This window comes from Psychrobacter sp. SCQQ22 (assembly GCF_015864605.1).
Taxonomy (GTDB): domain Bacteria; phylum Pseudomonadota; class Gammaproteobacteria; order Pseudomonadales; family Moraxellaceae; genus Psychrobacter; species Psychrobacter fozii.
On record NZ_JADYWZ010000003.1, the window covers coordinates 57,672 to 115,342 of the forward strand.

The 57,671-nt window shown below is 42.3% G+C and carries 54 protein-coding genes (2 of these 54 cut by a window edge); 29 read left to right on the forward strand and 25 right to left on the reverse strand.

Features of this window, described 5'->3' with window-relative positions; genetic code table 11:
* Together recA and trmB are read right to left on the reverse strand one after the other, a co-directional pair.
* A protein-coding gene (gene recA / locus I6E84_RS04990) for a recombinase RecA (protein WP_110923283.1) crosses the window boundary here: on the reverse strand, window positions 1–488 show its 5' portion. Its footprint begins 571 nt before the window's first position; 488 of the gene's 1,059 nt are visible here — the first part of the coding sequence; the start codon lies at window positions 486–488; the stop codon falls past the left edge of the window.
* A 1,036-nt stretch (window positions 489–1,524) separates the two neighbouring features.
* On the reverse strand, window positions 1,525–2,376 hold the full coding sequence (gene trmB / locus I6E84_RS04995; protein WP_197216558.1) for a tRNA (guanosine(46)-N7)-methyltransferase TrmB: 852 nt from the start codon (window positions 2,374–2,376) through the stop codon (window positions 1,525–1,527).
* 299 nt (window positions 2,377–2,675) lie between these two features.
* Here trmB and I6E84_RS05000 point away from each other — a divergent pair, with 299 nt between their 5' ends.
* Complete coding sequence (locus I6E84_RS05000) at window positions 2,676–3,605, forward strand: DUF2628 domain-containing protein (RefSeq protein ID WP_197216560.1); 930 nt, start codon at window positions 2,676–2,678, stop codon at window positions 3,603–3,605.
* Window positions 3,606–3,617: 12 nt separating this feature from the next.
* Here I6E84_RS05000 and I6E84_RS05005 read toward each other — a convergent pair whose 3' ends face one another.
* The 8 genes from I6E84_RS05005 to gmk all read right to left on the reverse strand — a co-directional run bounded on the left by I6E84_RS05005 (window position 3,618) and on the right by gmk (window position 14,506).
* Window positions 3,618–5,504: a monovalent cation:proton antiporter-2 (CPA2) family protein gene (locus I6E84_RS05005; protein ID WP_110923280.1), complete on the reverse strand. Its 1,887-nt coding sequence runs from the start codon at window positions 5,502–5,504 to the stop codon at window positions 3,618–3,620.
* Between the two features lie 77 nt (window positions 5,505–5,581).
* Window positions 5,582–6,286 carry a hypothetical protein gene (locus I6E84_RS05010; protein ID WP_197101593.1) on the reverse strand — a complete coding sequence of 235 codons (705 nt, stop codon included), beginning with the start codon at window positions 6,284–6,286 and terminating at the stop codon, window positions 5,582–5,584.
* 209 nt (window positions 6,287–6,495) lie between these two features.
* Window positions 6,496–7,647 (reverse strand): cation diffusion facilitator family transporter, encoded by a 1,152-nt coding sequence (locus tag I6E84_RS05015; protein WP_413786938.1) that lies wholly within the window; start codon window positions 7,645–7,647, stop codon window positions 6,496–6,498.
* Window positions 7,648–7,732: 85 nt separating this feature from the next.
* Window positions 7,733–10,030, reverse strand: coding sequence for a primosomal protein N' (locus I6E84_RS05020; protein WP_197216562.1), 2,298 nt, complete (start codon window positions 10,028–10,030; stop codon window positions 7,733–7,735).
* 125 nt (window positions 10,031–10,155) lie between these two features.
* On the reverse strand, window positions 10,156–10,536 hold the full coding sequence (locus I6E84_RS05025; RefSeq protein ID WP_110923276.1) for a RidA family protein: 381 nt from the start codon (window positions 10,534–10,536) through the stop codon (window positions 10,156–10,158).
* Between the two features lie 364 nt (window positions 10,537–10,900).
* Window positions 10,901–13,099, reverse strand: a complete 2,199-nt coding sequence (locus tag I6E84_RS05030; protein ID WP_110923275.1) for a RelA/SpoT family protein — start codon at window positions 13,097–13,099, stop codon at window positions 10,901–10,903.
* 332 nt (window positions 13,100–13,431) lie between these two features.
* Window positions 13,432–13,692, reverse strand: a complete 261-nt coding sequence (gene rpoZ / locus I6E84_RS05035; protein WP_110923274.1) for a DNA-directed RNA polymerase subunit omega — start codon at window positions 13,690–13,692, stop codon at window positions 13,432–13,434.
* 187 nt (window positions 13,693–13,879) lie between these two features.
* Window positions 13,880–14,506 carry a guanylate kinase gene (gene gmk, locus I6E84_RS05040; RefSeq protein WP_197216564.1) on the reverse strand — a complete coding sequence of 209 codons (627 nt, stop codon included), beginning with the start codon at window positions 14,504–14,506 and terminating at the stop codon, window positions 13,880–13,882.
* A 323-nt stretch (window positions 14,507–14,829) separates the two neighbouring features.
* Between gmk and ispH the strand changes: the two genes are divergently transcribed.
* From ispH to I6E84_RS05095, 11 genes are all read left to right on the forward strand, one after another.
* A complete protein-coding gene (ispH, locus tag I6E84_RS05045) occupies window positions 14,830–15,786 on the forward strand; it encodes a 4-hydroxy-3-methylbut-2-enyl diphosphate reductase (RefSeq protein ID WP_197216566.1) in 957 nt (318 codons plus the stop codon).
* A gap of 77 nt (window positions 15,787–15,863) precedes the next feature.
* Window positions 15,864–16,109, forward strand: a complete 246-nt coding sequence (locus I6E84_RS05050; protein WP_110923271.1) for a hypothetical protein — start codon at window positions 15,864–15,866, stop codon at window positions 16,107–16,109.
* Between the two features lie 26 nt (window positions 16,110–16,135).
* Entirely contained in the window at window positions 16,136–16,951 is an 816-nt protein-coding gene (locus I6E84_RS05055; protein WP_197216568.1) for a thioesterase family protein, read from the forward strand.
* Window positions 16,952–17,421: 470 nt separating this feature from the next.
* Complete coding sequence (htpG, locus tag I6E84_RS05060) at window positions 17,422–19,383, forward strand: molecular chaperone HtpG (RefSeq protein ID WP_197216570.1); 1,962 nt, start codon at window positions 17,422–17,424, stop codon at window positions 19,381–19,383.
* Between the two features lie 419 nt (window positions 19,384–19,802).
* Complete coding sequence (locus I6E84_RS05065) at window positions 19,803–21,281, forward strand: C13 family peptidase (protein ID WP_197216572.1); 1,479 nt, start codon at window positions 19,803–19,805, stop codon at window positions 21,279–21,281.
* Window positions 21,282–21,320: 39 nt separating this feature from the next.
* Window positions 21,321–22,211: an S-formylglutathione hydrolase gene (fghA, locus tag I6E84_RS05070; RefSeq protein WP_197216574.1), complete on the forward strand. Its 891-nt coding sequence runs from the start codon at window positions 21,321–21,323 to the stop codon at window positions 22,209–22,211.
* Between the two features lie 298 nt (window positions 22,212–22,509).
* The gene (locus I6E84_RS14250; protein ID WP_320158630.1) at window positions 22,510–22,758 is read left to right on the forward strand and encodes a TIGR03643 family protein; all 249 of its coding nucleotides are present in this window, start codon (window positions 22,510–22,512) and stop codon (window positions 22,756–22,758) included.
* 112 nt (window positions 22,759–22,870) lie between these two features.
* Window positions 22,871–23,560, forward strand: a complete 690-nt coding sequence (gene rpe, locus I6E84_RS05080; protein WP_197216579.1) for a ribulose-phosphate 3-epimerase — start codon at window positions 22,871–22,873, stop codon at window positions 23,558–23,560.
* A 151-nt stretch (window positions 23,561–23,711) separates the two neighbouring features.
* Window positions 23,712–24,068, forward strand: coding sequence for a hypothetical protein (locus tag I6E84_RS05085; RefSeq protein WP_197216581.1), 357 nt, complete (start codon window positions 23,712–23,714; stop codon window positions 24,066–24,068).
* A gap of 120 nt (window positions 24,069–24,188) precedes the next feature.
* Window positions 24,189–24,500 (forward strand): hypothetical protein, encoded by a 312-nt coding sequence (locus tag I6E84_RS05090; RefSeq protein ID WP_110923264.1) that lies wholly within the window; start codon window positions 24,189–24,191, stop codon window positions 24,498–24,500.
* A 184-nt stretch (window positions 24,501–24,684) separates the two neighbouring features.
* Window positions 24,685–24,996 (forward strand): hypothetical protein, encoded by a 312-nt coding sequence (locus tag I6E84_RS05095; RefSeq protein ID WP_110923263.1) that lies wholly within the window; start codon window positions 24,685–24,687, stop codon window positions 24,994–24,996.
* A 110-nt stretch (window positions 24,997–25,106) separates the two neighbouring features.
* On the opposite strand, the gene rpmG is transcribed toward I6E84_RS05095, so the two are convergent.
* Window positions 25,107–25,262, reverse strand: coding sequence for a 50S ribosomal protein L33 (gene rpmG / locus I6E84_RS05100; protein WP_010201403.1), 156 nt, complete (start codon window positions 25,260–25,262; stop codon window positions 25,107–25,109).
* Window positions 25,263–25,395: 133 nt separating this feature from the next.
* Window positions 25,396–25,632, reverse strand: a complete 237-nt coding sequence (gene rpmB / locus I6E84_RS05105) for a 50S ribosomal protein L28 (RefSeq protein ID WP_010201401.1) — start codon at window positions 25,630–25,632, stop codon at window positions 25,396–25,398.
* A 455-nt stretch (window positions 25,633–26,087) separates the two neighbouring features.
* Here rpmB and purU point away from each other — a divergent pair, with 455 nt between their 5' ends.
* Window positions 26,088–27,020 (forward strand): formyltetrahydrofolate deformylase, encoded by a 933-nt coding sequence (gene purU, locus I6E84_RS05110; RefSeq protein ID WP_227681310.1) that lies wholly within the window; start codon window positions 26,088–26,090, stop codon window positions 27,018–27,020.
* A gap of 100 nt (window positions 27,021–27,120) precedes the next feature.
* Here the strand turns inward: purU and I6E84_RS05115 are convergent, their stop codons facing one another.
* A complete protein-coding gene (locus I6E84_RS05115; protein ID WP_413786940.1) occupies window positions 27,121–27,912 on the reverse strand; it encodes an inner membrane protein YpjD in 792 nt (263 codons plus the stop codon).
* A 384-nt stretch (window positions 27,913–28,296) separates the two neighbouring features.
* On the opposite strand from I6E84_RS05115, the gene ffh reads away from it, so the two are divergent.
* The 7 genes from ffh (at window position 28,297) to I6E84_RS05150 (ending at window position 34,801) form a co-directional block, all read left to right on the forward strand.
* Window positions 28,297–29,847, forward strand: a complete 1,551-nt coding sequence (gene ffh, locus I6E84_RS05120) for a signal recognition particle protein (protein WP_197216583.1) — start codon at window positions 28,297–28,299, stop codon at window positions 29,845–29,847.
* Between the two features lie 379 nt (window positions 29,848–30,226).
* Entirely contained in the window at window positions 30,227–30,919 is a 693-nt protein-coding gene (gene tsaB, locus I6E84_RS05125) for a tRNA (adenosine(37)-N6)-threonylcarbamoyltransferase complex dimerization subunit type 1 TsaB (protein WP_197216920.1), read from the forward strand.
* A gap of 89 nt (window positions 30,920–31,008) precedes the next feature.
* Complete coding sequence (locus I6E84_RS05130) at window positions 31,009–31,851, forward strand: undecaprenyl-diphosphate phosphatase (RefSeq protein ID WP_197216585.1); 843 nt, start codon at window positions 31,009–31,011, stop codon at window positions 31,849–31,851.
* Window positions 31,852–31,900: 49 nt separating this feature from the next.
* Complete coding sequence (locus tag I6E84_RS05135; RefSeq protein WP_197216587.1) at window positions 31,901–32,800, forward strand: class I SAM-dependent methyltransferase; 900 nt, start codon at window positions 31,901–31,903, stop codon at window positions 32,798–32,800.
* 94 nt (window positions 32,801–32,894) lie between these two features.
* Complete coding sequence (locus I6E84_RS05140; RefSeq protein ID WP_197216589.1) at window positions 32,895–33,137, forward strand: hypothetical protein; 243 nt, start codon at window positions 32,895–32,897, stop codon at window positions 33,135–33,137.
* 94 nt (window positions 33,138–33,231) lie between these two features.
* On the forward strand, window positions 33,232–34,149 hold the full coding sequence (gene ubiA / locus I6E84_RS05145; RefSeq protein WP_197216591.1) for a 4-hydroxybenzoate octaprenyltransferase: 918 nt from the start codon (window positions 33,232–33,234) through the stop codon (window positions 34,147–34,149).
* On the forward strand, window positions 34,142–34,801 hold the full coding sequence (locus tag I6E84_RS05150) for a DUF4112 domain-containing protein (protein WP_197216593.1): 660 nt from the start codon (window positions 34,142–34,144) through the stop codon (window positions 34,799–34,801). Before ubiA ends, I6E84_RS05150 begins: the two co-directional genes overlap by 8 nt.
* 99 nt (window positions 34,802–34,900) lie before the next feature.
* Here the strand turns inward: I6E84_RS05150 and I6E84_RS05155 are convergent, their stop codons facing one another.
* Window positions 34,901–35,671: a hypothetical protein gene (locus I6E84_RS05155; protein ID WP_320158626.1), complete on the reverse strand. Its 771-nt coding sequence runs from the start codon at window positions 35,669–35,671 to the stop codon at window positions 34,901–34,903.
* Window positions 35,604–35,750 carry a YjbQ family protein gene (locus I6E84_RS05160; RefSeq protein WP_265090848.1) on the reverse strand — a complete coding sequence of 49 codons (147 nt, stop codon included), beginning with the start codon at window positions 35,748–35,750 and terminating at the stop codon, window positions 35,604–35,606. Before I6E84_RS05160 ends, I6E84_RS05155 begins: the two co-directional genes overlap by 68 nt.
* A gap of 253 nt (window positions 35,751–36,003) precedes the next feature.
* Between I6E84_RS05160 and yiaA the strand changes: the two genes are divergently transcribed.
* Window positions 36,004–36,561 carry an inner membrane protein YiaA gene (gene yiaA, locus I6E84_RS05165; RefSeq protein WP_197216595.1) on the forward strand — a complete coding sequence of 186 codons (558 nt, stop codon included), beginning with the start codon at window positions 36,004–36,006 and terminating at the stop codon, window positions 36,559–36,561.
* Between the two features lie 22 nt (window positions 36,562–36,583).
* On the opposite strand, the gene mnmC is transcribed toward yiaA, so the two are convergent.
* From mnmC to ispZ, 4 genes are all read right to left on the reverse strand, one after another.
* Entirely contained in the window at window positions 36,584–38,695 is a 2,112-nt protein-coding gene (gene mnmC, locus I6E84_RS05170; protein ID WP_413786939.1) for an FAD-dependent 5-carboxymethylaminomethyl-2-thiouridine(34) oxidoreductase MnmC, read from the reverse strand.
* A 39-nt stretch (window positions 38,696–38,734) separates the two neighbouring features.
* Entirely contained in the window at window positions 38,735–39,175 is a 441-nt protein-coding gene (locus tag I6E84_RS05175; protein WP_320158627.1) for a hypothetical protein, read from the reverse strand.
* The gene (locus I6E84_RS05180; RefSeq protein ID WP_197216597.1) at window positions 39,172–39,501 is read right to left on the reverse strand and encodes a YciI family protein; all 330 of its coding nucleotides are present in this window, start codon (window positions 39,499–39,501) and stop codon (window positions 39,172–39,174) included. Before I6E84_RS05180 ends, I6E84_RS05175 begins: the two co-directional genes overlap by 4 nt.
* A gap of 171 nt (window positions 39,502–39,672) precedes the next feature.
* Complete coding sequence (ispZ, locus tag I6E84_RS05185; protein ID WP_197216599.1) at window positions 39,673–40,224, reverse strand: septation protein IspZ; 552 nt, start codon at window positions 40,222–40,224, stop codon at window positions 39,673–39,675.
* Window positions 40,225–40,593: 369 nt separating this feature from the next.
* On the opposite strand from ispZ, the gene I6E84_RS05190 reads away from it, so the two are divergent.
* Window positions 40,594–41,475, forward strand: coding sequence for a PHP domain-containing protein (locus I6E84_RS05190; protein ID WP_197216601.1), 882 nt, complete (start codon window positions 40,594–40,596; stop codon window positions 41,473–41,475).
* 275 nt (window positions 41,476–41,750) lie between these two features.
* Entirely contained in the window at window positions 41,751–43,202 is a 1,452-nt protein-coding gene (locus tag I6E84_RS05195; RefSeq protein WP_197216603.1) for a GGDEF domain-containing protein, read from the forward strand.
* A 73-nt stretch (window positions 43,203–43,275) separates the two neighbouring features.
* On the opposite strand, the gene truD is transcribed toward I6E84_RS05195, so the two are convergent.
* Entirely contained in the window at window positions 43,276–44,394 is a 1,119-nt protein-coding gene (gene truD, locus I6E84_RS05200; RefSeq protein ID WP_413786941.1) for a tRNA pseudouridine(13) synthase TruD, read from the reverse strand.
* A gap of 514 nt (window positions 44,395–44,908) precedes the next feature.
* Here truD and I6E84_RS05205 point away from each other — a divergent pair.
* Both I6E84_RS05205 and I6E84_RS05210 read left to right on the forward strand, forming a co-directional pair.
* A complete protein-coding gene (locus I6E84_RS05205; RefSeq protein WP_197216606.1) occupies window positions 44,909–46,582 on the forward strand; it encodes an FAD-dependent oxidoreductase in 1,674 nt (557 codons plus the stop codon).
* 261 nt (window positions 46,583–46,843) lie between these two features.
* Window positions 46,844–47,467 (forward strand): GNAT family N-acetyltransferase, encoded by a 624-nt coding sequence (locus I6E84_RS05210; RefSeq protein WP_197216607.1) that lies wholly within the window; start codon window positions 46,844–46,846, stop codon window positions 47,465–47,467.
* A 45-nt stretch (window positions 47,468–47,512) separates the two neighbouring features.
* On the opposite strand, the gene I6E84_RS05215 is transcribed toward I6E84_RS05210, so the two are convergent.
* Entirely contained in the window at window positions 47,513–47,674 is a 162-nt protein-coding gene (locus tag I6E84_RS05215; RefSeq protein ID WP_227681311.1) for a hypothetical protein, read from the reverse strand.
* Window positions 47,675–48,040: 366 nt separating this feature from the next.
* Here I6E84_RS05215 and I6E84_RS05220 point away from each other — a divergent pair, with 366 nt between their 5' ends.
* The 3 genes from I6E84_RS05220 (at window position 48,041) to I6E84_RS05230 (ending at window position 52,218) form a co-directional block, all read left to right on the forward strand.
* Window positions 48,041–49,096 (forward strand): XAC2610-related protein, encoded by a 1,056-nt coding sequence (locus tag I6E84_RS05220; RefSeq protein WP_197216609.1) that lies wholly within the window; start codon window positions 48,041–48,043, stop codon window positions 49,094–49,096.
* Window positions 49,097–49,149: 53 nt separating this feature from the next.
* Window positions 49,150–50,076, forward strand: coding sequence for an SDR family NAD(P)-dependent oxidoreductase (locus I6E84_RS05225; protein WP_197216610.1), 927 nt, complete (start codon window positions 49,150–49,152; stop codon window positions 50,074–50,076).
* A gap of 222 nt (window positions 50,077–50,298) precedes the next feature.
* Entirely contained in the window at window positions 50,299–52,218 is a 1,920-nt protein-coding gene (locus I6E84_RS05230) for an AMP-binding protein (protein ID WP_197216612.1), read from the forward strand.
* Between the two features lie 102 nt (window positions 52,219–52,320).
* Here I6E84_RS05230 and gorA read toward each other — a convergent pair whose 3' ends face one another.
* The 3 genes from gorA to I6E84_RS05245 form a co-directional block, all read right to left on the reverse strand.
* A complete protein-coding gene (gene gorA, locus I6E84_RS05235) occupies window positions 52,321–53,685 on the reverse strand; it encodes a glutathione-disulfide reductase (RefSeq protein WP_197216613.1) in 1,365 nt (454 codons plus the stop codon).
* A 194-nt stretch (window positions 53,686–53,879) separates the two neighbouring features.
* A complete protein-coding gene (locus I6E84_RS05240) occupies window positions 53,880–54,332 on the reverse strand; it encodes a threonine/serine exporter family protein (protein WP_110923241.1) in 453 nt (150 codons plus the stop codon).
* 1 nt (window position 54,333) lies between these two features.
* Window positions 54,334–55,122: a threonine/serine ThrE exporter family protein gene (locus tag I6E84_RS05245; RefSeq protein WP_197101838.1), complete on the reverse strand. Its 789-nt coding sequence runs from the start codon at window positions 55,120–55,122 to the stop codon at window positions 54,334–54,336.
* Between the two features lie 453 nt (window positions 55,123–55,575).
* On the opposite strand from I6E84_RS05245, the gene I6E84_RS05250 reads away from it, so the two are divergent.
* Window positions 55,576–56,358: a M48 family metallopeptidase gene (locus I6E84_RS05250; protein ID WP_197216928.1), complete on the forward strand. Its 783-nt coding sequence runs from the start codon at window positions 55,576–55,578 to the stop codon at window positions 56,356–56,358.
* Window positions 56,359–56,753: 395 nt separating this feature from the next.
* Here the strand turns inward: I6E84_RS05250 and I6E84_RS05255 are convergent, their stop codons facing one another.
* Window positions 56,754–57,671, reverse strand: the 3' portion of a protein-coding gene (locus I6E84_RS05255; protein WP_197216614.1) for a P-loop NTPase fold protein. The gene runs 921 nt beyond the window's last position; 918 of the gene's 1,839 nt are visible here — the last part of the coding sequence; its start codon lies off the right edge, out of view; the stop codon is at window positions 56,754–56,756.

Below are 57,671 nucleotides of genomic sequence, written 5' to 3' on the forward strand. Positions count from 1 at the left end.
TGTGAGTCGCCCATCTCGCCTTCAATCTCAGCACGCGGCGTCAAGGCTGCAACTGAGTCAATAACGATCATGTCGATGGCCCCTGAACGAACCAACATATCAGTGATTTCAAGTGCTTGCTCGCCATTATCAGGCTGAGATAGCAATAGCTCGTCCGTGTTTACACCCAGTTTGCGAGCATAGACAGGGTCAAGCGCGTGCTCAGCATCGATAAAGGCACAAGTACCACCTTGCTTTTGGCACTCTGCAATGGCTTGCAGGGTCATGGTCGTTTTACCTGAGCTCTCTGGGCCATAAATTTCAACGATACGGCCTTTTGGTAGACCACCAATGCCAAGGGCAATATCTAGGCCTAATGAGCCTGTTGAGACCACATCGACATCCATGATGGCTGCGTCATCGCCTAAATGCATGATGGTGTTCTTACCAAACTGCTTCTCAATCTGACCGAGTGCTGCTTTAAGTGCTTTGGCTTTATTGTCGTCCATACTAGATTCCTTATTTTCAATCATTAATGTAAAACTATCAATTTCGGTGTTATGCGTAATATATTTGTACGATAGAAAGTAGTGGCTCAATAGGGCGGGTTGCCACTTAGATAGGAAGAAGCGTTCAGCATCTACCTAGGATAAATAGGTTGTCATCTCGATGAAATAGACAGTAATGTTTATTAGGTCACCTTACTATACAGTAAAATCAAATCGTGAGATAAGCAAAAATAAGTTCATAATTAGCATCTGTTGGTATCGCCATTAAGCCTTACTGTGCCTGTATGTCACGAACATTTTCTCTTGAGTACTATTGATTTGGTAGAGTGATTATAACAAATTGCAAAGGCCATTTAGTGGGTCGAGTGACGATAGACGACATTAACTGTCGCATGATATACAGCTGATGGGTTGCCTAAAATAATGAAAATAGGAACTATTATTTTGGACAATATAATGGTACTGTTTGTCAATAGGCTTAAAGGTTGTCCACAGTAGATAAAGCCTAGAAATTCACGAATTGTGAAACATCGCTAACGATAAAATTTTATTTTGAAAATATTAAAAATAATTTCAAGTAGTTGTCATATCAGTCTAAGTGTTTGATTTATAAGTTTTTTTTAATTGTACAAAAAATGAACGATTTTACCTTACCCTTTAAGTTGTCTAGGGAAATTCTTGTCAAGTGGCGACTTATACACAGGGTTATCCACAGCTTATGGGGAGAACTCACCAAACCCTTATAGCATCGATGTTTGCGTAGATTATTGATATAGAATAATCAAGAATTAATACTATTGTCACAATTGTCAAAATATATATTTAGCCATAAACCCCATGCTAATGGCTATGTTTCACGTATTAATATTTTATAAGTTTTTTTTATAAAAGTAGTGAAAGCTCCTAAAATAAGGCTTACAGCTGATGATTTATCAAGAATTAATCTGAAAACCAGTAACTGGTCAGTTGTAAAGCAAAAAAAGCGGCTAAATATATTAGCCGCTTTTTTAGATCTATCACAAATACGTTATCGGTATTACTCTTTGATATAGATTAAATCCCATACGCCATGCCCACGTTCTAGGCCGCGACGTTCAAACTTGGTCATTGGACGAAAGTCAGGACGATCCGTAAAGTTACCCGCACCCGCTTGATTGGTTAACCCTGCAAAACCATCTAATACCTCAACCATCCAAAATGCATAATGCTCCCAGTCAGTCGCCGTATGGAACCAGCCACCTTGTTTTAAGCTGCGAGTGACGATGGCCATACGTTCAGCACTGACAAAGCGACGCTTGTAGTGACGCTTCTTTTGCCATGGATCAGGGAAGTAAAGTTGGATACGGTCGACATGATTTTCTGGTAATTGCTTGAGCAACTGAATAGCATCGCCGTTGATGATTTTGACGTTTTTTAAGCCTTCTGTGCCTGCCATATAAGCACATTTACCAATACCAGGCTCATGCACTTCGACGCCAACAAAGTTGCGGCTAGGCTCTGCTGCTGCCATTTCAATAAATGAAACACCCAATCCAAAACCAATCTCTACCGTAAGTGGCGCTTCACTACCATTAGGGCTATCAGCGAATAGTGTACGTAGATTGTTGATACCTTCTAAATCACCATCACCGAAACTGTTATTGACCAAATAATCAGCAAATTCTGGAGCGGTCAGGGCCAGTTCGGCATTTTTATTCATGTGTGTACGTCGTTTCATAAACGTATTGACGATACGAATGTGTTTGCTTTCTTCAGGCGCTATCTCATTACCGACACTGTCATCAATGTCAGTATCGATATTGCTTTCAGTGCTGGTGCTAAGGGTGTTTGGCTCATCAGTAGTACTCGTACTATCGATGTTATCGTTAATATCAGGATGTTGACTCATAGGATTGACAAGACTTAATAAAATGGGTGATGTACGCTTATTATAAGTGAAATCTATACAGCTGTGAACGGACAATGCTTTTTTAATACGCTTATGCTCAATCTATCATGAAAGAATCAAAGCGTTAATCTCGTTTGACGTTTTGCAGATATATTCGTACTTGGCTGCCTTATACTTCTTTTACATTGAATCAACTATATTTATCGGTCACTTACTATTCTGTACAGCGGTTTTGGCGTTATCATATAACATGCGTAATGAATTCAAACTTTTCTTTATAGTAAATAGGGCACCTCACTATGCTATTTATCGAGACAGATTCGCCGCCTCCGTTTTATCAGGATCAGCTGACTACTGCGAAGCGTAAACAGTTGGATAAGTGGTTTATTAGTCATCGTAGTCAGCACTATTATCTCAAGCGCTTTGAGCAGTTTGATGAGCAAGGTTATCTGTCACCAAAATGGCACTGGGCCGCATTTTTTGTGACTTTTCCTTGGCTACTCTATCGCAAGCGCTATATGGATGCCATTGTATACAGTGTGGCAGGATGGTCGTTCATCCAGCTAAATGTAGCATTGGTGTTGGTTGCCTTTGAATTTGTAGCAATGTCCTATATTCCTGATGCTTATCAGATGGCTACGCGTATAGGTATTGCTGCAGTAATCTGGCTGTTTTGGTCATCTATGGTTGCACGTTGGACGGACGCTTACTATTACCGTATGGCGCGCCGTGAAATTGCCGATGTTGTGGAGGACTATCAGCGAGATGAGAACGCGCAGAAGGCTCACTTGCAGAGGGAAGGTGGCGTGAGCCTGTTTGGACTAGGCTTGGGGTTTGGATTGTTTGCATTTGCTCTAATGGTGATTAAGGTGCAGTTTTTACCGATTATTGCCAAGCCACAAGCAAATGAAGTGGTGTTTGATGCCTATGATACGGTCAAAACGACACAAAATCGTGTGGCATTACTTTATCAGCAAACAGGACAGTGCCCAACTAATTCGTCCTTGAATACGGCAACAGAGCAAGTAAGTATCGACATTGATACCACTGCTGCTGGGGTAGCAGAAACTGACTGTGCGGTGATTGCAACGATTCAGAACATCAAGTTTCCGATACGTTATTTGAATGATCAGACACTGGTTTTTTATCATGTGCCAGACAGCGATAGTTGGAACTGTATGACGTCGCTAAATAAACGGCAAGCGCCACAAAGTTGCTTGCCTGAATAGAGCGTTACGCTATTATTTTTTAGTGTCTGTGACGATATCGTCTTTTTCATCGACTGGCGTCGCTTGGCTCTTTAGCGCTTCATAAAAGTCAGTCAAATCCATTTTGCGTGCTTTACCAATGTCTTCATCAAATAAGCTTTCAAGCTCTGCCATTGCTGATTGTGCAGATTCAATCATACTGGCTTCATCATCATAAATGGCTTGCTGACGTTCAATCAAATCATCATCATAATCACGGAAAGTTTGCACCGTCTCACGCGCTTTTTCTGGTGAGATACCGAGCAGCTGTAGCGACTCACGTGACATATCCAACGACGACAAATAAGTCTCACGCCAGATATGACGAACACCCACTTCACGTAGGCGGTAGTAATGCTGACGATCGCGTGCTCGCGCTAGGACAATCACGTCTGGATAGTTTTTACGCAAATATTGAGCGGTCGTGATGGAGCGCTCTAAGTCATCAATAGCGAGAATGAATACACGTGCTTTTTTGATACCGGCGGCGCGTAAGATTTCGGGGTTTTTGGGATCACCATAGTAAACTTGGTTACCGAATTTTCGGACAAAATCTACGCGATTTGCAGAGCGCTCGATGGCGGTGAATTCAATATTGTGCATGCGCAACACACGACCGATAATCTGACCAACACGGCCAAATCCGGCAATGATTACCTGATGCTCATGGTCTGGAATGGAATCGTATTCACGGCTTGGTTTGCTCTTAGCAAATAAGGGCTCACCTATCTTTTCTAATAGTAAAAATGCCAATGGCGTGAGTGCCATAGAGATTGTTACAACAAGGTTTAGTGTATTGGCAAGCTCAGGTCGCAGGACGTTCTGTGCGGTAGCGACACTAAATAGTACGAAGGCAAATTCACCACCTTGAGCGAGAGTCACACCGAGTCTAAGACTGGTTGGCCAGCGATTTCCTAGTACTTTTGCAATTGCTGTAATGACACCAAATTTGATAAACATTAAGCCCATCGCACAACCGATGATAAAGATAGGCTCGGCTAATATAAGTTTGACATCGGTCAGCATCCCAACGGACATAAAGAACAAGCCTAACAGCAGCCCTTTGAAGGGCTCGATACTGGCTTCTAGCTCATGGCGATATTCTGAATCCGCTAGCAATACGCCAGTTAGGAATGCACCTAGTGCCATCGATAGACCAATTTGCCCCATCAAAATAGACACGCCCATCACGATAAATAGGGCGACAGCAGTTAACAGTTCTGACGCGCCACTTGACGCCACAAATTTAAAAAATGGTCGAACCACATAGCGACTGGCAAAAATGAGACCTGCAAATACGGCAAATACCTTACCAAAATAAATCAAATCATAGCTTTGCTCGCGCACCCCTGATAAAAATGGAATGACGGCGAGTAAAGGAATAACGGCAATATCTTGGAATAACAAGATAGTGAACGCTTCTCGACCATGGGTACTCGCAAGCTGCTGCTTTTCAGTCAATATCTGTAATACAAACGCAGTAGAAGAGAGAGCAAGGCCAAAGCCTACGATAAAAGCAGTATCCAGTTGTAAGGAGAAAAAATGATGTAAAAGTAACATCAATAGCGTGCCGGTCAGGCCGACTTGCAAGCCACCAAGTACAAATATAGAGCGCCGTAATGCCCATAGTCGTGAGGGTTGAAGCTCAAGACCAATTATGAATAGCAGCATCACCACACCAAACTCAGAAAAGTGTAATAAGCTCTCAGCGTCGCCCGCCACATCTAGGCCACTGGGGCCTAATATCAGACCTGTGATGAGATAACCTAAGACCGTCGCAATACCAAATCGTTTACCAAGGGGTACAAAGAGCAGTGCTGCTCCTAAGAAGATTGTAGCTTGTAACATTAAATTTGGTGAGCCGGCGGCGGCAGCAAGCATCTGATATCCTTAAGATGGGGTAATAAGACAAACAATATAAAGTGGCTATAGTGAAAATAATATAGCATCAACGTAGGTTATTTTTTACGGTAAATCTTCCAAATGCCATTATCGGCAAGCGGATTGTTATAAGCGTCATTACGGCGCTTACGTGGGGTCTGTCTGCTATCGACTATTTTAAAGTCGGGTAAAGCATGGACGATGAGTCCTGTACGATAAAAGCGTACTCGTTCAGGCTCTAGCATCTCACCTTTATTATCACGGCAAAACACATAAGCGCGCAGATCAATAAACTCACGGTGCGCAACCAAACGAGCCTCATCATCGTTATCGAATACTGCTGACATACGCGCAATTTCATCAGCACTATAATCACCACATTTATCCGTCAGCGCACCCACTGAACCAAAGCTTTTAGATTCTTTGGCACGAGTCTTGGTTAAATGTAGACGCTGAACGTGATAGATAAACTGCGGAATCTCAAGGCTGGCTGGTAGCGGTAGATAGTCGGGTGGTAGATTGGCTGCAGGGTAAAACGCCATCGCGCGCTCAAGTATCGTTTGCCAGTGTTGTTGGTAGGCTTGGACTTCTGCCAAGTTACCTTCATAAATAGGCATGTCACGAATTTGACGCAAAATATCAGGTGGAAATTGCTCATCACGAAAGCTCGCAATATCTTCTTGCAGCGTTGATAGCAAAACTTTGGCGTGTTTTTTGCCATCTTTTGAAGTGGGATCGTCGATATAGTCAGGGGCGACAAAGGGCGCTGAGCGTCTAGACATAATGGTATATCTTCAATAGATCGTGAATAAGTTTTTTAAGTCTTAAGTATACAGAATTTCTATTAAAAATATGGCAACGAGATTCAATTTTTCATTATTTGTGACATGCCATTACATTAATAGAAACTAGTGTGACATGAATTTGAGGCTTTTTATTTGTTAATATTTACTTATTTTATATTCATTTTTTTGTTATAAATGGATCATAGTTAATGGTTATGTCCGACGTGACTACTATTATCAGTTGCTTGTGCGGAAATATTGCAGACCAACGCATCGCTATGTGACTTAGTCTGCGGGTGCGATGAGCTTTCGACTTGGATGGTAGCGTGATGTATGCCAAGCGTGAGCAAGCGTTGTTCTAAATTGGCAATCAATAGGCTTGATTCGTGAATATTCATCTCACCATCGACGACAACATGACAAGATAAGGCATTGAGACCACTGGTAATACTCCAAACATGCAGGTCATGGACTTTTTGTACCTGTGGATGGGCAATCAATGTTTGCTCAACGGTTATCAATGATATCCCCGTTGGCGTACCTTCCATCAAGATATGTACAGAGTCACGAACAACGCGGTAACCACTAAAGAGAATCAGAATAGCAACGATGATTGACGCTGCCGCATCTGCCCATACCCAACCAAAACTCATCATCAATAGTGCTGCAATAATCGCAGCAACTGATCCCATTAAATCACTTAATACATGTAGGTAAGCACTTTGCATATTGAGGTTAACGGGTTCTTTCGTATCAGCTATATTGTTTATTGCTTTAGTATCATGTCCCTCATGACTATGACCATGTGCCTCTCCATTATGGCTACCTCGGTGCATCAGCCATGCGACCAAAATATTCACAAGCATACCGATAGTCGCGATGATAAGCATACCCTGAGTAGCAATGTCAGGAGGAGCGTTAAAGCGTTTAATCGCTTCATAAAAAATCATTAATGCAATAATCACGAGCGTAGCGCCATTGACGGTCGCGACCAATATCTCAAAGCGTTTATAGCCAAAAGTCTTTTGATGAGTGGCTGCTCTTTCGCCAATTTTGAATGCCATCAAGGTGGCGCCAAGTGCGACTGCGTCGCTGAGCATATGGCCTGCATCAGACAATAGCGCTAAACTACCAGTGAGCCAGCCACCAATGGCCTCAACGAACATGTAGCCAGTGATGATAACGAAGCTAAATAGTAACGTACGTTGATAGCCTTTGGTATCTTGCGGTGCGATTGTCTGCTCTAAGTGTGAATCATGATCATGAGAGTTTTGTTCATCATGCTTATGTTCGTGCGTATCAGCAGCACTCTGATGCATCGCGTGGGTTGCATTAGCCTTTGAATCTTCTATAGTCATAACAACCCTCAAATTCTCTGACATTGAATTCGATTGTCAATGTTTGCTCTACATAGTGTAGCGATAGGTACTTAAGGTATTTAGGTTACCAACCAACTGGGTCAATGTCTAAGGTCAGCTTGAGATACTTTGCGTTTGGCAAAGCAAGTACTGGCTCCCACCATTGATTAAGTACATGGTGTAATTGGCGTCTATCTTTGGCTAAGAGCAGGAGTTGCGCATGGTAACGACTGTTCTTTTTACTCATCGGTGCATCGATAGGACCAAGCACGGCAAGGTTATGTGCGTTCGGTAGAATACTAATGGCATCTTTGAGCGCTTGAGTGGTGGCGGCAAGTGTCTTACCTTCACAGCGTATCAATGCAGCATGAGTATGAGGCGGCAGTCCCATCATTTTACGCTCTTGTAGTAGTTCGCGCGCAAATGATAAATATCCATCCTTCACCAGCTTCAATAATAGTTCATTATCTGGTTGCAGTGTTTGAATCAATACCTGTCCAGATTTATCACCGCGACCAGCGCGCCCAGCCACTTGAATCATAAGCTGTGCAGTGTGCTCAGGTGAGCGAAAATCTGCTGACAAAAAGCCACGATCAGCGTTAGGCAAACAGACCAGTGTGACGTTAGGGAAGTGATGACCTTTTGCGACCATTTGCGTGCCGACCAATATAGCAGGAGTGCCTTCGTTGATACGCTGGTAGATATTTTCCCAGCTGTCTTTACGTCTTGTGGTATCACGATCTATCTGAATAATAGGGTACAGCTCTTTACTGGTTTGCGGATTGGCAAAAATAGCATGCAGGTTTTCGCTGAGCCTCGTAGTTCCCATACCTTTGGCATCTAAATTTTGACTACCACAGTCAGGACACACAGTAGGAATATAGGATTGCCAGTCGCAATGATGACATTTTAAATAAGAGTTGCTGACGTAAGTGTTATGTTGAGACTGACTATTATAATGAACGGTTAAATGAGCATCACAGCGCGGACAGTCTGCCTGCCAACCACAAGCCTCGCATAATAATACAGGCGCATAGCCACGACGGTTTAAGAATATCAACACTTGATTGCCCGCTTCTAGTGTTTGCCGTATTGCACCAATTAAGGCATCCGTTAAACCTGTATCGTAGCGCGCGCCATCGTCTTGTGCTTGTTGATGGGTGCTTTGCAGGCGTGCATCGATGAGTTGCATGGTGGCAGGCTTTGCATTACCAGGACGAGTGAGCAGTTGGCATTCTACGAGTTTGCCATCATCGACCAATTTTAGATGTTCAAGAGAAGGAGTGGCTGTACCTAGCACAACTGGGATGTTGGCTTGGAGTCCCCGATATAATGCAACGTCAGCGGCATGATAACGCAGTGTGTCTTGTTGCTTGTAGGAACCATCATGTGCTTCATCAACGACAATTAATCCCAAATTTGCAAAGGGATACAGTACTGATGAGCGTGTACCAATGATGATTTGTGCATGACCGGTGCGACAGTCTTGCCATCCTTGTAAGCGATGAGTATTATTCATCCCTGAATGTAGCAAGACAATATGCGCGGCAAATCGACTGGCGAATCGTGCACGCGTCTGCGGGGTCAATCCAATCTCGGGCACCAAAATCAAGACTTGCTTGCCAGCTTCTAATACTGCCTGCATCGCTTGTAGATAGACTTCGGTCTTACCGCTACCAGTGATGCCGTTTAGCAAAAATCCTGTATAGCAGCCAGATTCATGTGCAGCGACGATGGCTTCAACAGCAAGCTTCTGCTCATCGTTGAGATCAAGTGGCATCTTTGCGAGCTTAACAGGCACAGGTGCTTGTTTGGGCTCAATATAGCGCTCGATAAGTCCTTTTTCTTCCAGCGTTTTTAAGAACGCTCTTTGCATACCCTCTAATAACAGCACGTCTTCACTTGCACCGCGCTCGCCATGCAGCTTGAGCATATCGAATTGTTGTTTCTGCTTTTTGGCATTGGTATGAAAATCATCGTCAGTGATATGGGGCAGAATTCGCCAGTGCGTAATCAGCAGATCTAACGGCTTACCTTGACGAACGAGGGTTGGCAAAATAACTGCTAACACGTCGCCGAGGGGGTAGTGATAATAACGCGATAGCCAAGAAGCGAGCTTTAGCATACGCTCATCTAAAATAGGCTCAGCATCCAAGCATTTATTGATAGGCTTGAGCTTGTTGAGTGGCACGCTACTATCGGCTTCGGAGATATGAGCCACGACGATACCGATTAGAGTCTGGCGACCGAAAGACACTTCGACGCGGCTACCAATAGGCGGTATGGATGTAGGAATTGTATTTGGCAAAGTATGCGCATGCGCTGGTAGGCTATAGTCAAATACCCGATAAAGGGGCACGGGTAGAGCAACTTGTACCAACATAAAAGGCTTCGCAATTTGATGAGATTGATGTAAAAAAAGAGACAGAGACTAATAAGCTTAGCATGATGCTAAGCTTATGATGGTTCAATATACAATATTTTATTTAAGCAGAGTCACCATTAAAATTAGTCAATATATAGAATAGACTCAATCTCAACCACGCCACCTTTAGGTAATGCTGCTACTTGAACCGCTGCACGGGCAGGGTATGGTTCGCTTAAATTGGCAACGAATACTTCGTTTAGAACAGCAAAATCACTCAAATCAGTTAACGACACGTTGAATTTAACCACGTCATTCAAACTGCCGCCAGCAGCTTCACAGATGGCTTTGATATTTTCAAATACTTGCTCTGCTTGCGCTTTAAAACCTTCTCTTAACTCCATCGTATCAGGATCGAAACCTAACTGACCTGAAATATAGACAGTGTTGCCGACTTTTACGGCTTGTGAGTAAGTACCAACAGCGGCAGGTGCTTTATCAGTTTGGATAGTTTGACGAGTCATATTATGTCCTTTTTATGCTTTTTTGGTTTGGGTAATAGTGGCGTATCATCATTTCGTAGATTTCAGTATAAATGATGATAGGCTTTAATTTTAAGTGCTAAAAATCAAGTAAAACAGTTTATCATTATTTGAGAGTTTTCTAAAATTGATGAATAAAATATTCAACGCTTTTTTAAGCAAGTTTTAACGATAAGTCATCGCTCTGATGACCCATTCAAGATGACTTATATACGACTTAAAAACAACTCAGACACTATTCTTATAAATAATAAAGGTCTTATAAATAACAAAGGCTAGTGCAGGTACTACAAATATTATGTTGAGCGAGCTTGATGCCGTATCTGATTTATATCAATTGACTATATTATAATTGATATAGGCGTATGATATTAGGAAAGCCAAGTAATGAGCGCAGCTCTCGAATGCCTTGTGCTAAATGATTGCGACTACGTACAATGATATGGATGATGGTATCACTATTACGGACATCAACGGTTTCGATACCCATGTTTAGTTGGCGCAAATGATAAATGACTTCAGTTATTTGTTCGTCGCTGAGAGCAACGGAGAGCTTCAAATAAGCAGGGAAGCGAATTTTGCCAGTGTTTTTAATATTGTATTCATCTGGATCGCCTTGTTTGACCGCTTTATCATTGCGCCAACGTAGCTGAATCACTTGATAAGGGTTGTCTTTACGGATGTCGTCCAAAGAGAAGCATTTGTGTCGATGCACTACTAAACCGTGACGCGATAAATGGCCAACGATAGGATCGCCATAGATAGGATGACAACAGTTGGCAAAATCGAGCTCAACTCCAGAGGCATTTACTATCAGCTGTTGTGGCTGAGTCATGTCATCGCTATGCTCTCGAGCTTGCAAATCATGAACTTCATCGCTGAATAAGCGGGTCACTACAAGTTGCGGTAGTAGTGTGCCAGAGCTTATTTGTTCAAATAGCGCATCTTTTTCTGTTAATCCACGCCATTCAGTGAGGTTTTTCCAGTCACTTTCAGTCAAGTCATCCAGACTTTTTTGGTAGGTTCTAAGGGCTCTATCTAATGCTTGCTGACCATGATGCTGCTTGTCTGCGGCAGATAAGTCTTTAAACCAACGCAAAATCTCTTCACGGGCTTTGTTGGTGACCACAAACCCAAGCCATTCTGCTTTCGGCTCTGAGTGACTGTTGACTTCGATTTCAACCAGCTGTCCATTTTTTACCACGGTGCCAAGTTTGGCAGCTTTGCCCTCGATATTGGCTCCAACGGCCACGTTACCAACCATGGGTCCGACAGCATAAGCAAAGTCTAATGCCGTTGCCCCTTGTGGGAGTTCATAAGCACGACCTTTCGGGCTATAGCAGATGATTTTACTGGAGTGCAGATAATCCATCAGCTCATTAATCGTAGCGACTGCTGCTGCAAAATCAGGACTGTGTGCATTTAAATTGTCTTCATCGACCAAGTCCTTCATATTGCGCAGTGATGCTTGAATGACTGATTGACTGACATCGGAGGCATGTTCTGCACCGATGACCCCGAGTCTAGCGGCACTTTGCATTTGCTTGGTCAAAATAGTGACTTTGACCACATCGTTATCGCGCTCATAGATAAGCGTGAGCGATTGATTGCCGCCCGGTAGAGGCCGACGAATATTATCCGCAATATGGGTATCGTCAATTTGGTATTTTTTAATCAGATAATAAGCGAGTTTGTCACAGGCTTCGATATTATCGAGAATAATCTCAAACGCATAATGACGTAGTAGCGCATTAATCTCGCCGCGGTTTCGGAAAAATTGTCGGTATATCACTACTCGATTGTCTAGAACGGTAACCAGTCCATTCAGATCTAAGTTATTGAGTACTATACTTAAATAGCGATGAATGGCTTCTCTCTGGAAGTTACGCCCAAGACCGTGTTGTAGTAGCTTATCAGAGATCTTGTTATACATATCAGAGTCAAGATTGCGATAACACAGTACCTCGATATAATCAGCAATATCATTGAGACCCATGAGCCGTGCAAATGGCACATAAAAATCTAGGGTTTCTTGTGCCGTCGTGCGTTGCTTTTCAGGACGTACCGCATCAAGCGTAGACATATTGTGCAAGCGGTCGGCAAGCTTAATAATCAACACGCGTGGATCAGCAAGCGTGGCGGTCAAAATCTTATGAAAAGTCGCGGCTTTATTTTGTTGCTTATTATGCGAGGAGGATTTTAGCTTGGTCACACCATCAACCAGTCTTGCCACCACGATGCCATAGCGCTGCTCAACTTGCTCATAGCTCACATCAGTATCTTCGACCGTATCATGCAAAATGGCGGCGATAACGGTATCTCGGTCCAATCGAAAACCTGCCAGTATCTCAGCAACCGCAATCGGGTGGGTGATATAAGGTTCCCCTGATTTGCGCTTGTCTTTAATGTGCGCAATATCACCGAACTCACAGGCATCAACAATATCACGGCGTTCAGCGGCAGTGAGATAACCTACTGAGCGCAGCAAATTATATTGAGCGTCATCGACTAGGTGATGACTGAGTTTGGGTAAGGTTTGACTCATAAAGTAACGATCCTATTTTCCATTACCTATTTGCCTGATTGTCTGTCGAGGTAAATGGTGACTGAGTGAATACTATAAAAATCTTGAGAAAAAGATAAAAATGGGTAGCCCATCCTCTAATTAATCGCAAATCACATTCAATGTCAACTGCTAAGCGAGTCGGCGCTATAAAAAATTAAAAATTATAACCCAAGGGTAGGTTTTGACGTATAAATAGGGGTTAAAACAGTTTAGTGGCTATCGTTATAATTTATAATCAAAAAACCACAGCATAAGCTGTGGTTTCTATTATAAGTATATAGTTAATATATACTTATTTTAGCAATCAGTTACTAAAAACTATGATCGCCTGACAGTGCTAAATCTAGCGAACTGGTCGCAAAATTATGCTCTGGTTGATTCAGAATATCGCGAGTGATTTTACCAGCGGCAATTTCACGTAATGCCAATACAGTAGGCTTGTCATTATCGACATCAACCATTGGCTCAGCGAGACCTTTGGCCAATTGACGTGCGCGCTTACTTGCTACTAAAATTAGTTCAAAGCGATTATCAACATTATCCAAACAATCTTCAATCGTCACTCGTGCCATAAATAGCTACCTCGGTTGTTTTTATTAGTCTCGGACTTTACCGCTACTCAATAAAAATAATATCAAAAATATAAAAGGGGAATAGCTAGACATTATAGCATTTTTTGCCCAGTCGCGTAGTTGCTTTTTGCGTATCTGTTTGTCGCTACTTAATTTATGCGCTACTAGGCAGTTATCAGTGCTTGGTTTATACGTCTACGTTGCTGTTGAGCAAGTTACTAATCGTGCGATGATAACGCTGCTGCTGGCGAGCGAGTGTCTGTCTGTCTGCCACGATAATCGCCTTTAGCTCAGTTAATGCGACTTCAAAGTTGTCATTGATAATTACAAAGTTAGCATGCACATACTGTGACATCTCGTTCACTGAACCTGCCAAACGCTGCTCGATAACTTCTATACTGTCTTGTGCACGAGTTGATAAGCGCTGACGTAAGGTGGCGAGGCTAGGCGGCAAGATAAAAACCATCGTCGCTTCAGTAAATATTTTTTTGACTTGCAATGCGCCTTGCCAATCAATCTCTAAGATGACATCAACGCCTGCCTCTAGCTGCGTACGCACGCTTTGCTCTGACGTCCCATAATAGTTACCAAATACTTCTGCGTGTTCTAAAAACTTATTTTCATTGATATCTGCCAAGAAACTATCCACGTCGGTAAAATGATAATGATGACCATCAATCTCGCCAGGACGCGGTGTGCGAGTTGTGTGTGACACACTGACCGTTAAGTCGTTAGTGGTGGCAAGTAACTGCTTAACCAGTGAAGTTTTGCCAGTACCAGAGGCGGCGGTAATAATAAATAATGAACCTGTCATACAATTTGTCCTAATGGAGTGTGTTCTGATAAACAATTAAAGACTGGTAAAAATAAAAATCGTCATCATACAAGGCGATAGAAGCTATGTGAAGTAAGTCATTATAAACTGCTTTTGTGGCTTTTATTTTAATTAAAGCCACTCTTGTCCAGACACTACTGTTATATCAGTGAGTTGTATCACTTATTGCTATTAGTACATGCTATTTTCAAGAGCAATAAAAGCAAATTATGCTAAAGTAGCAGAATGAATTCATCCCAATATTTGAATTGAAGCTTTTAAAATAAGCCTTAACTATAAATTATCTAATGATAGGCCTTCTTATGCAAATTTATCTTGCCAATCCACGTGGATTTTGTGCTGGTGTGGATCGCGCGATTGCGATTGTGAACGAAGCATTGACGCGTTTTGAGCCACCCATTTATGTTCGCCACGAGGTGGTACACAACAAATTTGTCGTTTCTGATTTAGCCAATCGCGGTGCAGTATTCGTTGAAGAGCTTCACGAAGTTCCAGATGGCTCTATCGTTATCTTCTCCGCTCATGGCGTGTCAAAAGCGGTGGAAGATGAAGCGGAGCGCCGTGATTTAACGGTGTTTGATGCCACTTGTCCGCTAGTGACCAAGGTACACATTGAAGTCGCTAAGTTTGCACAAGATGGAATGGACGCAGTATTGATCGGTCATGCCGGACACCCTGAAGTGGAAGGCACGATGGGACGCTTTAACCGTCGCCATGGTGGTCATATTCATTTGGTTGAGGATGAAAGCGATGTCGCAGCCTTGACGGTACAAGATCCTGAGCGTTTAGCATTCGTCACTCAAACCACTTTATCCATGGATGACACGGCACGCGTTATCGATGCGTTACGTGAGAAGTTCCCTAGTATCCAAGGCCCACGTAAAGATGATATCTGCTATGCCACCCAAAACCGCCAAGATGCGGTAAAAGACTTAGCCAGTCGCTGTGAGGTGGTCTTAGTCGTCGGCTCACCAAATTCATCAAACTCTAACCGTCTGCGTGAATTAGCAGAGCGTATGAATTGCCGCGCTTACTTAATTGATAATGCCAGTGAAATGGATAAAAGCTGGTTAGAAGGTGTGCAGAGTATTGGGGTGACTGCTGGTGCGTCAGCGCCTGAAGTATTGATTCAAGAAGTACTTCAGCAGCTACAAGACTGGGGTGGCGACCTGCCTAGCGAGTTATCAGGTATTGAGGAAAACGTGATATTTAGCTTGCCTAAAGCGCTACGTATTCCGATTACCCAAGTCGGTAAGTAGCGTAAAATCAGTTACTATGAAAATTATCGACTAAAAACTATCTACTACTAAAAACTACCTACTATGAGCACAGTAGAATGAACAAGCAAAACAATAAGTTTGTACTAGCGACTGCCACTCTCGCTGAAGTTAATAAGCAATTAAAAATTAATATGCTGGTGACTGTGGTAGTAGCATTTGTGTTGTTTATGAACATGATGAAATTTATGTCAGAAAAAACATTTTTTTATGCAGCACTTGTTGTGCTGATGATTTTTTTATTATTTTTTATAAGAAAAGCTCGTAATATTCTCATGCTGAGAAAGCAAGAGCTTACTCAATAGAATAAAAAGCAAAACATAGGACAGTTATGACCGCTTATTATAAGTTTATCAAACGAGAACAGCAGGATGATGGCGTTAGCGTGGCATATTATCAGCCAACCAAGCATGCACAAGGTGCTTGGAATGAGCATGAGCAACATATGGCACCAGCGACAGGCTTGCTTACTGCTGAACTAAAAGGGTATGCACCGCAAGCAGGTACCCGTATTGCCCGTATTAGTCTCGATATCTTAGGGTTAATACCGCTCGATGATTTTACCATTACCACGCGTTGTATTCGTCCGGGCAAGACCATTGAGCTGGTTGAGGCAGTGATGAGCAGTCGCGGTCGCGATGCCATCATTGCACGAGCGTGGCGACTCTTGACGCAAGATACCAGTCCTATAGCAGGGCTTGAAGACCAAAAAGCCAAACATAAACCTGAAAATTTGCCAGTTTGGGACGATATGAAAGGCTGGCCGGGTGGTTTTATCGAAAGCGTACGCCTAGTTGCGGAACCTGACCGTCGCCCTGGTAAAGGGATGGTGTGGATTACCAATGATATGGAAATGATCGAAGGAGAACCGACCGATGATATGGTGCATTTGCTAGGTATGGTCGATACTGCCAATGGTGTCGTACCGCGACTCGGTCTTGGGTTGTCAAAATTAGAATGGATGTTTCCAAACACTGATTTGCAAATTCATATGCATCGTATACCACAAGGCCGCTGGCTCGGTATTGAAGCTGTGCAGCAATACGGCGATGATGGGATAGGGCTGACCAGTGCTGTGTTGCATGACATACAAGGGCCATTTGGTCGCAGTGAGCAAATTTTAACGATTCGTCCGATGCCGCGCTAAACGTTCAATGATTTTTATTGTTTTAAAAAACAAAATAAAAATATATATTTAATAGGTTTTACAAAATAATAGTAATCGGTTGTAATGGTGTCTATCAAGACAATATTACTGCACTGAAGGTTACTATGAAAAAGAACAATCGTTTTTCAAAAAAACTCACTACTATTTTGGGTATATTGCTAGAAGCTTATTCAGAATAAGCTGTGCAACTTGAGTTGTTTACTATTTAAAGAAAGCTTTTATGAGTACTGAGCAACAATAAGTACTATCTGAAAACACCGCTTTAGGAAACTAAGGCGGTGTTTTTTATTGAATAACCTTTTTACGCTTGAAATTTTCTGCTATGCCCCTATTAGTATAGACAGTTTAACGATATTGCACACAGCAGGTTTTCTAGTATTAGTAGGTCAGCTCTGGCAAGTTTATCGTTATCTTATAATAGGTCTTTCATAGAATTTAAAGGAGTTTTTATGAGTGAAGCAACTCAAGCTGAAGGTCTGAATCCAGAATTAAAAAAACATACGTTTGAAGCGGAAGTGGCGCAGTTGCTGCATTTAGTGACGCATTCACTGTATTCTAACGCTGACATCTTTGTTCGTGAGCTAGTATCTAATGCCTCTGATGCTTGTGACAAATTGCGTTTTGAAGGTACCAATGATGACAGCCTTTACGAAGATGATGGCGAGTTAAAAATTCGCATCGCTGTCGATGAAGACGCTAAAACCATTACTTTTACCGATAATGGTATTGGTATGAATGAAGCGGATGCTATCGAAAACTTAGGTACGATTGCCAAGTCAGGTACCAAAGCATTTTTGGACAAGCTTTCTGAATCGCAAAAGCAAGAAGGTCAACTAATCGGACAGTTTGGGGTTGGTTTTTACTCAGGCTTTATCGTGGCGGATACCATCAGTGTTGAATCACGTAAAGCGGGCGAGCCTGCGGATACAGGCGTACGCTGGGTATCAGATGGTACAGGTAGCTTCACAGTTGAGCCTATCACCAAAGCCGCACGCGGTACTGCCATCACTTTGCATTTAAAAGAAGAGTACTCTGAAGGTGAAGACAGCTATTTAGATCGTGGCAAAATCAAGCGCCTGGTGAATAAATACTCTGACCATATCAGCTTGCCGATTCAGATGCGTAAAGAGATCTGGCAAGAAGACGTAAAAGAAGATGAGAACGACGACGCACCTGCTGGTGGCGAGATGGTATTGACTGACGAATGGGAAACCATTAACAAGGCCAGTGCACTATGGACACGTTCAGCATCTGAGATTGAAGATGATGAGTATGTTGATTTTTATAAAAACATCTCATATGACATGGATGCGCCGCTTACGTGGACACATAACCGTGTAGAAGGCCGTGTTCAGTACACGCAGCTTTTGTATATTCCTACAAAAGCACCAGCAGATTTGTACACTCGAGAGCAGCAACATGGCCTCAAGTTATACGTCAAACGTGTTTTCATTATGGATGAAGCAGAGCAGCTGCTACCGATGTATCTGCGCTTTGTCAAAGGGGTTATCGATTCAGCAGACTTGCCACTGAACGTCAGCCGTGAGCTGTTACAAGAGTCACGTGATGTGAAGTCTATCCGCGATGGTAACGCGCGTCGTATCTTGACGACATTGGCAAGTTTGGGCAATAGCGAAGACAGCGATAAGCAAGAAAAGTTTGCGCAGTTCTACGCAGAGTTTGGTGATGTTATCAAAGAAGGTCTTGGCGAAGACATGGGCAATCAAGAACGTATTGCCAAATTGCTTCGTTATGCCACCAGCACGCAAGATGGTCTAAAGACCAGCTTTGAAGATTATAAAGGCCGTATGAAAGAAGGTCAAAAAGCCATCTATTATCTAACGGCTGATAATTTGGCTGCGGCAAAAAATAGTCCGCAACTTGAGCTGTTCAAAAAGAAAGGCATCGAAGTTATTTTGATGACCAGTCGTGTCGATGAGTGGGCGATGAACTTCTTAACCTCATTTGATGAGACACCGCTGCAAAACATCGCGAAAGGCGCAGTAGATTTAGGCGACTTGCAAGATGAAGCAGAGAAAGCGGAAGCGTCAAAAGCAGAAGAAACCTTAAAGCCAGTAGTCGATAAGCTCAAAGCAGCTCTAAGCGAGCGTGCTAAAGACGTTAAAGTGTCTACTCGTTTGGTTGATAGCCCAGCTTGTTTGGTTGTGGGTGAAGGCGAGCTGTCACCGCAGATGATTCAGATGCTTAAACAGATGGGACAGGACGTACCAGAGAGCAAGCCAACGCTTGAAGTAAACCCTGATCATCCATTGATTAAGAAGCTTGAGAGCAGCGAACAGTTTGATGATTTGGCACAAGTGATTTTTGATCAAGCGTTATTAGCAGATGGCGGTCAATTAGAAGATCCAGCCGCTTATCTAAAACGTGTTAATGAGTTATTGATGAGATAATGACTGATATTTAAAAAAAAGAGGTCTTGTACGCAAGGCCTCTTTTTTATTTGTTTTTCAGCTCAAATATTAGCAAATTTTACAAATCAGCCTTATCCTCTTGACCGACAATCCGTTACAATCGCGATAGATTAGCGAGCTAAACTATTAGTCAGTATTTAATGCCGCTTATAATCATTTCATAGTGAATTAAATATAAAATTGATATTTATATGCCATGCAAAAATGTAAATTAATGGCATTAAATGGCTAACATATCAAAATATAGTCAAAGTATTGGTAGATTGATACGGTGCCAATCTTGTGTGTGGTACAGCTGTACTATTTATACTCGGTTGCCTTGTATTAACTCTAAATTACCCCGACTATACTTATCATTGACTCACTTTATTTTCTCGGCTGGCTAGAGGTCTAAGTCTTTGTCACTTGCGTCGTTAAAAACCGTATCTCTTCAGCGCTTTTCGCTCAACTTCGCTGCCAATATTATTGCAACCTTATGGATGCTGGTAGGGTCGACGCGTGCGTTTTCTTGGGTCAAACCCACTTTTATACAGTTTGCTGTGTTTGCACTATTAGCACTCGGTAGCAATGTATTGTTTTCTTGGTTGGCTGCCGAAAGTGGCAGTATCTTTAATGAGCAAGGGTTGGTCAGTTATCTAATTTGGCCGATGATTATCCTATTGAGCGGCATTATTCTGGCACGGCGTGCTGGTAATCAAGCGCTGGTTTTTGTGCCCGTGGTGTTGTGGTTGGTTGCTGATACATTGTCAGCGCTATTACAGAGCTTGGTGCAATACTTGAGTAGCTATGGTTGGTTGCCCAATTGGAGTTATTCATTTTTACCCGTCTTATTTTTAGTGCTGTTCTTATGGCAGACGTTAGCGTTGATGTGGATTTTCTTCCATCGCTTGCGTATACCGTGGTGGGAGCGGGTGATCGTACTGGTAGGTGCTGTTGCACTTCTCACGATTTGGCAGCGTAATGTCGCTGACCAACCGATATTTAAGCAGATTCCTGTAGAGCCTGTTTTAGAAGAAGCTGCATTATATGAGCAGCCACGTTTATTACAGCAAGCATTAAATAGCATTGATCCAAGTACGTCAGGTAAGACTGACTGGTATTTTATGGGCGTTGCAGGCTTCTCTGATCAAAACGTTTTCCGTTCTGAAATTAATAAGGTACGTGAGCTGTTCGATGTGCGTTTTGGCACCAGCGGGCACTCACTCTCATTGATTAACAACACCTATAGCTGGATGGATGAGCCAATCGCTACCAAGACGAGTATCTTGCGTGGTCTAAAAAGAATCGGTCAGCAGATGAATGCCGACGAAGATGTGTTATTCCTCACGCTATCTTCACATGGCAACGAGGACATCGTACAACTGGCAAATCCACCGATTGAGATGGATAATTTAGATGCCGCTTGGCTACGTGAGGCACTAGATGCGTCAGGTATTCGCTGGCGTGTAATTGTAGTATCTGCTTGTTATTCAGGCTCATTTATCGATGATTTAGCATCTCCAACCACTGTGGTGATTACCGCCTCTGCTGCTGATAAAGCTTCATTTGGCTGTACCAATACAGCAGAGATGACTTACTTTGGGCAAGCATTTTTTGCTGAGAGTCTGCGAAGTAACACCAGTTTTGAGACAGCATTTAAAGACGCGAGATTGCGTGTTAGTGAACGTGAAAGCTTGATGGGCTTTGAGCCATCAGAGCCGCAGATGGTCATTGGTAGTCTCATGGAAACAGCATTGCCTGCGTTCGAACAAGTGTTATTTGATAACACTCGACCATCTGTCGCTAGTATCACTAACGAGTCCGATACGGCTATTAATATCGTTAATAACAATGATGGTAATCAGCCAGTCGTTGAGACCGCCAGTACTACAAACTAAATATTGTGTATTTTGCTTTGAACAAAAGGAACATCACTCATGAATCATTCTTATAATCACAGTTTATCCGCCAACTCACCGCTGACAAAGAAAAGTGTGAATCGCTGTTTTGATGGTGAGCAGCATTATTATAGCCATCAATCAACGTCTACCAAAACGCCAATGACGTTCAGCATTTATCTGCCTGACGAAGCGCTTGCTGGCCGACTTTGCCCAGCGATTCTCTACTTATCAGGTCTTACTTGTAATGCTGACAATGTCACGCACAAAGCGCATTTCCAGCAGAAGTGTAGTGAGCTTGGCATGATATTGATCGCACCTGATACTTCTCCTCGCAGTAGTGAAGGCTATGATGTGCCTAATGATGAACGCTATTTTGTGGGTCAAGGGGCTAGCTATTATGTCGACGCTACCCAAGCACCTTGGGCAGACAACTTCAATATGCAAAGCTATATCGTCGATGAGTTATATGACTTGCTGCGCTCAGAGTTCCCAATCCATAGCATTGGTATCACAGGGCACTCGATGGGTGGTCACGGTGCGCTGCTTTTAGGATTTAAATTCCCAAGTAAGTTTGTCAGTGTTTCTGCACTGTCGCCAGTATGCGCTGCCAGTGAGTCAGCATGGGGTGAGGCTGCTTACACTGAGTATTTTGGTGAAGACGAGTCACTATGGTCGCAAGCAGATGCCTCAAAAATGATCGAAAAAGTCGGTCAGCAGTACTCAAGTATTTTGGTTGATCAAGGCGCTGCGGATAACTTCTTAGCAGAAGGTCAGTTGCAAACGTCTAAGTTACAACAGGCTTGTGAAAAAGCCAAACAGCCTTTAACATTGCGTTATCAGGCGGGTCACGACCACAGTTATTATTTTATTCAGAGCGTTATCAACGACCATATCGAACATCATTGGCGCACGGCACAACTTAGCTAGGCATTGATATTGAACGCTTTTCACTAAGCCGCTCAATACGCGCTAATGTTTAAAAGGTAAAACTATGGCAAGTTATCAAGATTTAACCGCATCTAATTCCGATGCGAATTCAATACGTGATGCCCATTCAACACGTAACACCCACTCAGAGTCTAAAAGTGCGCAGTCAGCACTTGAGACCATGCAAGCCGAAATGGATGCTGCTCTAAAAAATAAGCAGCATAGCAATAGTGAACAAGTCTCGAAGGCTAACTCAGATGAGTTTATTGCAAAAAATATCAATGACGCGGGCGATAGAGTGCTTGATGAGACTCAAGTCTCGAGAGTGATAGAGATGGCATGGGAAGACAGGACACCGTTTGGTGCTATCGAGCACAGCTATGGTCTCAATGAAGCAGGGGTTATCAAACTCATGCGCCAAGAGCTTAAGCCGTCGTCTTTTCGGTTATGGCGTCAGCGAATGAGCAACCGCGCTACCAAACATCAAGCAAAACGAGATTTTGGTGTTGGGCGTGCTTATTGTAAAACTCAGTACAAGCAGCGCTAGTCATCTGCGCTCAATATCAGTCGCTTGATGCCTGCTATAATAGACACACCAGTTGCAAGTTTCTTTCTATTTTATTAATACTTTATTTATACATCAATTAGGTAGCTCAATTATGATTAGTCCTTCTAAACCATATCTTATTGCACCATCGATACTCTCAGCTGATTTTGCACGTTTAGGCGAAGAAGTTGAAAAGGTATTAGAGTCAGGTGCCGATGTGATTCATTTTGATGTGATGGACAATCATTACGTACCCAATTTGACGTTTGGTAGTATGATTTGTAAGGCGCTGCGTGATTATGGCATTGATGCACCTATCGATGTACACCTGATGGTGTCACCTGTCGATAGTATGATTGAGCAGTTCTTGGAAGCGGGTGCGAGCATTATTACTTTCCATCCAGAAGCCAGTGGACATATTGACCGTTCGTTACAGCTCATTAAAGATGGTGGTGCTGAATGTGGTTTGGTATTGAATCCAGCAACGCCATTGCATTATTTAGATTATGTCATGGACAAAGTAGATCAAATTCTACTGATGAGTGTCAATCCTGGCTACGGTGGCCAGTCATTTATTGAGGGAACTCTGGACAAAGTGCGCCAAGTTCGTCAGCGTATTATTACCAGTGGCCGAGATATTAGATTAGAAGTCGATGGTGGTGTCAAAGTCAGTAATATTCGTGCGATAGCTGAGGCGGGCGCTGATATGTTCGTTGCAGGTTCTGCGATATTTAACCAAGAAGACTATAAGGCTGCTATCGACGCCATGCGTGTAGAGCTTGCATTGGCCAATAACTGTTAATAATTGCCAATAAGCTGTCAATAACTGCCAGTCACTGCCGTATAGTGTGATAGTGAAAATGCCCCGATGCTATTGGAGCAAAAGAGTCTTAAAATATGCTGTATAACTTATAACGATGCCTAACAGCAAGTTACGTAAAGGTAGGTGAAATATGGACATAAAAAATTCAATCAACTCGTCAGTGTCGCCAGAATCATCAGTAAGCACAGCGCCGCAACGCAGCTTGGTACCGAAAGGTATCACTATTGGCCTAGCGGTGTTTGCGCTCGTTCTCAGTCTAGCAGGTTATGGCTTTCGTCTAATGGTCGGCGATGATGTCGGAGAAGTATTGCGCCATGCAGCCGTAATCGTGCCTTCATTTATACTTGGTATTCCCTTGCTGTTCTGGGTAGGATCACGTATTTTTAACAAGGTTAAAGGTATGCATATCGAGAGCTGGAATGCTATTAGTTTGGGCTATTTGACGTCTTGTATTTCGATGCTATGGTTGATGGGTACTTATAGTTAAAGGCTTTAGCAGCAAAGACGATGCTACTTAATACAGGTAGCATTGTCATATTTTATAAGCTGTTTTCTATACACTTTTTAATCATGAAGTCATGCTATATAAGTATGACTGGGATTTTACATGCGAATTATGCCAGCCAGTATTGCCAGAATTATTTACCCAAAAGATTTACCAAACGGTTTATTTACGAGCTTAATTATAGCGTGTTTGCTATTGGGCTTGGCTTCGTTACGTAATGGCACGGATTTACAAGGTTGGCTAAATGTCATTGAAAACTGGCTACTCATGCTGTTGATACTGCCTACCGCGACTGCCACCGTTGCACTACCGTTCAAATATCGAGATCGCACGCTTGAGCTAAAGCTTGTTTATTACCTTGGCATGTTTGTGGCCTTCTTATTTACCTTAGGAAAGCTGCGTTACTGGCATTGATTTTATAAGAAATATCTTATTTAAGTGCTCATCTATGTAGAAGACTTATGTGACAGCCCTTGAATTCTAAGGTGAAAGCGTCCATTGTATGAGTAAGACAGTTTTACCCGTATTACTGTAAAACAATAATGTGGCTACATGCGATTTTTTGCCAGTATTGGACGGGATAATAAGGAGCAAATTCATGCCATACGATATCGATAACGATATAGAAGTAGATAACGAGAGTACCGATCAATTTGCAGGATTTGCCAAAGAGACCACACTTGAGCTAGTAGAAGCGGATGATGGTAGGTTGCTATTGCGTGATGCCGAACAAGATGAAGCACCATTGATGACCATTGATTTTTCTGAAAAACTCAAAGAGCTGCTTGGTAGTGATACCCAAGCGATTGGTCAGCACATGATTCATGCAGCGATTCAGGTCATTATGCAAAAGCAGATGAGCCAATGGCATGCACATGTCTATGATAAAGAGCCGACGCACTACAGCTGATAAGTGATTTGATTAGTCGCTAGTGATGGATAATTAATTAAAACGAAAAAAAGGGTTTATCAATTGATAAACCCTTTTTTTTCAGATAAAACCATTGATAAAAATGGTAATTATTTGATTTTAGCTTCTTTAAAGATCACATGCTGGCGTACTTTTGGATCAAACTTTTTGATTTCCATTTTGCCAGGCATAGTGCGCTTGTTTTTAGTAGTGGTGTAGTAATACCCAGTACCAGCTGTTGATACTAACTTAATTTTATCTCTCATGATAGCTTTCCTGTAAATGAGGGGTCTTCAAACGATAGGTACGGATCTAAAATATTAAGTAGCTACATAAGATGTAGCAGAAAAGCAGCCCAACTGCTGAAAATTATCAACATATCAAGCTGCAAGTCTTAACTTAAACTTTTTGACCTTGTGCGCGCATATCTGCTAGCACTTTATCGATACCAAGTTTGTCAATAGTGCGCATACCTTTGGTAGACACACGTAGACGTACAAAACGATTTTCAGACTCTACCCAAAAACGATGGTTATGAAGGTTTGGTAGAAAGCGACGACGGGTTTTGTTGTTTGCGTGCGAAACATTATTACCCACCATAGGGCGCTTTCCAGTCACTTGGCAAACTCGAGACATGGCGAACTCCTAATCTATGAGGTATGAGTTTTTCTCATACCAGTCTGGGCAAGTTGCACGTTTTTGCGGCATGGACACAGCAAGCGGCAGCTTTGCACCAAACAAAACTATATGAATGTTGAGTTGATATTACTGTTATCTAAAGGCAAATAACAAGCATACCAATTCAGAAAATTTTAAAGCCGACATTTATACCATAAAAGAGATGAATACTCAAATATTTTTATGATTATTGTTGGTTTAAAGGGTGGTCATTATACCCTGAAATGAATGGGCTATGTTGTTGATTGTTTAATAGTAAAGATTAATTTTCACTTGAGGTTATTTTGTATCAGTTATTATAAAAAATCATCAACTCAGTCAGCAAAGACTCGCAAAAAAGACTAAAATAGCCAGTTTCCTGTGCTACTAGCATTTGAACCTAGTAGCGAGTTTTATTTTTAATTGGGCTTACTATGTCAGATAATACAAAAACGGTTTCATCATCGAATATACAGTCGAGTACCATTTCTATAAATACAGCCGCTCCAGTTGCTATCGATACCGCGACATTGCTGATTAAATGCAAAGATCAAGCAGGCATCGTACAAGCCGTATCTGAGTTTATACATCGCTATGGCGCCAATATCATTACTCTCGATCAGTATTCAACTGCCCATGAAGGCGGTCAGTATTTTATGCGTTTAGAGTTTGCCTTAGCAGGACTGAGCGATATTATTGATAATTTTGAAGCCAGTTTTGGTCATACGGTCGCCAAACGCCACAATATGGAATGGCGACTACACAATAATGCAATTAAAACCAAGGTCGGTATTTTGGTATCGAAGTTTGATCACGCGTTATTAGATTTGTTATGGCGTCATCAGCGCGGTCTGCTTGATTGCGAGATTACCTCTGTCGTCAGCAACCATCCTGATCTACGTCAATCGGTAGAAAACTTTGGTATCACCTTCCATCACGTACCAGTGACTAAGAATAATAAAGCTGAAGCAGAAGAGCAGATTCATGAATTGATGGCAGGCAATGACTTGCTCGTATTGGCGCGTTATATGCAGATATTATCGTCTGATTTTGTGAAGCGTTGGCCGATGCAAGTTATCAACATTCATCATTCATTCTTACCAGCCTTTGTGGGAGCAGATCCTTATCGTCAAGCCTATGATAAAGGCGTGAAGCTGATCGGTGCAACGGCGCATTATGTCACTGCTGAACTGGATCAAGGGCCTATCATAGAGCAAGATGTGCATCGTGTGACGCATCGTCAAGGTGTGACAGAACTGCGTGCTATTGGCCGTGATATCGAGCGTAATGTACTGGCGCGCGCTGTGAACTGGCATGTGCAGAACCGTGTGATTGTGGCAGGTAACAAGACCGTGGTTTTTAACTAAGACAAAGCGAATAGAAGAAATAGAAGACTTATCTAATACGATGGCAGTCGGCAGTAATAAGTATTGCTGTCGACCATGATGCCTTTGCTGACTTTATCTTTTATAGCAGCATCTCTAAAACAAACTTGCTACCGACAAAACCAATGGCCAGTAAGATAAAGGCGTAAATAGTAATGTTGGCAGCACGCTTACCACGCCACCCTGCGCGCCAACTACCGAATAGTAGTGTGCCAAATAGCAGCCATGAGAGTAGGCTAAAGACGGTCTTATGGACAATGTGCTGCGCCATCAGGTCTTGCACATAGACAAATCCAATGCCGAGCGCAATACTGAGCAAGACAAAGCCCACCAAAAGCATATCGAATAATAAGCTTTCCATACTTTGTAGTGACGGGAGTTTATTGACCCAAAACCGATGAATCGTATGATGCTTTAGCTCGCGGATTTGTAGGCGTAAAAATAGCGCTTGCACCGCTGCCATCAGCAGCACACAATAGGCGGCAAGAGAGAGCAGTATATGAGCCTCAAGCCCAATGCTGATATCAGTGATGGGCTGATAAGGTGCACGACCAACATAACCAATGGTCATGCCCATGAGTGCCGTTGGCGCTGCTAAGATGCCAAGGCTAATGATGGGGCGATAGAGACTAAATAGCATGTAGAAAAACAAGAAAAACAAACTAATCAGGCTAATGGTATTAAACAGATTAAAATTTAGACCATAAAGGGTTACGACGTAGGGATAGAGCAGCACTGCGTGCGCGACCATGCCAGCCGTCAATAGACCCAAGCTGATGTCTTTCCGAATAGGTGTACTTCGAATCAGCGCCCAACCGATGTAAATGCTGACTAAGATATAAGCTAGGCTAGCAAGTAAGAATGCAAGGTGCACAGACATAAAGCCTCGTCTCATACTGAGTGAAAATAGCCGCTCAGGTGAATGCTAAAGTGGTATTATTGGAATGATTAGAATAATTATCCAATTTATCATAAAATGGCAGCCAATTGAGTACCATCTTGCGTATTCCTTATAAATGTTTAGCCAGAGTAAGTTAAATAGAACGGATAGCCCTAAATGATATATTTAGGAGCGAATGATTTTGCAAAAACCCTATAAGTTTTGCGCCTGCTTGATGCTATAGTATTGATAATACGATTTTTATAGGGCATTTTTAGAGAATGTGAGCCAATGGCTAACATCTCATAATGCACCCGAATATTATTTATAAGCCATTCAAATGGTTTAACCGAGAATTATTTTAACTGAGAGTTATTTATGTTTGATACCTTAACAGAACGCTTATCGTCGAGCCTGCGTAATATCGTGGGTACTGGACAGCTGACCGAAGACAACATCAAAGACACTATGCGTGAAGTGCGCATGGCGCTACTGGAAGCTGATGTGGCGCTACCTGTCACTCGCGACTTTGTTAAGCGTGTTAAAGAGCAAGCACTTGGTGCTGAAGTCCTAAAAGAGCTAGCTCCAGGACAAGCATTTGTCAAAATCGTCCATGACGAGCTGACTGAGATGATGGGCAGTGCCAATCAACAGCTAGAGATGACTGGTAAGCCACCTGTTGTTTATTTGCTTGCAGGTCTGCAAGGTGCGGGTAAAACCACTACTGCAGGTAAGTTGGCCAAGTTTTTACAAGAGCGTCATAAGAAAAAAGTCATGTTGGTTTCAGCTGATGTCTATCGTCCAGCCGCCATCAAGCAGCTTGAGCAAGTAGCAGGTCAGGTAAATGCCAAGTTTGTGAATTCAAGCGCTGACGAAAACCCAATCGATATCGCGCTGCGTGCTATCGAAGAAGCAAAAATCCAATATCAAGATATTTTGATTATCGATACTGCTGGTCGTCTACATATTGATGACACGATGATGGATGAGATTAAGGCGCTGACTGCAGCGGTTAATCCATCTGAGACGCTATTTGTCGTTGATGCAATGACAGGTCAAGATGCTGCCAATACCGCCAAAGCCTTTAATGATGCGTTGCCGTTGACAGGTGTTATTCTGACCAAAACAGATGGTGATGCACGCGGTGGTGCTGCACTTTCTGTACGTGCGATCACAGGTAAGCCGATTAAGTTTTTAGGTCGCGGTGAGAAACTAGATGAGTTAGAGCTGTTCCATCCTGAGCGTATTGCTCAGCGTATTCTTGGTATGGGTGATGTACTGAGTTTAGTGGAAGAAGTCGAGCAAAAAATCGACCGTGATAAAGCTGAAAAAATGGCGAAAAAGATGCAAAAGGGCGGCGAGTTCGACCTTGAGGATCTCTTGACGCAGTTCCAGCAAATGAAAAGTATGGGCGGCATGGCAGGATTTTTAGACAAGATGCCAGGTATGGGCGGCTCTGATATGCAAAAAGCAGTCGAAGATGCCAAGCCAGAAGAAAAAGTGCGTGAAATGGAAGCGTTAATCAATTCTATGACACCATTTGAGCGTAAAAACCCTGATAAGATTAATCCAAGTCGTAAGCGTCGTATTGCTGCTGGTTCTGGCCACGAGATTCAAGACGTCAATCGTTTGCTCAAGCAACATAAGCAAATGGCCAAAATGATGAAAATGATCTCCAAGCCTGAAGGCATCAGTAAAATGATGAAGTCTATGCAAGGGTTGATGGGCGGCGGTGGAGCAGGTGGCGGCGGTGGTGGCCCACTATTCGGTGGCGGCGGTCAACAAGGCAGCCCGAAAGATGTGAACCCAGAACAAATGGCAAAGCAGATGGGCCTTGATCCAAATAACATGCCGAGCACCGAAGAGATGCAAAAGCAGATGCAGGAAATGCAGAATCAAGCGCCAAAGAAGTTTAAAACCCGCTTTTAAAAAATATAGTCAATCCTTTATAAAAGAGCTGCAGCGTTAACCTCGCTTGAAGTATCACATATACATCTGTACTCGGTTGCCTTGTATCTCTTTTAAACAGAATCAACTATAGCTGACTGTACTGTCTATGACTTTCTGATGGAAACCTCAAAACTGATATGGTTTTGAGGTTTTTTCTTTTCCTTTAATTCAATTCAGCACTCATGGATAAAGTATGGAAAACGCAGAAAGTAATAAAATTCGTCTGCCCTAAATGCTATGATAGGCGCTGTTTTATTCTGTCAGTATTTTTACAATGTACAAATGATAAATCGTTATAAAAAATGATTAAAAGCTGACAAGCCAATTTAGAACACCAAAAGTACAAGCCGAGGTTATGATGTTTTTAGCAATGGATACCGTGTTTGATCAGTGCTCAATCGCAATTTTGGATTCGAATGGTCAGGTGCTATCGAGTCATACCGAAACAGGTAAGCGCCAGCAGACTCAGCAAATTTTACCGATGATTGATGCGGCCTTATCCGAAGCGCAATTAAAGCTTGCTGATATACAGGCATTAATATTCAATCGAGGGCCTGGTGCATTTAGTGGTATCCGCATCAATACAGCTGTAGTACAGGCATTGTCTGTGGCACATGATATTCCCTGTGTGGGCGTCTCAAGTTTGCAAGCCATTGCTCAGAGTGCGTATCAGCAGTATGGTCTGACGCAAGTATATAGCGCGCTTGATGCCCGTATGCAGCAAGTATATTTTGGGCAGTATGCAGTAATCGATAGTGAAGCAGCCATTATGCAGCCAGTCTTGGCCAATGATAGCGATAGCACCGAGCAGCTGTTAGATTATGACAGTCAGACTACGCTCGATATAGCCATCGTCGGTAATGGCTCAGGTCTATTAACATTGCGTGATAATCAGATTTTTCATGAAGACGTGTCGCCGAATGCAGTAGTTATCGGTCAGCTCGGTATCGCCCAGTTTATGGCGGTAGGTGGGACCGAAGCATCACAAGCTTTACCAAAATACTTACGTAACCAAGCTTGGAAAACCCTTAAAGAGCAAGGTAAAGCGTAGTCAATCCCCATCATTTTTAGCACTATGTAAAATACAACAACACACTAAAAACTGTACTAACCAATAGGTCTGTATCTAGGAAAGCCACCGTGGATATCATTTTATTAATTCAAGCTGTCATCATGGGTATCGTTGAAGGTATCACTGAATTTTTACCCATTTCTAGCACTGGCTACCTAATTTTATCAGCAGATGTAATGGGATTTTGGACCAAAGAAAAGGTCGACTTGTTTGTCGTCGTCGTCCAACTGGGTGCTATCTTGGCCGTTATCTATGACTATTGGGGCAGACTATGGCAAGCGCTTATGGGGTTGCTAACGGGTAAAGCAGAGGGCATGACCAATCCAAGACAGCTGGGACTTAGCCTAATTGTCGCCACCATTCCTGTGATGATCGTTGGTTTTACCTTCGCTGATGAGATTAAAGCTTATTTATTTAATCCAATCGTTGTCGCGATTATGCTTATCATCGGCGGTCTGCTGATATTTTATGTAGAAAAATGCCCTAAGACGGTCATTGCAGAAGAGGCAGAAGACGTCAGCATGAAAACTGCGCTGATGATTGGTCTGCTTCAATGTCTAGCTCTCATACCAGGGACCTCACGCTCGGGTGCGACTATTATTGGTGCACTGTGGCTTGGTGTCTCGCGCAAAGCGTCAGCAGAGTTTTCATTCTTTTTAGGTATTCCAGTTATCGTAGGCGCGGCACTATTAGACTTAATCAAACATGGTGACGTATTGACCAACAGTGAAGATTGGTTAGTACTGGGCATCGGCACCATCGTATCGTTTATCGTCGCTTTACTCTGTATTCGCCTGCTAGTAGCATGGGTGAGCCGTCGTGACTTTACGATCTTTGCTTGGTTACGCATCATTACGGGTGTTATCGTGCTGGTCGCTGCTTGGGGCTTTGGTTATCAAATGGCAGGTTAAGCCATCACGATGGTTTATAGCCTTATAAGCAGTAAAAAAGAGGGCAGTTATGAGCAGTTTGCAACACGCTTCTAAGCAGGCTAATGCCTTGATGCAATGCCAGTTACTCTATGTGAGTGAGTCGCAGCAAGAGCAAGTGGATAGCTTGCAAGTATTGATAGAGCAGCACCGATTACCAATCGAATTAAAAGCTGAGTTGTCTGTCGATAAGTTAACGCAAAAGCGTCGTCAGCAATTAAGCCAAACAGCCATTCAACCTATTTTGTTATTGGATGATAAAAATAAACTATCATGGCTTAGTGATGGGTTGAGTGTCGCACCAGAGTGGGACAAACTGCAACGTCGTGTGGTGAGTGCAGGACGAAAGTCTGAATTGCTATTACAAGCTGCCAAGCTCACATCGGATAGCTTCGTCATTGATGCGACGGCGGGCTTTGGGCATGATAGCTTGATATTGGGCAGTACGGGCGCCCAAATCTTCATGCTTGAGCAGAAGCCATTGATGGCATTGCTCTTACTTGCAGAGCAGCAGCGCATGAGTACATTGCCGAATTGGCAAAAGCTGATGTCACGCTTACATATCATAAATACGGATGCGCTTAGTTATTTTGAAGGACTAGACGTTGAGTCAGATGCTAGCGAGAGTAACGTCATCGATGTCGTCTATCTGGACCCTATGTTTCCAGAGGATAGCTATCAAGATAGTAAGACAGGTAAGGGCGCTAAAGTTGGTAAGCACATGCAAGCATTGCATCAATTGGCAAGCCCTCCAACACTCGATGAAGAATGCCAGCTGCTAGCATCGGCAAAGACTGTTGTCAGTAAGCATGCGCAGCACTCTGGGCGCGTTATCGTAAAACGTCCTCAGCATGCGCCATTGTTAGCAAGCCAACAACCCAATGAAAGCTGGCACAATGAAGCAGTTCGTTTTGACGGTTATTTTGTTTAGAACGCTTTAACTATGGTATTTGGTGATAAGGACGCGCCTTAGTTAGCAGGTTTATAATCATTAAGTTTGAAATTAATGGATTTAGGAGCAAGGAATGTCAACGCTAATTATTTGGGCTATGGGTGCGGTGCTATTATTGATCAATATCATTTTGCGTACCCGAATCCTTCGGCTTGAAGCGCGTCTAAAAGAGCTGAGCAATCCACAAGAGCAATTGGCTTTTTTGCGTCAGCAAGCAGCAAAGAAAGATAAGATTCCGGCGATTAAAGCGTTACGCAAACAGTATCCTGAGCTGTCACTGGTCGAAGCCAATCGATTATGGAAACAAGTTCAGTAGCCAGCAGTCAGTTCGTTAAGCAGTCATTCTAGGCGCTCTTAGCAAAGTCTATAAACACGCACACAAAGTATTTAATTGATGATAATAAAAAGCCATGACATTTAAAGAAAAATTACAAGCTTATATCCAGCTAACCCGTTTTGATAAGCCAGTGGGCATTGAGTTGCTACTATGGCCAACATTATGGGGCGTGCTGCTGGCTGCGATGGGTCAAGCGCAGCAGCAAGGAGCAACGGCAGCGCTGCCAAATCTCAAAATATTTATAATATTTGCGCTAGGTGCGATTTTTATGCGGGCGGCTGGTTGTGCGATTAATGACTTTGCTGATCGAAAAGTAGATGGCCATGTGACCCGTACCAAAGGACGCCCATTAGCTGACGGGCGTTTATCAGGTAAAGAAGCCGTCGCTGCGTTTTTGGTGTTGGTGTTATTAAGTGCCAGTCTGTTATTTTTCTTGCCTGTCGCGGCGTTTTATTGGTCGCTTGGTGCCGTTATATTGGCGTTTATTTATCCCTTTATGAAACGTTATACACATTTGCCGCAAGTATTTTTAGCAGCAGCTTTTGGTTGGGCGATACCGATGGCTTATGTGGCCGTACAAGGTGCTCCTGATATCTGGTGTTGGTTATTGTTTTTAGCCTATATGTGCTGGACGGTGGCTTACGATACGCAGTATGCAATGGCTGACCGCGAGGACGATTTGAAAATTGGGGTAAAATCAACGGCGATATTATTTGGCCGCTATGACGTTATTATCATCTCGCTGCTACAAACTCTCTTTTTGCTCATTATGGGCGTGGTTATGTGGCATTATTTTGCGCCGACTACGTTGGGTGTTACGCCAGTATTTGGTTTGGCATTAGTCGCTATGATGTTTGCCAAGCAAAACAGTGCTTGTGCTAGCTACAATGCATTGGCTTGCTTTCAGGCATTTTTGGCTAACATTTGGGTAGGACGTTACGTCTTTGCTCTCATTGCCATCGCTTGTATATGGACGACGTTCAATGGATAAATTGTCGAAATTAAAAGCGAAAGGAAGTTCTGCCGCTAATACGCCTATTATCGATTATCAGGCAAGACTGGCTGAGCATGGTCTCACACGCGAGCAAGTCATTGCGACCGAGCGTAAATTGGCAAAGTTTGCCAATACAATGGATTCGTTAGTACGGATACCGTTTACCAAACAAGGTATGGGTGCGGATGCCGCGCTTTCAACCATTCCGTTGGCGGGCGATTTGGCAGGATTGGCACTGACGAGCTATGCATTTATATTGGGTCGTCAATTGGGTGTGCCAGCAAATAAGATGACGCCGGCTGTCAGATTGGCATTGATTGATATGGTAGTAGGTATCGTGCCTGGTATTGGGACGCTGCTCGATATATTTATTCGTCCGAGTCGTAAGACATTGGGTATCGTGCACGAGCATCTACATGATGAGTATGGCATCACCGAAACGATGCATATGGATCGACCATTTTTACATCAATCCCTAGAAGACAAGCAACAACAAAGTCGCTTTTGGCGTAATCCAATCGCCGCTTGGCTATATCTGCATATCCCTGATATTTTAGGATTAATCGTCATTGTGGTGATTGGTTGGGGATTATGGGCAGTGATAAGTTGGTTGGTCAGCCTGTTTGGGCAAACCACTGGGTTTGGCTAAAATAAAGCAACAATCAAAAAGGCGGCATACGTTACTATTTAATCGTAACGTATGCCGCCTTTTTTATGGCAAATTTTTATAAATGTTAAGGCTTAGATATTACTCAGTGATGACTTCTGCTTCCGCACTTACCGCATCAAAGCTAGTAATTTTGTTATTTTGGACAAGGTCGATAGTACCACCACCAGCATGACTGACCAGCTCGATACTGCCATCTTTTGAGCGATAGGTAGGGTTATTACCTTGGCCTTCTGGTGCACTTAGCGTCAGCTTTGGTTTATTGGGCAAAGTGACGATAGCATTAAGCATGCCTGCTGCCGAGGTTTGAAAGACAACGGATAGGGTTTCACCTGCTGCATTTTTATAACGGACATCCGTGATTTGTGCACCTTTGATGGCTTGTTCAGGATTGGGTGCTACAGCAGCACTGTTTGCTGCTGTATTAGTCGTATTAAGATCACCCTCTAACTCACTCAAGTTAATATCACTCTCTGAATCGGTTGGTTGCGCTGTGGTACTGTCGGTATTGCTGTCTAAGCTTTTATCAGCATCAATGCCGTTGATATTGGTCGTGACGGGCGTTGTTTGTACCGCTGTTTCCGTCTGTACTTCATTAGCTGCTTCAGGTTCCGGATCTTTTTGGCAGGCAGTCAGTAGCAGTGCACTAAAGAAAACAGCAGGGATTACTTTATAGTAAAATTTGGATTTTAGTAGGTTTAAAGTAAGGTTGTTCATAATAAGGCGGTTATCCAATAAGCGTGCTTTATTTAAGCACAGTAAGATGCAAGAGTCAGTGGTGCTGTTAAATATTAACCGTAATAACCAGATTTCGCTGCTCGCCATGTTTTTCGAGATGGTCTCTATGCTCACACAAGTAAATACCTTGCCACGACCCCAATCCTAGCGTTCCATTAATAAGTGGAATGGTCAAACTCACGCCAAACAGCATGCTTTTAAAATGGGCTGGTAAGTCATCCGAACGTTTTGTTATATAGTGATAATATATCTAATTGGTTGTCATTATAAGTGTTCTTATAGTAATAGATCGATTATCTAATTTGATATATGAATTGGGATTTCAGCTATTAGTAGACATTTTAGCTTACAACATAATACGATTGTGTTATGTTAAGGAAAAACGGAGGTCGATAAATGTCGTGCTTCGTTAATGAATGTTAGTCTACATACACTTAGGAATGGTAATGAATAACGATACAATTACTGAAAGTCAGCTAGCGGCTTACAAACCAACGACTACTTATATAGGTATCTCTTGGGGGGCAATGCTGATAGGTGTATTGGCATACCTGATTGGACTATGGAATGCACAAAGCATGTTGTTAAATGAAAAGGGCTATTATCTAGCTGTTTTAGCACTTGGTTTATATGCCGCCATCAGTTTGCAAAAGACGATTCGTGACCGTGCAGAAGGTATTCCAACAACCAATTTGTATTACATGATAAGTTGGGCTGCTCTAGGATTGTCCATTGCCCTCATTGTGATTGGACTCGTAAATGCAGATGGGTTGATATTGAGTGAGAGAGGCTTTTATATGATGGCATTTACGCTTAGTTTATTTGCCGCTGTTACCATTCAGAAGAATACTCGTGATGAGGAGCAAGTTCGAAAGCTGATAACGCCTGTGACAGGGTTTAATAACAACAGCGGCATAAATATTGATAAAGAAGTGAATAGTCAGCCTGATTCTGGCAAGTCACTTTTTGGTTCGGTTAAATCTAAAATGGAAGGCAACGAGTAAAGCCTTCGACTAAAAGAAACAATTAAGTCAGCGGTGTCTGCAAACGCGTACGGTTGGGTGAAAGGCGTGCTAGCATCGCGGTCGATAAAGGTGTAAACGAGCCTAGCATCATATCGACTAATGCTTCAGCGCATAGTGGTGCAATGGCATAGCCTTTAGCACCCATCGCACTCATTACCCAGATGCGTTCGCTGTTACTTAATGATCCTACGATGGGATGGTAATCAGGCGTCTGAGTACGAATGCCAGCCCGTCCTTGCCATAAGCTCATATCTGTCGGCACAACCGACGCCAGCTCAGGAATGGCAGTGATGAGCTTATCACGGCTAATCTGATGTTCCTCATCGCGTATATCTGTGCTTGTATCGTTACGGATAAAGCTCGCACCTAGTAAAAACTGAGGGCTGCACTCTATAACATCGTTTAACTGTCCATCGCCCGTTTGTGCGGTGAATAGCGTACAGTAACCACTATATTTGAGCGGTATTTTAGGTAGGCTGGCGAGTTGTTTGGCTGTAGGGGTGAACCATGAGAGCTGACCACGAATTTTACGACAATCAAAAATACGCTGATCTAATTGATGGCTTTCAAACGCCGCACAAACCACCACATTATTAGCATTTATAGATATCATTTCTTGATTTTGATCATACCCTTCAATACAAACATGACTTTCCATCTCGCTAATATTATTAACGGTTAACTGCTGAAAATGGATAAGCGGATGGGTCAGAATCGTATCTTTTAATGCTTGTGGATTCACCAAGCCTGACTGCGGTAAATATAGATTCTCCGATACATCCTGAATATTTAATCCGCTGGTATCCTGCGCCTGCGTAAGCGATAACGTGGTTGCCATGTCATTAGGATAATCTGCAATTTGCGCTGTACCGATATTGGCTTTGATTAGTAAATCAAGAGCACCTGTTGGCTCCAATATGGGCGCTATATTGAGCTGTACAGCTGTTTCATTCAGCACACGATATAGTCTGCTGCTGTAGAGATAACCCATGGTGTGTAAATGCTCATCGACATGATGAATAGGTGTCATCTTGGGAGCAAGTAGGGCGCGTGGGTTTCCTGATGCACCTGCCAAGGGCGCTGATTTATCTAATAAAGTGACTTGGATACCACGATTGGCCAGCGACCAAGCCGTTAGCAATCCTGAGACGCCAGCACCAATAACGATACTATGATCAGGCTTAAGGTTGCTATGAGTAGGAGCATTGTGTGTACTATTAGCAGGCTTGCTCTTACTATTAATTTCAGATAAACAGGCAGCATCAGTCATGACAGCTGTTAGCATTTGGTTCTTTCGCCCAAAGCCTTTGACCTTGTTAATCTCAAAGCCATGCTCTCTTAGCCCACGTTTAACGATACCTGCACTGCTATAGGTCGCAGCGGTGGTGTTTAGGCAGGATAAACGCTTTATCTGCGTAAAGATATCTTCTGCCCATAAGGTGCTATTACAAGAAGGGGCAAAGCCATCTAAAAACCATGCGTTAACGCAGGGCGTAAGTTCTATGGAAGTATCTAATGCTAACTTGGCCAAGCTCTCAGTAGCATCACCAAACCACATATCAACGGTCAAATTATCATCAAAGAAATTCAAACGATGAGAGCCAGGGATAAGGGGTGGGTAGGCGGCCAAAAGAGGCGCAATCAACTCTGCAAGCTCAGGCGCACGCTGCGCCCACAATGTGAGTATGTGCGTTAAATCTGCAAGGGGTATGGGAAATTTTTCCGTGGTAATAAAATGTAGACGAGCCGTTGCTAATTGTGGGTGAGTCTCGCGTAACTGTCGCCATAGCAGCCAAGTGGCTAATAGATTGAGCCCTGTACCAAATCCCAATTCAGCGATCGTAAAGCATTGCTTTGGTGCAAGGTGTGCCAGTCTTTCAGGCAGTTGGTTATGCGCCAAAAACACATATCGTGACTCTGCTAGACCATCCGCATGTGAAAAATACACATCGCCAAACTCACCTGATACGGGTACTTGATTACCCGTATCGTCTACCTGCCAATCAATCTTGGCAGGAGTGATGATGTTTAGTACGTTAGCAGTTTTAGATTGCGCAGGAGAGTTAGGCGTTTCTTTGGGTGCAGACGTGGACTTAGACGTGAACATAGACATAGACACTCACATAGGACAGAGCAATAAATAGAGAGTGCGCTACCAACGCTCACGGCGGACAAACACTAGCCACGAGATAAAGATACCAACCAACAGACTGATTAATACTGTAAATGCCCCGTACAAGAAAATCTGACCTTTACTTTCATAAACCAAAACGTTTGCTTGAGTCTGCAAGTCGTTTACCTGACGTTGCAATTGTGCATTGCGGCTTAGCAACTCTTGATTGGCATCGGACAGCGCCTGTTTAGATGGCTGCAGTTGCGCTGCTAAAGTGCGATTGATATCCAACGTTGAGTTACTGGTTGGTGGAGCGTTTAGTGCTTCAGGTTCTGTCACCGGTATCGTTGCTAATGGGTCGGTCATATCCATAGTCGTCACCGTTGGTGCAGCTTGTACCGATGTAGCAGCCATAAACATTAAGGTAGCTATGCTGAGTTTATAATGACGTGTATTCAAATAAGAGACACGCTGACTCACGACGCTGCTACTTTGTCTGATGTGCTGTCATCTGGTTTTGGCAGTGCTTGAATGAATGGCTTGATATCTACATGGCTGTACACACCGTCACGCAAGTAAGGCTCTTCGTTTGCCCATGCTTGTGCGGCCTCAAGAGAGTCAAAATCAGCAATGATTAGGCTGCCTGACATAGCGCTTTGACCATGCTCAATAGGGTTTGGACCTGCAATAATGAGTCGCTGCTCATTGTTCAATGCTTTAAGACGTTCAAGATGTTCGATACGGGTAATCTGACGTTGCGCGCTGCTCTCTGCAACATCGTGACCAATAATGGCAAATAAGGACATAAGACTTCCTCAATAAAATGATGATTGATGTAAGTGTGTTTAATCAATAGATAAATAAAGCTTAATTCATAGCAACTAATGCCGTTACTGTAAATGTTTAAAATACTGTAAATAGTTAAAATACTATGGATATTCAAAAATCGTATTTATTATAAAATAATAGCCTAAGTATTACTTAGTGGTTTTGTTTGTCAGTTCTGGATTTAAGTAATTTTTTAATACCGCAAACTGAGCCACAACGAACACCAACATAATTGGAATCCAACCGTAGGTTTTAAAGTTGATCCATGCTTCATCTGACATCGTAAACGCTGTGATATAATGTAAGACGCCCATCATGGCAAAAAACAATGCCCAAGCGATGGTGAGTTTTTTCCAGCCATTCATCGTGAGCGAAAAAACATCTTTCATTGCTAGCTGCATCAGAGGCTTATTAATCGCGGCACTTACTAATAGCGTCAAGGCAAAGATACCGTTGATAATTGGTGATTTCCAACGCAGATAGATGTCATCACGTAAGATTAGGGTACCACCACAAAACAGAATGGTTAATAGTAAAACAACCCATTGCTGCTTATCAAACTTGCCTTTTTGGCGGATAAAATGAATCGCATAAACGATAATAGTGGCGATGAGTAAAGCACCGGCCCCTGCCAAGATGCCACTGTGACGCGCACCAATGAAAAAGGCAATTAAAGGAATAAAGTCTAATAGGGCTTTCATAACAAATAGGGTGTCCACCAAAAACGTATGGGGTAGTTTACACGTCTACTGCACCAAAAAAAAGCAATCAAAGCGATAATCATTCTATATAGCGGGCTTGCTTAGTAACACTTTATGATTGTGGCTCATGAGCAGCGCTGCTACCCAATATAACGATTCGATAATGTCAGTAGTTCTATATATTAAATACAGTCATTCCATCATAAAAGTGTTACTGCGTTAACCCCACTTGAAGTGTCTAATATATATCTACACTCGGTTTGCTTGAATGACTTTCATATTGAATAGACTACACAACGGCTAGCTACTACTGTATTTCTCTTTTTACTCTCTTTAATGCTTATTATTTTAAAATGCTAAGGCTTATTTATGAAATTCGATCTACATTGTCACAGCACTTGCTCTGATGGTACTTATGGGCCAACGGAAGTAATACAACGCGCCCACGCGGCTGGCGTCAATGTATTGGCATTGACCGATCACGATACACTGGCGGGGATTGATGAGGCGAGAGTCGCTGCGACGGCCTGTGATATGCAACTCATTAATGGCGTTGAGATCAGCTGTGAGCATACGCTTAGTGGTGGTTATGGTAAAAACAAATCGACCAACAAGATTATCCATGTACTAGGGCTTGATTTTACTGATTTAGACAAAATGCATGCAACATTGCAGCAGCTGCAAGACAGTCGTGCCACACGTGGTCAGAAAATTACGGAAAAGCTCAGTGAGTTGCTAGACATCAGTTATGACGAGCTATGGCAAGCGGTACTTGCGAAAGCAGGTGGCAATCCTCAAGCAGTAGGGCGTGCGCATATTGGACAAGTATTGTTTGAGCGCGGTGAAGTAAAAACCGTACAAAAAGCCTTTGATAAATATCTGGCGGACAATAAACCTGCTTATGTGGCAATCGAGGCCCTAACGATGCAGCATGGTATCGAGCTAATCCATGCTTGTGGTGGTAAGGCTGTCCTGGCGCATCCGACTCGTTATCAACTCTCAGCCACTCGCGTGCGCAAACTGATTGAAGAGTTTGCCCAGTTAGGCGGTGATGCTTGTGAGCTGCCCGCCAATAGTGAGCCAGTTAGCACTCGCAGAATGGTCGATCGTAGTATCGCTGAGCACAATCTTGTCACCTCAATTGGTAGTGACTTTCATGGTAGTAATATGCCGTGGCGACGCTTGGGCGATGTACCGACGTTGAACCCCGAACAGCAAGGGGTTTGGCAGTCATTTAAGATGTTTGCTTAATCCGTGTTTTACAAGTATTCAAAAAATACCTATAAAATCCACTGAAAAGTGGTTGATTATCGTTTAATCTTGAAGGTTGCCTGAGTTAATATATCGATTGAAATAATGTTTAAAACAAAGCGTCAGTTATTGACGCGTGAACTATCAAATGGATTGATAATTCAGGCATAAATGGCCACACTGAATAAGTAGTTTTGGTTTCAGTAGTAATCATGAGTTGTCAGTTGTTATTCTGGTTTTAGCTCTATCAATTCTTCTATTTGCGGTAGCCCATTATGGCTGTATCTAAGTTTTATCTAGGCTACAAGCAGCTTTCTAAAGCAGTTTTTGAGTGGGAAGCAGCTGATAGGACTGCTCTACTAGCAGCATTTATGGTGATTGAGGTTTTTTCACATTGGCTATGGTGCTTATTTGTTTGGTATCGCCGCGACATTTATAGTAATTACGTTGATATAACTCTGCTCTATCCACTATGGATTCTCGTGTCCATGGTAGGTGTATTTTTACTATGGATGTCCAGTCGTTTTTCACCAGTTAGAAATGCCAAGAGCAATTTGTATACGTGGCAAGCGATACTTATTACTATTTATAGTGCCTATATTACCTTTGTTATCACCATATTAGGGCATAGTAGTCTGGTAACGGGTGTCTCACTGGTAGGTGGTGCTATGCTAGGAATGATGCTCATTAGCCGGCGGTATGTATGGCGAGCATTTGTAGGGCAAATTATCGCAATCTTAGCAGTAACGTTGTTTCCTTATTTTGGTATCACGTTACCAAATTTGCGTCAAATGATTGCTACGACGCTGCCTCCTAATATTCATAGTTATGTCACTTATAATGAGATGGTTATGATGAAAGACGCTACCGCTGCTACTGTCCTGCCAAATGGAAGGTTAAATTGGGATAGTGTCAATTATCTGCGTCAATCTTCCAATCTATTATGGCGCTCTACCCATATTTATATGTCGTTACCAAAAGCCATTTTTATCATTTATATGTTTCGTACTTTGTTAGTGATACTAGATGACAGTAGAAAAGAAACCTTACAACATGCCAATCAAGACGAGCTGACCCAACTAAAAAACCGTCGTTATGGTCTGATGCAAATGAAACAGGCATTGGTGAGCATAGAGCCTGCTCAAGATTTCAGCGTAATTCTATTAGATTTGGATTGGTTTAAAGACATCAATGATAGCTATGGTCATGATATTGGCGATCGAGTGTTAGTGACAGTGGCACAAGCACTACTACAGTGTTTAACGGACGATGCCATTGTTAGCCGCTATGGTGGTGAGGAGTTTTTGATTGTACTACCAGATACGAAGCATGATAGTGCGATGGTCATTGCCGAACAATTACGGCTAAGCATCGCTGATCAAACCATCGTGGTCGATGACAATACTACCTTTAACGTGACCGCTAGTCTCGGGCTATACACGCTGACTCATGATGAGCGTCATTGCATAAAGCACACATGCGAAAAACTGTCACAAACAGAATCAGGGTATCAGTTTAAAAAACCACAGGTCAGTAAGTCGAATAGTGAACGAGCTGGTAACAATATCGACACAACGCAGTTGCCCCAAGATATTTGTCAGCGCTTGATCTGTATGGCAGATAAGGCTTTGTATAATGCTAAGGGCCTCGGGCGCGATAAAGTTGTGAGTGCTAATGAGATGTTAAAAGCAGGCGATACGAAGATAGAGTCACTTTATAGTAATTAAAAAGTGATAAAGCAGCTGGAGATTCATAGGCGATAGCTGTCATCTATGAATGTCCTAATCTGTATCTACTTAATTAAAAAACCAACTGCTGTACCAAACTCGCCAATACACTGGTTGCAAAACTGCCAGTCGTTAGCGTGAAATTTAACACCAGTGTCTGCGAGTCTTCTTCTGAATCACGCCATTCCCATGTTAATGCTTCGATAGGTAAACGCAGCGCTCGTCGTTGTGCCTTTATATCTCGTTGCTCTAATCCTGCTGCTAACTGAGTCAATAAAAGGCTGTGTTGTACAGTATCATTTTCAATGTCTGCCGCCACATTACTGACTTTGTCATTGTCTATACCCCACATCACAGCTGTTGGATGGATATCACCACTAGCCATTCGTTCACGTAATGTGTCATCTATCTCTTCACTGGTAAAGATCGATCCTGAGCCATCCAAATTAAACACTTCACCGGATAGACCAGTATTCCAGCTACCATCTCGTACGCGTGCTGCTAATATCTCATTAAATATCAAGCTACGGGCTGCAGACAGCTCCATCGTGTTTTGCTCTCGCGGTGCACGCTTGCTTTTGCCTTTTTTAGACGATGGGCGAGGCGCTCGTGGTGGACGGGCAAACAGTGATAGTGCCTCTCTGACGTTGTTGCCTTGACGGCCAAAACGCTGTGGACCAAAATAATTGGGAACGCCGCTTTTACTAATACTCGATAAGTACTGCTCGACCGTCTCTTTTGCAGACAATAATTGCTCAGGTTCAAGTGTTTCAGTACCACTATTGTCAAACTGAATATCACGTAAGGTAATTACGAATTGATTGGCACGATGCGTACCACGATTGAGCTTTTTGTTATGCCAATGCTGGGCGAGAATAGTGACTGACTCTGTCTCTCCGATATCTATTGGCGCAAACTCAGTTACTGGTAGTTGCTTCTTTGGTATTCGTAGGCTAAACCACTGTGTCGTTAGTGCATGACGGTCTTTCAGTCCTGAATATCCAACATCACGTAATGGAATCTCGGCCCACTCTGATAGTAGTTTGGCCAAATAAGCAGTATTCATTCCTGATTTTTCGATATGCAACCATAGATGCTCACCTTCATTGGTGAAGTCTATTGGCAATATCTCATTAACGATGAAATCCGTAGTATTGGCTTTATAAGTTGCCTGTTTTAACGGTGGCTGCATCGGCTGTGGCAACTGCGTAGTATCTGCGGCAGCTGTAATATCGATATCAGCTATATCAACGGATACGCTCGTAACTGGCTTGCTCTCTAAATGTGATTCGGAGTCAGAGATCGTAGGCGTTTCAATATGGTTGTCTGGATAAGTCATAAAGGGGTCTTTTATTTTGATTGTAAATTTAAAATGGAAGTCATAGTCATAGAGGGTTTGAAAGAAACTCGCAAACTTACGTTTTGCAACGCAGTAAATATACAAAGAAACAGCGTGTGCTAAATGGTCTTGCTACTATCGATGAATAGGTTATGAAAAACGCATTCTGAAAATCAGTACTATAGTTGATTCAGTTTGAAAGAGATACAAGGCAACCGAGTACAAATGTATGTTTGATACTTCAAGCGAAGTTAAGGCTGTCACTCTTTTATAGAGGATTGACTATATCTGTTGAATTACTTGATTAAGTAGAGTTGTTTTCACCCCATTCTTATTAGAAGTCCATTATAACCGTTAAGGAAGACTTATGACCAATGCAACGATTAACACAGTTACTATCAGTAAGGCAGATATTCCAAGTGGCGGTATGAAATCATACAAGCAAGATGATGATAGTATCATTTTAATCACTCGAGACGACGATGAGTTTCATGCGTTTGATGGTAAATGCCCACATGCGGGAGCAGATTTAGGAACTGGGTTACGCTGTGGCAACCGTGTGGTTTGCCCATGGCATCATGCCACTTTTGATAGCCGTGATGGCACGTTATTAGAGCCAATCGCTACCGAAGGCTTGACCCAATATCAACTGACTGACAATGGTGAAGAGTTGATTGTGACGACGTCAGCCAAAGAAAATATCAGCGTATCAAACGATAAATTGAAAGACACTCATACTGTGATTGTGGGCGGCGGTGCAGCTGGGTTTATGACGGCACATTACCTGAGAAATACCGGGTATGGCGGTAATATCACATTGATTAGTGCTGACAATAAAGCTCCTTATAATCGTCCGTTATTGTCTAAAGCTTTTTTGGCAGGGAATATGCCAGAAGAGAAGTTACTGCTTGGCGGTAGCGACTGGGCCAAAGACAATAATATTGATTTGCGCTTAAATCAAACCGTGAGCAAAGTATTGCCCAATGAGCGTACGTTAATGGTTGTTAGTGACAGTAGTGACAGCAACGATCATAATAGTAGTGACGAAACGATATCGGCCGATTATTTGGTAGTGGCCACAGGATCGTCGCCATCTATACCGCCTATTACTGGAGCAGATTTAGATGGCGTGTATACCATACGCAGTATGGATGATGCCAAGTTGATTAAAGCGGCCAGTCATGATCAGCGCGTGGTAATTATCGGTACTGGTTTTATTGGTATGGAGGTCGCCTCAGCTTTAGCACAAGCAGGCACGACAGCTTCAATTACAGTGGTTGGGCAGTCTGGCCGTGTGATGGACAATATCGTCTCAGAAACTGTTAGCAAAGCACTTATCAAGTTGCATGAAGAAAACGGCATTAACTTTGTGTTAAATGCCAACGTAAATGAAATTACTAAGGTTGAAAATAAATCTGACAGCAGTGAGGCAAGACAAACCTTTTCACAAGTAGGTGGTGTGACGCTTGCTAATGGCGAGCATATCGATGCCGACATTGTGATTTTAGGTACTGGGGTATCTGCCAATACCGAGCTGTTAGAAGAGGTCAACGACTCTGATGGGGTACAGGTCGATAGCAAGCTGCAATTGCGTGATGGAGTTTATGCACTGGGTGATATCGCAAAAGCATCTGGGCAAATGGGGCGTATGCGTATTGAGCATTGGCGTGTGGCATTACAGCATGGGCTTGTAGCAGCCGCTGCGATATTAAAAGACGAGACAGTAGAGACGTTAGATGCCCGTGTGCCATTTTTTTGGACCATGCAATTTGGCAAAAGCCTACGCTATAGTGGTCATGCCCAAACACCAGACAACAGCATATTACTTGGCACCCCAGATACGCTCGATTATATTGAGTACTACTTTAATGATGGCGATGACAGTAATGAGAATAGCCGAGCCACTGCGGCCAGTACATTAGGGCGCGACCAAGAGCTAATTGCTTTTGCTGAGCTATTACGTATAGGTCAAGCCCCAACTCGTGCTCAAATCAACTCAGGATTCGATATTATTAATCAAGCAAAAGTGTTATCGCTCTAGCACTACTAAAGAATAAGTATTAGTATCTTGGGCATGTCATCAATTAGCACATTAATACATTTAGTGGTCTTAAAATGGCTAAATTTTGATAAATATCGTCAGAAGTTTTGTCAATATGTTCATATTAACGGCAATTTCTTCCTCATTTATCTACAATTTTTCTCATTTTAAGCCTCACAATCTAAGTGATGACATGCCCTAGGCTGGCTTAGGGATCTAAGCCAGTTTTTTTATACATGAACAAAAAAGGAAAATTATAATATGAGCGAAAATATTATAAATAAGAGTACTATAAATGAAAACCACTTGAGTAAAGAGTCTATATTTCTACGTGAAGCGACATTAGACGATATTAGCGCACTTGAGCAGCTATTGAATTGCTGCTATCGCGAGACCGCAGGTTGGACCAACGAGGCTGATTTGATTGGTGGTATTCGAACCACCTCAGCCGAGCTTGCTGCCGTGATTAATGATCCCAATCACTATTATTTTGTCTATCCAAAAACGACCACGGGCAACCGTGATGGAGAAGAAACGGGTGAGATACTTGGCTGTATCGCTGTCGATATTAAAACTGATGCTGACTCAAATAAAAAAGCCTATATCGGTATGTTTGCGGTACATCCTGTGCTACAAGGGCAGGGCGTTGGTAACGTGATCCTGCAAGCAGCAGAAACTTTTGCAGATCGCCACTTGCAGTCACAGAATCAGCCGAGCCGTTTGACCATGTCTATTCTTAGCCATCGTCCTGAGCTATTGGCTTATTATGAGCGCCGTGGCTATCAGTTAAATGGTAATAAAATGCCGTTTCCCAATGATGGCAATAATGGCGAGCCAAAGCGTGAAGATTTAGAGCTATTAGAGCTAGAAAAAATGGTTGGCTGATAATGTAGGTCTAGTAAAAAGACACTCAGAACTAGGATGTTTTATTTAACCCCAAAAATGCCTAAAGGTCATAAATAGACCCATGCTTAACAATAAAAATGCCACGATGATTAATCGCTTAAACCAATTAAATGCTGGCAAGCGCGTGGCATTATCATCAGACATAAGATAAGCAAATAAACAAAGCAAGCTTGTTGCTAACGTCATGATCCCAAGACCAATCGGTAATATAAATAAATACACCTGCCACACAGTCATCTCTCAACGGTCATTATTAATGGCATGATAGCAGCATCGTGATTGCGCTGTCTGTATGAACGTGACTTCACTTAAACTTTTCAGAGCTATTCAAACAGAAGTGATTCAATTATAAAAAAGCAATATCAAATAAAAATAGGCAAATATCGAGAAATTAAGTTGGGTTTAAAGTTATAATTCTGTATAGCTCATTGAATATGTATTGTGTAGATTGAGAATATGCTCTAAGTAAGATAGTTGTATTAATCCTATCATTTGCTGGCTATTCGAATACATCTTTAAATGTTCAGCAAGTTTTAAGCACTAAGGACAGATATGACTTTTATACTTAATATGAGACTCAAACCGCTTGCTTTATTGTCGGGGCTGCTAGTTTCGCCGCTATTGTCCTATTCGGCATTGGCGCAAACCTATCAAATCCAAGGTTTCTCAGACGATTATTATGCAATCATTGACCAAGTAGGTGAGTATGGTTATGAGGCGAACAGTATCATCAAAATTATAGATGAGAAAACACATAAAACCCTTATCAGTCAACCTGCTAGTATCGATATTGAATATGAGTTAAGTAATAGCGAAGAACATGAATTGGGTGAAAAAGTAAGTGCCAATATCGTCAGTATTCCTTATGGTGAACATAGTGTGTTGATCTATGACGATTTTAATTTTGATGGACAAAAAGATTTAGCGATAAAAGATGGGCGCAACGGTTGCTATGGTGGGCCTTCTTATCAAGTTTATCTAAAAGATGGTGAGACTTTCGTTCATAGCGAAGGATTTACTGATTTAGCACAAGGCTATTGCGGTTTTTTTGGTATAAATAAAGACAGTCAAACTTTGTATACGATGACTAAGAGTGGCGCAGGATGGCATCAGTATTCAGAGTATAAAGTGATCGATAATAAGCCAGTGGCCGTACATGTGCTTGTAGAAGAATATAATCCAAAACAATTAATTTCTATCATCGAGAGCACAAGAGTGAATGGCAAAATGGTAGAAGATAGCTATGAGATGTTACCTGAGTACGATAACGAAAGCCACGATGGGACATTGCCTTTCGTTTATAAGTTGGATTTAGATAACGGTAAAAAAATGGTTTTAAATAAGACTTATGACAAGGAAGGTGAGCAGATGTATTATGCCTTTGCCGATAAAAATGACAGAATCGAGCTGTATTATGATGGGTCATTTGTCTATGATACCGCTAAAAAGACGCTTAGCTTTTTCAATAAGCCTGTAGTCTATCAGATCAATAAGCAAGGCATTACAGTGAGACAATCTAACAAGAACATCTTAATCAAGTCAGTACTACAAAGCGAGCAGGGAAGTCTGGAAAATCTGACGCATTTTGACAATGTGAGCGTTAGATAATTGGTAAAACTAATAGCGCCTATTCAATATAACTCACACATTATTGACTCATTATGAACCAGTATAGTCCGCAGGCAGATACAGATCGAACGCAACCGTTAAGCATTCGATTACTTGAAAAGCTACTATTCCCAAGTCGTATATTATCCAGTAAAGAAAAGCAGCGATTGGCTCATGATATAGCTGGTAAAACCATACTCATTACAGGTGCAAGTTATGGCATCGGTGAGCAGCTTGCTTATCTATTGGCAAGTCTAACCACTTCGGATAACAGACAGAATGAACAGCTGCAGCCCTTTAAATTAGTATTAGTCGGTAGAACCACGGAAAAATTAGAGCAGGTACAAGCTCACATCCATCAAACCAATGCATCAGCCAGTATCTATCCCATAGATTTAAGAGATGATGAATCACTCGAACGCTTCATCCAGTTTTTACAAACACTCAGCGTAGACATCTTTATTAATAATGCGGGCCAATCTATCATGCGCTCTGTCATGGATTCACTTGAGCGTGGTCATGATTATGAACGCACTATCAGTCTAAATTATCTAGCGCCTGTTAAATTATGCTTAGGTTTGATACCTCAGCTTGGTATCAATCAAGGGCATATCATCAATGTATCCGCACTCAATGTATTGCTACCACCAATGCCTAAATGGTCTGCTTATCAAGCCTCTAAGTCTGCTTTTGATCAGTGGTTTCGGTCAGTATCACCAGAATTATATGCGCAAAAAATAACGACCAGTACATTGTATCTGCCTTTGGTTCGCACTCGTATGATTGCGCCAACGGCTATCTATCAATCTGCGCCTACTATGACTACTGAGCAAGTAGCCGCACTCATTAGTAGGCTTATTATTCATAAAAAAACCAGTTTTAAGCCTTGGTGGTTATATCCTGTCGAGATTCTAGCATTGCTATTCAAAAGACCATTAGAGTTTTGTGTTCGCAGTTATTATCGGCACCAGTCACGCTAGGGCGTGTCCTCAATCCAATCGATAGTCATCTAAATGGGTTAAAAATGGCTAAATCTTGCTAAACGGCGTTAACTAGCTGACTAATATCTCAATATTATCTGCGCTATTTTCCTTGTTTGATTGCAATTTATCTCATTTTTATCACCATTTTTGAAATGAGGGCACGCACTAATAAAACGGCATTACCCTTCAAGGTCTAACACAACGAATAGAGACTTATCAATGTCTAATAGCCACCAACATAGCCATCAGAATCAGAGTAATAAGCAGCAGATTCAAGATGAAAGTAGCCAGTTAACATCATCATGGCTGGGGTGGATGTTTATCAGTATTCGCAACTTGTACCGTATTGGTTTATTGACACCAAAAGGTATTTTTTGTGTCATTAAATCTATTTATAAGCATGGCGCAAACCTGATGGTCTTGCTCGAATTTGCTAGCCATATTGCACCTAATAGAAGTACGCTAAACCAACAGTACAGCTATCAACAGAGTTATGAATTAGCCCTGTCATTAGCGGCTTATCTCAATGAAAAATTACAGATGAGCAATGATGCTAAGACTAGCAACCACTCACGCTATAAAGCAAAAGTGGCGCTACTCTGCGCCAATCATAGCAGTAGCGTCTTGGCTTTATTTGCAGCTGCACGTACTGGCGCTGATATCACGCTGCTCAATACCGATATGAGTTATAGTCAAATCGAGAAAATTATTGAGCAACAAGCATACGATATGCTTATTTGTGATGATGAATTTGTCAGCATTGTGTCAAAGGTATCAGTGCTTAAATCAGAGACAGCGCCAATAGTAATTCGTACCGAAGTATTGAACCAGTTTCTTGCTGCAAGATTTGAACATATAAAGGTAGCGACTCATCAGGGCTCAGCTAAGTATAGAAAAAATGGCCATAAAATCGCACGCCAGTCATCAGGTAAAATAAATGTGCTGACAGGCGGTACCAGTGGCCGTATTAAATTTGCTAAGCGTGAGCCGTCACCGCTTGCGATGCTTATACCTTTTTTGGCATTATTGAATAAAGTAGAGCTGGCTAAATATCACTCTGTCTATATTGCCGTGCCTTTTTATCATGGTTATGGATTGTCAGCGCTCATTATCTCCATACTGCTCTCTGCTCGTATCTTTATCAGTGATAAATTTAATAGCGCTGAAGCCAGTCACTTGATTTATCATAATCAGATTGAAACGCTTATTTTAGTGCCAACGATGCTCAAGCGCCTGCTTGATTACGACAAACTTAAGCAGCACGAATATGATCAGCTCAAAAGTAGAGAAGCCAAAGAAGCTATTTATAATCCAACTTTCCTTTCTGTTCAGCGGATAATCTCAGGTGGTGCCAAACTCGACGCCAATCTTGCTAAGCAGACGTTGGCTCATACTGGTGATACTTTGTTCAATCTCTATGGCACCTCCGAATCAGGTTTTGGGGTCATGGCGACTCCAGCTGATTTACACCGCTATCCTGATAGTATTGGTAAAGCGATTAAAGGCGTGCGCTTACAAATATTACCGATTGAGAAAACTTCAAATACTGCTAGTCAAATACCGTCACCAGATGACGCTATTGGGGTTTTAAACCTTAGCACAGCGTGGTCAATGGACAATAAAGCTGTGACCAATACTGCTAAAAATCTCAGTGAGACTAGCTACATCAGTACAGGTGATTTGGTCTATCGTAATGTAGAAGGGTATCTGTTCCTAAAAGGTCGTGCGGACGACATGATCGTATCTGGTGGTGAAAACGTGTATCCGCTAGATATTGAAAGTGCACTCAAACAACATCCGCAGATTGAACAAGTTGCCGTCATTGCGATAGACAGTGATGAATTTGGTAAACGGCTCGTCGCTTTTGTCAGTTTGATTGATGCTATTGGTACTAGCAAACTTGAGCTTTCAAATATGATAGGTAGGTCAAGTCTGCTAGATTCAAGTATGTCCTTAAATAATAGCGAGTCAATCACCGCCTTGCAGCTGATGCAGTGGTTGAAGCCTAAGCTGGCACGTTATCAGATGCCTCAGCAGATTAGGTTGATAGAGAGTTTGCCTATGACTAAGACGGGGAAGGTGAGTCATGCGAAACTTAAAGAATGGTTTTATAGTGAGTCAATAATATCAGTACACTAAGGCACTTCATTATTTAGGTTATGACACCCAAACTAAAAAGGCTACTCCGTTGAGAGTAGCCTTTTACTTTTAGCTAAGATAATAAGTTTAACGCATCGTCAACTACCGCATCGTCACAAACTCTTCTGAGCCAGTTGGGTGAATGGCAACCGTATTATCAAAGTCAGCTTTAGTCGCGCCCATTTTGATAGCGACGGCAAAGCCTTGAATCATCTCATCGACACCAAAACCAATACCATGCAGACCGATGACTTTTTCGTCATCGCCCAAGCATACCAATTTCATGGTGCATTTTTGGCGATGCTGAGTCACTGCACTATACATAGAGGTAAAGCTCGATTTATAGCATTTGATATTGTCTTTGCCATAGCGTTCAATCGCGTCAATTTCAGACAAACCGATTGTACCGATGGCAGGATGAGTAAAGATAACTGTCGGTATCAACGTATAGTCTAAATGCTCATTAGGCTTATTGTTAAACAGACGCTCTGACAAGCGGCGACCTGCGGCAATCGCCACTGGGGTCAAATCAACACTGTTTTCGATAATATCGCCGACTGCATAAATATTGTCGACATTGGTATTTTGGAACTCATCGACTTTGATTTTGCCAGTCTCAGTTGTCGCGACCCCTGTCACTTGCAGGTTGATATTGTCCGTAGAAGGCGCACGACCAATGGCCCAAATCAAGCAATCAACTGTGTCAACACAGTCTTCGCCACCACTATTGGTAGATAGGTTCAGGCTATCATCGTCATTTTTATTGACTTCATTGATGGCAGTGTTGGTGTGTAGATGAATGCCATCTTGCTCCATCTCTATCAGCAAGGTTTCTACAATAGTATGGTCAAATGCGCGTAGTGGCGAGTGTTTACGCACATACAAATGCACCTCTGCGCCCAGACTGTTTAGTACGCCTGCGATTTCGACAGCGATATAGCCTGCGCCTACAATCGCCACGCGTTTTGGCAAGTGATTCAAAGCAAAGAAGCCATCAGAATCGATGCCGTATTCTGCACCTTTGATGTTTGGTTGAATCGGGTGACCGCCCGTAGCAATCAAAATATGGTCAGCGGTAATGAGTTCGCCATTCACTTCTACGGTATTGGTATCGACAAATTTGGCAAAACCTTTGATGACTTCTACGCCATTTTTGGCCAAGTTATTATCATACGAGCGGTGAATATTTTCGATGTATTGTTGACGGCTCTGCACCAGTTTTTGGAAATCAAAACCTTTAAACTCAACATCAAAACCATAGTCTGGCGCATATTTATGAATGGCTTCGGCAACTTGCGCGCCATACCACATCACTTTTTTGGGTACACAACCCAAATTCACACAAGTGCCGCCCAGTTGATTGGCTTCGATGATGGCGCATTTTTTGCCATAGCTTGCTGCACGGTTGATTGAGGCAATACCGCCGCTGCCGCCGCCAATGGCGATATAGTCATAATGTTTGGTCATAATCAGGTCTCTTTATTAAATTGTTATTGGTACAGTTTTAAGGTTTATTGTTTTGAATGCTCTTGTTTTGGACTCTACTGTAATGGGTCTTATAATTCATCTTACAAGTTTTTTATGGTTAAGGTGGGCTGAGTCGCTTAAATATAATCAATGTTTAGCCAGAAATAACCTAGTATTTAGACATCTAAACCCACTTAAACAATAGCACGACGTCTATAAAATAACAGCCCAGGAATCGACAAACCCAGTACCAATCCTGAGGTCACAAACAAAGCCTCAAACAAGTACACCATCATTTGACTAAATAACTCGTCTGAAAAACCAAAATAGCCAATCTGCACCATACTGACCATCGCCTTATACGCGGCGATACCGGGCATCATACAGATGACACTTGGCGAAATGAGCGCTTTAGGCGGTAGGGTATATTTCTTAGAAAAATACACACCCAAAAAGCTGGCGAGCATCGCTCCAAAAAAGCTGGCTACTACAAGATGTACTTGCTGATGGACAAGCGCAGTCTTTAGTCCGAACCCAAAAGCAGTCATGAGCAAACACGGCAGAATATAGCGTTTGGGAACGGTGAACATCAGCGTCCAGCCAAGGGTGATGATGCAAGACAGTACAACGGTTTCTATAAACCACATGTCAAAACCCCCAGTGCTGTATTTGAAGTAAAACAAGGGCCATCACGATGCCAACGCATGCGGATAAGGTCAACATATAGGTAAACACGGCACGTCCAACGCCGATATTGACATAGCCTTTTAGGATATCTGAAAAAGAATTGATGAGCGGGAAGCTGGGCACCAGTAGCAGCACGCTAGATGCGACGGCGATATCGGCATTGTTCCCAATATCAAAATAATATGTCGTTGCCCCGATGAGAGAGGCGATAAATGCTGTCACGATAACCGTGATAAACGGATTGAAGTGGTGTTTGGACAGATAAATACGAGTGAGCATCGCCACCATACCAGCGACAAATGTCACCGCCGTCATCAACCAGCTAGCACTGTTAAGGTAAGCGAACGCGGCACAAGAGATGCCCACGAATATGCCGACTAGCCATGTTGGATAAACGGTCTTGTCTAACTCATCAAAGGCAAGTGTAGTCAGGTCTATCAAATCATCATTATCTATGGTGTCTTCGGTCTTATTAACGATTTGCTGAATTTGTACCAATAAATTGACGTTGATGCTCTGATTGATTGTGTCTCTGGTAGTGGTGATACAGCGCTCATCACAGATAGTGGTCAAGGTAAGGGCATTAAAATTCAGCGAGCATTCTACGCTGTTCATACCCAAAGCAATGCCCAAGCGCTTGGACAAGTCCACCACGATGGCAGACTCAGCACCATACTGCATAAGAAGTAGGCCGCAGCGCACGCATAGTCGGGTAATGCGCTGCTGCTTTACGTAACTGATAGAGGTCATTATGGAAGTACGCATATTGGTTATTGATACGCTATTATAAAGGGTCTGGGTGCTGACGCGCAGGCATTATTGGACATTATATTTAATGCGACTACAAAGGATGAGTTTTTTTAGACAATAGAAGATAGAGACTAGCGCAGATGCATGGGTAATGACTGTAGACAGGGTATTTTTTTAGGTAGGTTTGGGTTATAGGATGCGCTCTAAGCAGTGACTCAAATTAAAATAATGACGTTATATAATTCAGATGCACGTTGGGCGGTGCTTGCGACAGAAAATAGACAATAGATTGTAAAATTAATAGACTTTTGTTTTCTATGGTGATAATCTCTCCCTCGATAATTCAGACACATTACTTACACTTTGGTTACACTCTTAATTCATTACCTTTATCTAGCTATCTACTTCAACTGTATCTTTCAACTTGGACGTCTAATGACAACTTTTAATAAAATGAAAAATGTTCTATTACTAACCACTATTACTAGTTTGGCGGGCTGTACTACTGTCGCTGATATGGCAGGGTATGATACTGCTACCCTAAATAGCGATGCGGCAAAAAGCTACTCTCAAGTGGTTTCTAGTGCCAAGAGTCAAGGCGCAGTAGATAGTACATCTGCCACCGCTATTCGAGTTAAAAAAGTCTTTAATCGTATAAAGCCTTACGCCGTTCAAGCCAATACAACAGGCGTTCCTTTTGATTGGCAAATTACTGTTATAAAGTCACCTGAATTAAATGCTTGGGCAATGCCTGGTGGCAAAATGGCCTTTTACACAGGTATTGTAGAGACGTTAAAGTTAACCGATGCAGAAATCGCTGCAATTATGGGACACGAAATGACCCATGCATTGTCTGAACACAGTAAAAAGGACGCAGGGCAAAAGGTTCTGACTGGTTTAGCGATGCAGTTAGGTGGTGCGCAACTACAGTCAAAAACGGGGTTAAGTGATAATGCGTTGGGCTTAATTAATGACCTAGGTATTGATAAGCCGTTTTCTCGTAGTCAAGAATCACAAGCCGATGCGGGTGGTTTACGTTTGATGGCGCAGGCAGGATATAACCCAGCATCTGCAGTGTCAGTATGGGAAAAAATGGAGGCCGAAAATGGTCGTAGTAGCGCCTTAGTTACTTTGACGTCTACGCATCCAAATTCCGGGCAGCGTATCGCTAAAATCAAGGCACTTTTACCTGAAGTGACGCCAATTTATCAAGCGGCTGCTAAAGCACCTCAATAGATCTGTAGAGTACTATTAAAAGAGCATAGAAAATAAAAAAAGCAAGTCGAGAGGCTTGCTTTTTTGCAAAGAAATATCGAAAAATGACTGGTTTAATTTTGAAATTACGTCGCATGCTATACCCAACTTAGGGGCTTTGGTAATATGCCCAACGTCGCGGTTTGTGAGAGCGGCGAGCGTACGGTAGATGTACGGCTGATAAATGTTGAGAGTGAGTTTGTTGAGTTTAGGGCGGCTTAATGCCTAGCCAATAAATTCTGATTTTGTAAACTAATACTTGCTTGATATTGAAGCTGTAGGTTGGTGTCGAAGGATGAGACCCAACGGATAATTTGGCGTGATATAACTTGTTAAGTTTCCTTCGTCAATCCAACCTATGTGCGAAAACAGAGGAGTTAATAAAGTCTTTCAGTTAAGTCTTTAGTATGAGTAAGCCAACCTTCAATAGGAGCCTTACTCATTTTATTATTAATAGCTTTATCCCTCAACAGCTCTAGAATCCATATTCTTATATTGTCTCTATCTATATCATCAAGTTGAGGGTATGTAATTATAGAAATAATGAATTTTTTACGATAGTCTTGCTCGCCTTCGATTTCCATCCAAATAATTTTTTCCAGTATATTTTTATCTAGCTCTTTAAATGCGTTTTCAATATTATCGACTATTCCACCAAATTTATAACGGTCAAAAAATATGTCACTATAAGACTTCAACTTATCAGGCTGAGAGTTATTGTTTGCAATTGTTTTACTCAAAAAGTCATGAAATCTGTAGTTAGGGTCTGCTGTAGAGAATCTCCAGTCATTTAACGTTTTCTTCCCATTCTCTTTAGTCACCTCGAATAAAATATATTTTTCAATTTCATCAATGATTTTAGCTTCAAGGTCTTTTGCTCCATAATCCCTCAAAATGTCGCAGTAAAAACTTAAAACATTAAGGTTATCTTTGTTGACCCTTTCACTAGCCATTTTATAAAAACGTTCTGGAAAACGAGACATAGGCTCTAGGCTATGATATTCATCAAGTAATTGATGCATTAATCTATTACTCTTCAAATTTTTTTCATTAATAAGGTCTTTGATACTAAGTTCGTCTGCTAGATCTTTGTTAAAATCTAAATCTCTAATTAGTGTAACAATCACTTTACCCCAGTTTGAAATAGAAAAATGCTCATAAAAAGGTCTAAGACGAGCTCTTATGTTTTCTATATTTTCAGATTCTTGAATATTTTGTAGCTGTTCATCTGTTAATTTCTTATTTGAATTCTTATTAGGAAGACTCAATTTATAATACTTACTCATATTATCTTT

Excerpts from the sequence above, each read along its gene's own strand:
- trmB (WP_197216558.1), bottom strand. The coding sequence starts at position 2,376 with ATGAGTCAACATCCTGATATTAACGATAACATCGATAGTACGAGTACT.
- I6E84_RS05000 (WP_197216560.1), top strand. The coding sequence starts at position 2,676 with ATGCTATTTATCGAGACAGATTCGCCGCCTCCGTTTTATCAGGATCAG.
- I6E84_RS05005 (WP_110923280.1), bottom strand. The coding sequence starts at position 5,504 with ATGCTTGCTGCCGCCGCCGGCTCACCAAATTTAATGTTACAAGCTACA.
- I6E84_RS05010 (WP_197101593.1), bottom strand. The coding sequence starts at position 6,286 with ATGTCTAGACGCTCAGCGCCCTTTGTCGCCCCTGACTATATCGACGAT.
- I6E84_RS05015 (WP_413786938.1), bottom strand. The coding sequence starts at position 7,647 with ATGACTATAGAAGATTCAAAGGCTAATGCAACCCACGCGATGCATCAG.
- I6E84_RS05020 (WP_197216562.1), bottom strand. The coding sequence starts at position 10,030 with ATGTTGGTACAAGTTGCTCTACCCGTGCCCCTTTATCGGGTATTTGAC.
- I6E84_RS05025 (WP_110923276.1), bottom strand. The coding sequence starts at position 10,536 with ATGACTCGTCAAACTATCCAAACTGATAAAGCACCTGCCGCTGTTGGT.
- I6E84_RS05030 (WP_110923275.1), bottom strand. The coding sequence starts at position 13,099 with ATGAGTCAAACCTTACCCAAACTCAGTCATCACCTAGTCGATGACGCT.
- rpoZ (WP_110923274.1), bottom strand. The coding sequence starts at position 13,692 with ATGGCACGAGTGACGATTGAAGATTGTTTGGATAATGTTGATAATCGC.
- gmk (WP_197216564.1), bottom strand. The coding sequence starts at position 14,506 with ATGACAGGTTCATTATTTATTATTACCGCCGCCTCTGGTACTGGCAAA.
- ispH (WP_197216566.1), top strand. The coding sequence starts at position 14,830 with ATGCAAATTTATCTTGCCAATCCACGTGGATTTTGTGCTGGTGTGGAT.
- I6E84_RS05050 (WP_110923271.1), top strand. The coding sequence starts at position 15,864 with ATGAACAAGCAAAACAATAAGTTTGTACTAGCGACTGCCACTCTCGCT.
- I6E84_RS05055 (WP_197216568.1), top strand. The coding sequence starts at position 16,136 with ATGACCGCTTATTATAAGTTTATCAAACGAGAACAGCAGGATGATGGC.
- htpG (WP_197216570.1), top strand. The coding sequence starts at position 17,422 with ATGAGTGAAGCAACTCAAGCTGAAGGTCTGAATCCAGAATTAAAAAAA.
- fghA (WP_197216574.1), top strand. The coding sequence starts at position 21,321 with ATGAATCATTCTTATAATCACAGTTTATCCGCCAACTCACCGCTGACA.
- rpe (WP_197216579.1), top strand. The coding sequence starts at position 22,871 with ATGATTAGTCCTTCTAAACCATATCTTATTGCACCATCGATACTCTCA.
- I6E84_RS05085 (WP_197216581.1), top strand. The coding sequence starts at position 23,712 with ATGGACATAAAAAATTCAATCAACTCGTCAGTGTCGCCAGAATCATCA.
- I6E84_RS05090 (WP_110923264.1), top strand. The coding sequence starts at position 24,189 with ATGCGAATTATGCCAGCCAGTATTGCCAGAATTATTTACCCAAAAGAT.
- I6E84_RS05095 (WP_110923263.1), top strand. The coding sequence starts at position 24,685 with ATGCCATACGATATCGATAACGATATAGAAGTAGATAACGAGAGTACC.
- rpmG (WP_010201403.1), bottom strand. The coding sequence starts at position 25,262 with ATGAGAGATAAAATTAAGTTAGTATCAACAGCTGGTACTGGGTATTAC.
- rpmB (WP_010201401.1), bottom strand. The coding sequence starts at position 25,632 with ATGTCTCGAGTTTGCCAAGTGACTGGAAAGCGCCCTATGGTGGGTAAT.
- purU (WP_227681310.1), top strand. The coding sequence starts at position 26,088 with ATGTCAGATAATACAAAAACGGTTTCATCATCGAATATACAGTCGAGT.
- ffh (WP_197216583.1), top strand. The coding sequence starts at position 28,297 with ATGTTTGATACCTTAACAGAACGCTTATCGTCGAGCCTGCGTAATATC.
- tsaB (WP_197216920.1), top strand. The coding sequence starts at position 30,227 with ATGTTTTTAGCAATGGATACCGTGTTTGATCAGTGCTCAATCGCAATT.
- I6E84_RS05135 (WP_197216587.1), top strand. The coding sequence starts at position 31,901 with ATGAGCAGTTTGCAACACGCTTCTAAGCAGGCTAATGCCTTGATGCAA.
- I6E84_RS05140 (WP_197216589.1), top strand. The coding sequence starts at position 32,895 with ATGTCAACGCTAATTATTTGGGCTATGGGTGCGGTGCTATTATTGATC.
- ubiA (WP_197216591.1), top strand. The coding sequence starts at position 33,232 with ATGACATTTAAAGAAAAATTACAAGCTTATATCCAGCTAACCCGTTTT.
- I6E84_RS05150 (WP_197216593.1), top strand. The coding sequence starts at position 34,142 with ATGGATAAATTGTCGAAATTAAAAGCGAAAGGAAGTTCTGCCGCTAAT.
- I6E84_RS05160 (WP_265090848.1), bottom strand. The coding sequence starts at position 35,750 with ATGCTGTTTGGCGTGAGTTTGACCATTCCACTTATTAATGGAACGCTA.
- yiaA (WP_197216595.1), top strand. The coding sequence starts at position 36,004 with ATGAATAACGATACAATTACTGAAAGTCAGCTAGCGGCTTACAAACCA.
- mnmC (WP_413786939.1), bottom strand. The coding sequence starts at position 38,695 with ATGTCTATGTTCACGTCTAAGTCCACGTCTGCACCCAAAGAAACGCCT.
- I6E84_RS05180 (WP_197216597.1), bottom strand. The coding sequence starts at position 39,501 with ATGTCCTTATTTGCCATTATTGGTCACGATGTTGCAGAGAGCAGCGCG.
- ispZ (WP_197216599.1), bottom strand. The coding sequence starts at position 40,224 with ATGAAAGCCCTATTAGACTTTATTCCTTTAATTGCCTTTTTCATTGGT.
- I6E84_RS05190 (WP_197216601.1), top strand. The coding sequence starts at position 40,594 with ATGAAATTCGATCTACATTGTCACAGCACTTGCTCTGATGGTACTTAT.
- I6E84_RS05195 (WP_197216603.1), top strand. The coding sequence starts at position 41,751 with ATGGCTGTATCTAAGTTTTATCTAGGCTACAAGCAGCTTTCTAAAGCA.
- truD (WP_413786941.1), bottom strand. The coding sequence starts at position 44,394 with ATGCAGCCACCGTTAAAACAGGCAACTTATAAAGCCAATACTACGGAT.
- I6E84_RS05205 (WP_197216606.1), top strand. The coding sequence starts at position 44,909 with ATGACCAATGCAACGATTAACACAGTTACTATCAGTAAGGCAGATATT.
- I6E84_RS05210 (WP_197216607.1), top strand. The coding sequence starts at position 46,844 with ATGAGCGAAAATATTATAAATAAGAGTACTATAAATGAAAACCACTTG.
- I6E84_RS05215 (WP_227681311.1), bottom strand. The coding sequence starts at position 47,674 with ATGACGTTAGCAACAAGCTTGCTTTGTTTATTTGCTTATCTTATGTCT.
- I6E84_RS05220 (WP_197216609.1), top strand. The coding sequence starts at position 48,041 with ATGACTTTTATACTTAATATGAGACTCAAACCGCTTGCTTTATTGTCG.
- I6E84_RS05225 (WP_197216610.1), top strand. The coding sequence starts at position 49,150 with ATGAACCAGTATAGTCCGCAGGCAGATACAGATCGAACGCAACCGTTA.
- I6E84_RS05230 (WP_197216612.1), top strand. The coding sequence starts at position 50,299 with ATGTCTAATAGCCACCAACATAGCCATCAGAATCAGAGTAATAAGCAG.
- gorA (WP_197216613.1), bottom strand. The coding sequence starts at position 53,685 with ATGACCAAACATTATGACTATATCGCCATTGGCGGCGGCAGCGGCGGT.
- I6E84_RS05240 (WP_110923241.1), bottom strand. The coding sequence starts at position 54,332 with ATGTGGTTTATAGAAACCGTTGTACTGTCTTGCATCATCACCCTTGGC.
- I6E84_RS05245 (WP_197101838.1), bottom strand. The coding sequence starts at position 55,122 with ATGACCTCTATCAGTTACGTAAAGCAGCAGCGCATTACCCGACTATGC.
- I6E84_RS05250 (WP_197216928.1), top strand. The coding sequence starts at position 55,576 with ATGAAAAATGTTCTATTACTAACCACTATTACTAGTTTGGCGGGCTGT.